The organism is Streptomyces sp. NPDC014891, from assembly GCF_043081085.1.
GTDB lineage: Bacteria > Actinomycetota > Actinomycetes > Streptomycetales > Streptomycetaceae > Streptomyces.
On sequence record NZ_JBIBWF010000009.1, the window covers coordinates 114,847 to 171,892 of the forward strand.

Annotated in this window: 51 protein-coding genes and 1 pseudogene (2 of these 52 running past the window's edge); 34 read left to right on the forward strand and 18 right to left on the reverse strand. The window is 73.4% G+C overall.

The features are described from left to right. Positions 1-1,490, forward strand: partial view of a Na+/H+ antiporter gene (locus ACF09E_RS25130; protein ID WP_392207237.1) — the 3' portion only. The gene continues 97 nt to the left of window position 1, outside the view; the window shows 1,490 of its 1,587 coding nt (coding positions 98-1,587); the start codon falls outside the window, past its left edge; it ends in the stop codon at positions 1,488-1,490. 110 nt (positions 1,491-1,600) lie between these two features. Further along, positions 1,601-2,170 carry a dienelactone hydrolase family protein gene (locus ACF09E_RS25135; protein WP_392207239.1) on the forward strand — a complete coding sequence of 190 codons (570 nt, stop codon included), beginning with the start codon at positions 1,601-1,603 and terminating at the stop codon, positions 2,168-2,170. A 66-nt stretch (positions 2,171-2,236) separates the two neighbouring features. Here ACF09E_RS25135 and ACF09E_RS25140 read toward each other — a convergent pair whose 3' ends face one another. The 5 genes from ACF09E_RS25140 to ACF09E_RS25160 form a co-directional block, all read right to left on the reverse strand. Beyond that, positions 2,237-3,241, reverse strand: coding sequence for a zinc metalloprotease (locus ACF09E_RS25140; protein ID WP_392207241.1), 1,005 nt, complete (start codon positions 3,239-3,241; stop codon positions 2,237-2,239). Between the two features lie 306 nt (positions 3,242-3,547). Further along, a complete protein-coding gene (locus ACF09E_RS25145) occupies positions 3,548-5,197 on the reverse strand; it encodes an alkaline phosphatase D family protein (protein ID WP_392207243.1) in 1,650 nt (549 codons plus the stop codon). 168 nt (positions 5,198-5,365) lie between these two features. Then, positions 5,366-6,181 (reverse strand): DsbA family protein, encoded by an 816-nt coding sequence (locus ACF09E_RS25150; RefSeq protein WP_392207245.1) that lies wholly within the window; start codon positions 6,179-6,181, stop codon positions 5,366-5,368. 61 nt (positions 6,182-6,242) lie between these two features. Further along, positions 6,243-6,929: a hypothetical protein gene (locus ACF09E_RS25155; RefSeq protein ID WP_392207615.1), complete on the reverse strand. Its 687-nt coding sequence runs from the start codon at positions 6,927-6,929 to the stop codon at positions 6,243-6,245. A 60-nt stretch (positions 6,930-6,989) separates the two neighbouring features. Next, positions 6,990-8,339 (reverse strand): DUF2252 domain-containing protein, encoded by a 1,350-nt coding sequence (locus ACF09E_RS25160; protein ID WP_392207247.1) that lies wholly within the window; start codon positions 8,337-8,339, stop codon positions 6,990-6,992. Between the two features lie 190 nt (positions 8,340-8,529). Between ACF09E_RS25160 and dnaE the strand changes: the two genes are divergently transcribed. Beyond that, positions 8,530-12,069, forward strand: a complete 3,540-nt coding sequence (dnaE, locus tag ACF09E_RS25165) for a DNA polymerase III subunit alpha (protein WP_392207249.1) — start codon at positions 8,530-8,532, stop codon at positions 12,067-12,069. Positions 12,070-12,178: 109 nt separating this feature from the next. Here dnaE and ACF09E_RS25170 read toward each other — a convergent pair whose 3' ends face one another. Beyond that, the gene (locus ACF09E_RS25170; protein ID WP_167346844.1) at positions 12,179-12,352 is read right to left on the reverse strand and encodes a hypothetical protein; all 174 of its coding nucleotides are present in this window, start codon (positions 12,350-12,352) and stop codon (positions 12,179-12,181) included. A gap of 216 nt (positions 12,353-12,568) precedes the next feature. Here ACF09E_RS25170 and ACF09E_RS25175 point away from each other — a divergent pair, with 216 nt between their 5' ends. From ACF09E_RS25175 to ACF09E_RS25190, 4 genes are all read left to right on the forward strand, one after another. Beyond that, complete coding sequence (locus ACF09E_RS25175; RefSeq protein ID WP_392207251.1) at positions 12,569-13,906, forward strand: NYN domain-containing protein; 1,338 nt, start codon at positions 12,569-12,571, stop codon at positions 13,904-13,906. A 20-nt stretch (positions 13,907-13,926) separates the two neighbouring features. Further along, on the forward strand, positions 13,927-14,898 hold the full coding sequence (locus ACF09E_RS25180; RefSeq protein ID WP_392207618.1) for an ABC transporter ATP-binding protein: 972 nt from the start codon (positions 13,927-13,929) through the stop codon (positions 14,896-14,898). Between the two features lie 98 nt (positions 14,899-14,996). Next, positions 14,997-15,830, forward strand: a complete 834-nt coding sequence (locus ACF09E_RS25185; RefSeq protein ID WP_392042300.1) for an ABC transporter permease — start codon at positions 14,997-14,999, stop codon at positions 15,828-15,830. 34 nt (positions 15,831-15,864) lie between these two features. Next, the gene (locus ACF09E_RS25190) at positions 15,865-16,506 is read left to right on the forward strand and encodes a DUF2567 domain-containing protein (RefSeq protein ID WP_392207253.1); all 642 of its coding nucleotides are present in this window, start codon (positions 15,865-15,867) and stop codon (positions 16,504-16,506) included. 72 nt (positions 16,507-16,578) lie between these two features. Here the strand turns inward: ACF09E_RS25190 and ybaK are convergent, their stop codons facing one another. The 4 genes from ybaK to ACF09E_RS25210 all read right to left on the reverse strand — a co-directional run bounded on the left by ybaK (position 16,579) and on the right by ACF09E_RS25210 (position 20,722). Further along, positions 16,579-17,076 carry a Cys-tRNA(Pro) deacylase gene (gene ybaK / locus ACF09E_RS25195; RefSeq protein ID WP_392207255.1) on the reverse strand — a complete coding sequence of 166 codons (498 nt, stop codon included), beginning with the start codon at positions 17,074-17,076 and terminating at the stop codon, positions 16,579-16,581. Between the two features lie 14 nt (positions 17,077-17,090). After that, a complete protein-coding gene (locus ACF09E_RS25200; RefSeq protein WP_361852798.1) occupies positions 17,091-17,828 on the reverse strand; it encodes an LON peptidase substrate-binding domain-containing protein in 738 nt (245 codons plus the stop codon). Positions 17,829-17,838: 10 nt separating this feature from the next. After that, positions 17,839-18,891, reverse strand: coding sequence for a hypothetical protein (locus ACF09E_RS25205; protein ID WP_392207257.1), 1,053 nt, complete (start codon positions 18,889-18,891; stop codon positions 17,839-17,841). 226 nt (positions 18,892-19,117) lie between these two features. Next, complete coding sequence (locus tag ACF09E_RS25210; RefSeq protein ID WP_392207259.1) at positions 19,118-20,722, reverse strand: oxidoreductase; 1,605 nt, start codon at positions 20,720-20,722, stop codon at positions 19,118-19,120. Between the two features lie 213 nt (positions 20,723-20,935). Between ACF09E_RS25210 and hisD the strand changes: the two genes are divergently transcribed. From hisD to ACF09E_RS25260, 10 genes are all read left to right on the forward strand, one after another. Continuing rightward, complete coding sequence (hisD, locus tag ACF09E_RS25215) at positions 20,936-22,279, forward strand: histidinol dehydrogenase (protein ID WP_392207261.1); 1,344 nt, start codon at positions 20,936-20,938, stop codon at positions 22,277-22,279. Next, on the forward strand, positions 22,276-23,388 hold the full coding sequence (locus ACF09E_RS25220; RefSeq protein WP_392207263.1) for a histidinol-phosphate transaminase: 1,113 nt from the start codon (positions 22,276-22,278) through the stop codon (positions 23,386-23,388). The genes hisD and ACF09E_RS25220 overlap by 4 nt, the downstream gene beginning before the upstream one ends. After that, positions 23,385-23,978 (forward strand): imidazoleglycerol-phosphate dehydratase HisB, encoded by a 594-nt coding sequence (gene hisB / locus ACF09E_RS25225; protein ID WP_015032911.1) that lies wholly within the window; start codon positions 23,385-23,387, stop codon positions 23,976-23,978. The genes ACF09E_RS25220 and hisB overlap by 4 nt, the downstream gene beginning before the upstream one ends. 2 nt (positions 23,979-23,980) lie before the next feature. After that, on the forward strand, positions 23,981-24,145 hold the full coding sequence (locus tag ACF09E_RS25230; RefSeq protein ID WP_187283980.1) for a hypothetical protein: 165 nt from the start codon (positions 23,981-23,983) through the stop codon (positions 24,143-24,145). Next, positions 24,142-24,789 carry an imidazole glycerol phosphate synthase subunit HisH gene (gene hisH / locus ACF09E_RS25235; RefSeq protein WP_392207265.1) on the forward strand — a complete coding sequence of 216 codons (648 nt, stop codon included), beginning with the start codon at positions 24,142-24,144 and terminating at the stop codon, positions 24,787-24,789. The genes ACF09E_RS25230 and hisH overlap by 4 nt, the downstream gene beginning before the upstream one ends. A gap of 2 nt (positions 24,790-24,791) precedes the next feature. Further along, positions 24,792-25,523, forward strand: coding sequence for a bifunctional 1-(5-phosphoribosyl)-5-((5-phosphoribosylamino)methylideneamino)imidazole-4-carboxamide isomerase/phosphoribosylanthranilate isomerase PriA (gene priA / locus ACF09E_RS25240; protein ID WP_361852779.1), 732 nt, complete (start codon positions 24,792-24,794; stop codon positions 25,521-25,523). Then, complete coding sequence (locus tag ACF09E_RS25245; protein WP_392207267.1) at positions 25,520-25,933, forward strand: RidA family protein; 414 nt, start codon at positions 25,520-25,522, stop codon at positions 25,931-25,933. Before priA ends, ACF09E_RS25245 begins: the two co-directional genes overlap by 4 nt. Continuing rightward, positions 25,930-26,685 (forward strand): imidazole glycerol phosphate synthase subunit HisF, encoded by a 756-nt coding sequence (gene hisF, locus ACF09E_RS25250; protein WP_392207269.1) that lies wholly within the window; start codon positions 25,930-25,932, stop codon positions 26,683-26,685. Before ACF09E_RS25245 ends, hisF begins: the two co-directional genes overlap by 4 nt. A gap of 145 nt (positions 26,686-26,830) precedes the next feature. Then, positions 26,831-27,418, forward strand: coding sequence for an ArsR/SmtB family transcription factor (locus ACF09E_RS25255; protein WP_392207271.1), 588 nt, complete (start codon positions 26,831-26,833; stop codon positions 27,416-27,418). Further along, entirely contained in the window at positions 27,415-28,650 is a 1,236-nt protein-coding gene (locus ACF09E_RS25260) for an MFS transporter (RefSeq protein ID WP_392207273.1), read from the forward strand. The genes ACF09E_RS25255 and ACF09E_RS25260 overlap by 4 nt, the downstream gene beginning before the upstream one ends. A gap of 4 nt (positions 28,651-28,654) precedes the next feature. On the opposite strand, the gene ACF09E_RS25265 is transcribed toward ACF09E_RS25260, so the two are convergent. Beyond that, positions 28,655-29,290, reverse strand: coding sequence for a TIGR03085 family metal-binding protein (locus ACF09E_RS25265; protein ID WP_361852770.1), 636 nt, complete (start codon positions 29,288-29,290; stop codon positions 28,655-28,657). A gap of 84 nt (positions 29,291-29,374) precedes the next feature. Between ACF09E_RS25265 and hisI the strand changes: the two genes are divergently transcribed. The 11 genes from hisI to lgt all read left to right on the forward strand — a co-directional run bounded on the left by hisI (position 29,375) and on the right by lgt (position 38,967). Beyond that, positions 29,375-29,749 (forward strand): phosphoribosyl-AMP cyclohydrolase, encoded by a 375-nt coding sequence (hisI, locus tag ACF09E_RS25270; protein WP_392207275.1) that lies wholly within the window; start codon positions 29,375-29,377, stop codon positions 29,747-29,749. An 11-nt stretch (positions 29,750-29,760) separates the two neighbouring features. Further along, the gene (locus ACF09E_RS25275; protein WP_392207277.1) at positions 29,761-31,251 is read left to right on the forward strand and encodes an anthranilate synthase component I; all 1,491 of its coding nucleotides are present in this window, start codon (positions 29,761-29,763) and stop codon (positions 31,249-31,251) included. 14 nt (positions 31,252-31,265) lie between these two features. Continuing rightward, a complete protein-coding gene (locus ACF09E_RS25280) occupies positions 31,266-31,916 on the forward strand; it encodes a TIGR02234 family membrane protein (protein WP_392207279.1) in 651 nt (216 codons plus the stop codon). Positions 31,917-32,201: 285 nt separating this feature from the next. Beyond that, positions 32,202-32,456, forward strand: a complete 255-nt coding sequence (locus ACF09E_RS25285; protein ID WP_388802346.1) for an HGxxPAAW family protein — start codon at positions 32,202-32,204, stop codon at positions 32,454-32,456. Positions 32,457-32,533: 77 nt separating this feature from the next. Beyond that, entirely contained in the window at positions 32,534-33,175 is a 642-nt protein-coding gene (locus ACF09E_RS25290; RefSeq protein ID WP_392207281.1) for a DUF2752 domain-containing protein, read from the forward strand. Between the two features lie 155 nt (positions 33,176-33,330). Further along, on the forward strand, positions 33,331-34,140 hold the full coding sequence (gene trpC / locus ACF09E_RS25295; RefSeq protein ID WP_392207283.1) for an indole-3-glycerol phosphate synthase TrpC: 810 nt from the start codon (positions 33,331-33,333) through the stop codon (positions 34,138-34,140). 136 nt (positions 34,141-34,276) lie between these two features. Then, positions 34,277-34,423: a tryptophan biosynthesis modulator TrpM gene (trpM, locus tag ACF09E_RS25300; protein WP_392207620.1), complete on the forward strand. Its 147-nt coding sequence runs from the start codon at positions 34,277-34,279 to the stop codon at positions 34,421-34,423. Between the two features lie 422 nt (positions 34,424-34,845). Beyond that, on the forward strand, positions 34,846-36,135 hold the full coding sequence (trpB, locus tag ACF09E_RS25305) for a tryptophan synthase subunit beta (RefSeq protein ID WP_383429990.1): 1,290 nt from the start codon (positions 34,846-34,848) through the stop codon (positions 36,133-36,135). After that, entirely contained in the window at positions 36,132-36,962 is an 831-nt protein-coding gene (gene trpA, locus ACF09E_RS25310) for a tryptophan synthase subunit alpha (protein WP_392207285.1), read from the forward strand. Before trpB ends, trpA begins: the two co-directional genes overlap by 4 nt. Positions 36,963-37,025: 63 nt before the next feature. Further along, positions 37,026-37,883 (forward strand): DsbA family protein, encoded by an 858-nt coding sequence (locus ACF09E_RS25315; RefSeq protein ID WP_392207287.1) that lies wholly within the window; start codon positions 37,026-37,028, stop codon positions 37,881-37,883. Between the two features lie 88 nt (positions 37,884-37,971). Further along, the gene (gene lgt / locus ACF09E_RS25320; protein WP_392207289.1) at positions 37,972-38,967 is read left to right on the forward strand and encodes a prolipoprotein diacylglyceryl transferase; all 996 of its coding nucleotides are present in this window, start codon (positions 37,972-37,974) and stop codon (positions 38,965-38,967) included. Between the two features lie 73 nt (positions 38,968-39,040). On the opposite strand, the gene ACF09E_RS25325 is transcribed toward lgt, so the two are convergent. Genes ACF09E_RS25325 through ACF09E_RS25355 form a run of 7 tightly spaced genes read right to left on the reverse strand, consistent with a single transcriptional unit; the run spans position 39,041 to position 47,313 of the window. Continuing rightward, complete coding sequence (locus ACF09E_RS25325) at positions 39,041-39,895, reverse strand: HpcH/HpaI aldolase/citrate lyase family protein (RefSeq protein WP_388802365.1); 855 nt, start codon at positions 39,893-39,895, stop codon at positions 39,041-39,043. Continuing rightward, on the reverse strand, positions 39,892-41,133 hold the full coding sequence (locus ACF09E_RS25330) for a CaiB/BaiF CoA transferase family protein (protein ID WP_392207291.1): 1,242 nt from the start codon (positions 41,131-41,133) through the stop codon (positions 39,892-39,894). The genes ACF09E_RS25325 and ACF09E_RS25330 overlap by 4 nt, the downstream gene beginning before the upstream one ends. Continuing rightward, a complete protein-coding gene (gene rbsK / locus ACF09E_RS25335) occupies positions 41,130-42,068 on the reverse strand; it encodes a ribokinase (RefSeq protein WP_392207293.1) in 939 nt (312 codons plus the stop codon). Before rbsK ends, ACF09E_RS25330 begins: the two co-directional genes overlap by 4 nt. Then, complete coding sequence (locus ACF09E_RS25340; RefSeq protein WP_392207295.1) at positions 42,065-43,600, reverse strand: ADP-ribosylglycohydrolase family protein; 1,536 nt, start codon at positions 43,598-43,600, stop codon at positions 42,065-42,067. The genes rbsK and ACF09E_RS25340 overlap by 4 nt, the downstream gene beginning before the upstream one ends. After that, positions 43,597-44,775, reverse strand: a complete 1,179-nt coding sequence (locus tag ACF09E_RS25345; protein ID WP_392207297.1) for an ADP-ribosylglycohydrolase family protein — start codon at positions 44,773-44,775, stop codon at positions 43,597-43,599. The genes ACF09E_RS25340 and ACF09E_RS25345 overlap by 4 nt, the downstream gene beginning before the upstream one ends. Beyond that, the gene (locus tag ACF09E_RS25350) at positions 44,732-46,318 is read right to left on the reverse strand and encodes an ADP-ribosylglycohydrolase family protein (RefSeq protein WP_392207299.1); all 1,587 of its coding nucleotides are present in this window, start codon (positions 46,316-46,318) and stop codon (positions 44,732-44,734) included. The genes ACF09E_RS25345 and ACF09E_RS25350 overlap by 44 nt, the downstream gene beginning before the upstream one ends. Next, on the reverse strand, positions 46,318-47,313 hold the full coding sequence (locus ACF09E_RS25355; RefSeq protein ID WP_361859525.1) for an ADP-ribosylglycohydrolase family protein: 996 nt from the start codon (positions 47,311-47,313) through the stop codon (positions 46,318-46,320). The genes ACF09E_RS25350 and ACF09E_RS25355 overlap by 1 nt, the downstream gene beginning before the upstream one ends. Before the next feature lie 255 nt (positions 47,314-47,568). Between ACF09E_RS25355 and ACF09E_RS25360 the strand changes: the two genes are divergently transcribed. From ACF09E_RS25360 to ACF09E_RS25385, 6 genes and pseudogenes are all read left to right on the forward strand, one after another. Beyond that, a complete protein-coding gene (locus tag ACF09E_RS25360; RefSeq protein ID WP_392207301.1) occupies positions 47,569-48,297 on the forward strand; it encodes a VIT1/CCC1 transporter family protein in 729 nt (242 codons plus the stop codon). Between the two features lie 664 nt (positions 48,298-48,961). Then, positions 48,962-53,527 (forward strand): glutamate synthase large subunit, encoded by a 4,566-nt coding sequence (gltB, locus tag ACF09E_RS25365; protein WP_392207303.1) that lies wholly within the window; start codon positions 48,962-48,964, stop codon positions 53,525-53,527. Next, complete coding sequence (locus ACF09E_RS25370) at positions 53,520-54,980, forward strand: glutamate synthase subunit beta (RefSeq protein WP_392207305.1); 1,461 nt, start codon at positions 53,520-53,522, stop codon at positions 54,978-54,980. The genes gltB and ACF09E_RS25370 overlap by 8 nt, the downstream gene beginning before the upstream one ends. A 274-nt stretch (positions 54,981-55,254) precedes the next feature. Next, positions 55,255-55,671, forward strand: a pseudogene (locus tag ACF09E_RS25375) (VOC family protein); the annotation flags it as partial. Between the two features lie 81 nt (positions 55,672-55,752). Beyond that, a complete protein-coding gene (locus ACF09E_RS25380) occupies positions 55,753-56,382 on the forward strand; it encodes a TetR/AcrR family transcriptional regulator (protein ID WP_392207307.1) in 630 nt (209 codons plus the stop codon). 298 nt (positions 56,383-56,680) lie between these two features. Beyond that, a protein-coding gene (locus tag ACF09E_RS25385) for a DEAD/DEAH box helicase (RefSeq protein WP_392207309.1) crosses the window boundary here: on the forward strand, positions 56,681-57,046 show its beginning. The gene runs 1,335 nt beyond the window's last position; only the first 366 of its 1,701 coding nucleotides appear in the window; it begins with the start codon at positions 56,681-56,683; its stop codon lies beyond the right edge, outside the window.

The following is a 57,046-nucleotide window of genomic DNA, read 5'->3' on the forward strand; positions in this document are numbered from 1 at the left end:
CCCTCATCGGGATCGGGCTCGCGGTCCTGCCGTTCGTGCCGAACGTCGAGATCCCGCCGGAGTTCATCCTCCCGCTGGTGCTGCCGCCGCTGCTCTACGCCTCGGTGCAGCGGACCTCCTGGCGCCAGTTCGCGGCCAACAGGCGGCCGATCTTCCTGCTCGCCGTCGCCCTCGTCTTCGTCACCACGGCCGCCGTCGGAGCCGTCGCGCACATGCTGGTGCCCGGGCTTCCGCTGGCCGCGGCGATCGCGCTCGGCGCCCTCGTCGCTCCGCCCGACCCGGTCGCGGCGACCGCCGTGGCGGGCTCGCTGGGACTGCCGCGGCGCCTGGTGTCGATCCTGGAGGGCGAGGGGCTCTTCAACGACGTCACCGCGATCGTGCTCTACCACGTGGCGATCGCCGCCGTCGTCAGCGGCTCGTTCTCCTGGCCCGACGCCCTGGGCGAGTTCGCCCTCTCCGCGGTGGTCGCCGTGGTCGTCGGCCTGGGCCTCGGCTGGCTCGCCAACAAGCTGATCGGGCTGCTCGGCGACGCCACGCTCCAGACCGGGCTCACCCTCCTCGTGCCCTTCGTGAGCTATGTGCTCGCCGAGGAACTGCACGGCTCCGGCGTCCTCGCCGTGCTCGTCACCGCGCTCTTCCTCGCGGAGCACGCGGCCGACGCCGACGACGTGATGGGCCGGCTCGCCGGGCAGACCTTCTGGCAGGTCGTCGACACCCTCGTCACCGGCATCGCCTTCGGCCTCATCGGCCTCGAACTCGTGCACGTCTTCGGGGTGGCCGAGGGGCGCGGATGGCAGATGCTCGGCTGGGGCGCCGCCGTCGTCGGGGTGGTCGTGGGCGTCCGGCTGCTGTGGCTGCTCCCGGCGACCTGGCTGGCGAAGCGGCTGCACACCCGCCGGGACGTCGACGAGGAGATCCCGACCAGCTGGCGCGAGACCATCGTCATGTGGTGGGCGGGGATGCGGGGAGTGGCCTCGGTGGCGCTGGCGCTCGCCATTCCGCTCCGCACCGAGGACGGCGCTCCCTTCCCCGGCCGCGACGAGATCGTCTTCATCGCCTTCTGCGTGATCATCGCCACACTCGTCGTCCAGGGTCTCAGCCTGCCCTGGCTGGTGAAGCGGCTCGGCGTCCGGGCGGACGCGGACGCCGAGCGCGTCCTGGAGCGGGATCTCGCCATCCGGGCCGCGAAGGCCGCGAAGCGCCGGCTCAAGGAGATCGAGGAGGTCGAGGAGCTGCCCGAGGAGGTCCAGGAGCGGCTGCTGCGCGGGGCCTACGACATCGGGGCGCGGATCAGCCCTGACATGGTCGACGAGGAGCGGCGGGCCGCCTTCGTCGAGCGGACGAAGCGCTTCAAGGCCGTGCAGCGGATCCAGCGGGAGCTGATGTCCGCGGCCCGGCACGAGGTGCTCTCGGCCCGCAGCGAGCCGGGCGCCGACCCGGAGGTGGTGGACCGGGTGCTGCGGCAGCTGGACGTGCGCAGCCTGCGCTGACGCGGAGTCTCGCCGGGGAACGCCTCCGGCGCGCGGCCCGTCGGGGGAAGCGGGCCGGCGCCGGCCCGTGGGCGGCCGGGGGGCGCGGAGCGGGTGGCAGGATGGGAGGCATGGACATCATGCTCTTCCACTCGGCCTACGGGCTGACCCCTTCCGTCGAGGCGGCGGCCGAGCGGCTGCGCGCCGCCGGGCACCGGGTCTGGACGCCGGATCTCTACGGGGGCAGGACGGTCGGGACCGTGGAGGAGGGCGTGCTGCTGCGGGACGAGATCGGCAAGGACGAGCTGCTGAAGCGCGCGGTCCTGGCCGCCGCCCCGTACTCCGAGCGCGGCCTGGTCTACATGGGTCTCTCCCTGGGCGCCTCGATCGCGCAGACCCTGGCGCTCGGCGACGAGAAGGCGCGCGGGCTGCTGCTCCTCCACGGCACCTCGGACCTCGCGGAGTCGGCCGCGGTGGACGAGCTGCCCGTGCAGCTGCACGTGGCCGATCCCGATCCGTTCGAGACGCACGACTGGCTGTCGTCCTGGTACCTGCAGATGCGCAGGGCGGGCGCCGACGTGGAGATCTACCGCTACCCGGGCGCGGGGCACGTGTTCACGGACCCGGAACTGCCCGACTGGGACGAGGAGTCGGCCGACCGGACGTGGTCGGTGGCACTGGCGTTCCTGGACAGCCTGTAGGACCGCGGTGAACGGGCGCGGCCCCCGGGGGAGTTCCCCCGGGGGCCGCGCCCGTGGGGGACCGGATCAGGCGCGGTACGCCGTCCAGTAGTCGTTCATCCGGGTCACCTGGCCCGCGGTGAACTGGTACATGCAGGCGTCGTAGGTGTAGTCCATGAAGTTGTGGATCGGGTCCACGCCGGCCTTGTTGGTGCAGGTGTCACGGCCGGTCGGGCACTCGTAGGCGGGGCTCTTCTCGGCCGGGGTGTCGGCCACGCCGTCGCCGCTGCCGCTGCAGCCGCCCTGGAAGGTGTGGTAAAGGCCCATCCAGTGGCCGACCTCGTGGGTGGCGGTGTCGCCCTGGTTGTAGTTGGCCGCGGAGCCGCCCGGGAGCGAGGCGTCGAGGACGACGACCCCGTCCATCCTCGGGTTCGAGGCGTACGAGGACGGGAAGGTCGCCCAGCCGAGGAGGCCGCCGCCCAGTTTGGCGGTGTAGAAGTTCAGCGCGCCCGCGCCGCCCTTGCGGAGGGTCTGCTTCATCTGCTTCTCGGCGGTGGAGCCGGAGGACAGGTTGTACCAGGACGCGTTGTCCGTGTAGTCGGTGCCGGCCAGGGTGAACTGGAAGTTGGAGTTCACGTTGCCGGTGCCCTGGCCCGCGTAGGCCGCGTTCAGGACGTTCATCTGGTTGGTGATCGCCGTGGCGGAGAGCTTGCCCGTCGTACCGGAGTGGATGACGTGGAAGTAGACGGGGATGTTCACCACGGCGGCGGCTCTGCCGGTGGCGCCGCTGAGGCGGGCCTCGGAGCGGGCCGCGGTCAGCTTCTTCCTGAAGTCGGCGTCCATGGCTGCGGCCTTGGCGGCCGTGACCTCGTTCGGCTCGGCGGCGTGGCCGTCGGCGCCGCGCGCCTTGCGGGCGCCGGACAGGGCGCCGGCGTCGTCGGCGCACTCCTCGGCGGACGCGCCGGCCAGCGTGGTGGTGGTGCCGCTCGCGACCGGGGCGGAGAGCGGGGCGATGGCCAGGGTTCCGGCCATGACGGCGGTACCCAGCATCCGGCGCGACATACGCGGGGATATGCGGACAAGAGCACGCATGGTGACTCCTCGTGGGGGGTGGGGGGAGGAACTTCCTCCGCCACGCCGGGGAGATTACGCGTCCATGTCAGACCGCGTTGAGGAGTGATCAAGCCCAATCATTCGGTGGGCAATTCGGGGCATCGGGAAGAAATTCTTGCGCCGGTTCCGGAGTTCGAGACCTCGACGTAACAGCGGAGGGGAGAGAGGCGGGTGGTGTGTCCGGATTCGATCTCCAGAACCAGCCACCCGCCGTAGCGATGTGATCTCCCGTTAACGAAAGAGATCATGGCTGAAAAGCATCGCTAGAAAGTCGCCAGGGCGACCTCAGAGGACCGGCTGGTACACCCGCTCGACGCGCTGCGTTCCGTTCCGCGTCCGGTACGAGCGCGCCCAGGCCGTCGTCGCGTGCGGATCCGCCTTGTCGGAGACCGTGTAGTAGTCCATCTGCGAGCGCTCGGCGGTCACGTCGAGCACGCCGTAGCCGTGGTGGTCCATGTCTACCCACTTCACGTGCCGGTTGGCGGCCTTGACCGCTCCGGCCGCTCCCACCGACAGCGTCCCCGGGGCCACGTGCAGGATGTCGTCCAGGTTGTCCGAGGTCACCGAGGTGACGACGAACTCGGTCGCGGCGGACGCCGAGAGGGGATACGTCGCCGCCTTCACCGGAACGTCGTTGGCCCAGGCCATGTGGATGTCGCCGGTCAGGAAGACGGTGTTGCGGATGCCGCGCGAGGTGAGGTGGCCGAGGAGCTCCCGACGGTCGTCCGTGTAGCCGTCCCACTGGTCGACGTTGACCGCGAGTCCCTCCTTGGGCAGGCCCATCAGCTCGGCGATCGGCTCCAGGAGATGGGCGGGCAGCGCGCCGAAGGCGACCGGCGAGATCATCACCGAGGTGCCGACCAGCTGCCAGGCCGCGTCGGAGGAGGCGAGCCCGGACTTCAGCCAGTCGAGCTGCGCGCGACCGGTGAGGGAGCGCTCCGGGTCGTCGACCGAACCGCTGCCGGCCTTCGCCGGGGCGGAGCGGAACGAGCGCAGGTCGAGGAGGTGCAGATCGGCCAGCCTGCCGAAGCGCAGCCGCCGGAAGACCGTGCCCTCGGTGGAGGCGCGGACCGGCATCCACTCGAAGTAGGCCTGCTTGGCGGCGGCGACCCGGGCCGCCCAGTCGCCCTCGGCGCCGGGCGTGTGGTTCTCGGCCCCGCCCTCCCAGGCGTCGTTGGCGAACTCGTGGTCGTCCCAGATGGCGACGACCGGGTGCGCCGCGTGCAGCGCCTGCAGGTCGGCGTCCGTCTTGTAGTGGCCGTGCCGGGTGCGGTAGTCGGCCAGCGTGGTGATCTCGTGGCGCGGCTCGTGCCGCCGGACGGTGTACTTCGCGTCCGGGTACGTCCCGCTGCCGTACTCGTACACGTAGTCGCCGAGGTGCAGGACCGCGTCCAGGTCGGCGCGGGCGGCGAGATGGCGGTACGCGGAGAAGTGGCCGGACTCCCAGTTGGCGCAGGAGACCACGCCGAACCGGATGCCGGGCGCCGCCGCGTCGACGGCCGGTGTGGTGCGGGTGCGGGCGGCGGGGGAGACGGCGGAGCCCGCGGTGAAGCGGAACCAGTAGGAGGTGGCCGGGCGCAGGCCGCGGACGTCCGCCTTCACCGTGTGGTCGGAGCCGGCGCTCGCCGTGGTGGTGCCGGAGGCCGCGATCCGGGTGAAGCCGCGGTCCTCGGCGACCTCCCAGGCGACCTGGACGTCGGGACCCAGGCCGGAGCCCGGCATCGCTTCGGGGACGGGGGTGACGCGCGTCCAGAGCAGGACGCCGTCGGGCAGCGGGTCGCCGGAGGCGACGCCGTGGAGGAACGCGGGTGCCCCGGGGGCCGCGTGGGCCGCGGTGGCCGCGCCGAGGACGGCGGGCACGGTGACGGCGGTGACGGCGGCGGCCTTGACGACCGTGCGCCGCGTGGGGGCGGAGGATATGAAACGACTGGTCACGGCCAGTCAGATTACTGGTGAGTACGGGAAGTGTGGAGGGACTTGAGGGAATGTTCGCCGGATGGTCGCCCCCGGGTCGCGTCCGGACCCGCCGGAACGACCTCGCCCTCCGACCCGCCGCACGGGGCGCGGGTCGGAGGGCGAGGTGGGGTCCGGCGGCGGTCCGGATCAGCCCTTGAGGGCCGCGTCGATCGCCGTGCCGAACTCGGTGGCGGTCATCGGCGGGTTGTCGGAGCCCGCCACCGTCACGGGCTTGCCGTCCATCTTCAGCGTCGGCGTGCCGGTCACCCCGCTGTCGTCGAAGGCCTTCGACATCTTCATCGCCCAGGCGTCGAACGTGCCGTCCTCGACGTTCTTCTTGAAGGCGGCGTTGCCCTTGAGCGCCGGCACCGAGTCCGCCACCTCCAGGAGGTAGGAGTCCTTGGCGAACTTGTCGTCGTTCTCCTCGGGGTGGAACTTCGCCGAGTAGAGCGCCGACTTGTACGACAGGAAGGCCTCCGGGCTCACGTCGAGGGCCGCGCCCAGCGCCGAGAGGGCGTTCTTCGAGCCCTCGCCCGTGGCCGCGTTGTCGATGAAGGTGGCACCGACGTACTTGATCTTGTACTTGCCGGCCTCGACGTCCTTCTCGACCGTGGAGCCCACGGACTGCTCGAAGGTCGCGCAGACCGGGCAGCGCGAGTCCTCGTACAGCTCCAGGGTCTTCTTCGCGGACGGCTTGCCGACGACGACGGTCGTGCCGTTCGTCCCCGAGGTGTTCTTCGGGGCGGTCACGCTGGTCGCCTTGGCCGCCGACTCCCACGCCGAGGGCTTGTTCGACTGGACCACCGCGTAGCCGATGCCGCCGGCGGCGGCCAGCACGGCCACGGCCGAGACGCCGACGACGAGCTGGCGGCGGGTCCGGTCCTTCTTCGCCTGGCGCTCGCGCTCGACGCGCAGACGCTCGCGGGCGGCGGCCTTGTTGGCCTGGTTGTTGCGTGCACTCATGATCGTGGTCTCCGTGACGGTGAGGAGGGAAGGGGGTACCGCGTGCCGGGGTGCGCTTCGCTCAGACGAGGGCGAAGCGCGGGCACGGGGGTCCCCGCCGTCCCACCGAGTGGGTCAGGAGCCGGGTGCGGGAGGGCCGGGGCCGCCCCGCGGGCCGCCCGGCGCGCCGCGGCGCCGGGCCACCGGTACGGAAGAGCGCCGCCACCACGAGCAGCGGGCGGAACGCGAGGGCCGCCACCGCGCCCACCAGGCGGGCGAGCGCCCGCTCCCCGCCCCGCAGCCAGACGGCCGCGAAGAGCCCCACGCCCGTGTGGGCCAGGAGCAGCAGCCAGGGCACCGCCGGGTCGGGCGAGTCGAGGAGCGCGGCGGCCGTGCCGCTCTCGGGGGTCGCGACACCGGGCAGCGGGGAGCCGACGGCGCCGCCGCAGAACACCTCCACGCCCACCGCGCGCAGCGATCCGGCGACCGGACCGCCGGCGGCGCCGTAACAGACGGCCTGACCGCTGGTGAAGAGCGTGTCGGCCGCCAGTTCCAGCGGGACGAGGAGCCCGGCGATCGGGCCGAGGCCCCGCTCGCGGCCGGCCAGGGCGTACGCCACGGCGAAGACGCCGACCGCGACCGGGACGACCGTCCCGAGCGGGAGCGGCACGCGCGAGAGCAGCACGTGGGACGCCACGGACAGCGTCACGACCAGTGCCGTGAAGAACGCCGCCCGCAGCGCCCTCAGCTGCGTCCCTGCCATGTCCATCGTCGTGGAGTGTGTCATGCCGGTCCGTAAGGGGCCCCTAAAGCCGGCCTGTGAACGGGCCTAGAGGCCCGGGATCCGGCCGTTGCGGAAGAGGTCGACGAAGATCTGGTGGTCGGCCCGCGCGCGGGCCCCGTAGCTGTGGGCGAAGTCCACCAGGAGCTCGGCGAAGCCCTCCTCGTCGGCGGCGATCGCCGCGTCGATGGCCCGCTCCGTGGAGAACGGCACCAGCGAGTGACCGCTGGAGTCGTCCGCCGCCGCGTGCATCGTCGCCGTCGCCCGGCCCAGGTCGGCGACCGTGGCCGCGATGTCCTGGGGGTCGTCGATGTCCGACCAGTCGAGGTCCACCGCGTAGGGCGAGACCTCCGCGACGAGCTGCCCGGCGCCGTCCAGCTCCGTCCAGCCGAGCCACGGGTCGGCGTGCGCCTGGAGCGCCCGCTGCGAGATCACCGTGCGGTGGCCCTCGTGCTGGAAGTACTCCCGCACCGCCGCGTCCGTCACATGGCGGGAGACGGCCGGGGTCTGCGCCTGCTTGAGGTAGATCACGACGTCGTTCTCCAGGGCGTCGCTGTTCCCCTCCAGCAGGATGTTGTACGAGGGGAGGCCCGCCGAGCCGATGCCGATCCCGCGCCGCCCCACCACGTCCTTGACCCGGTAGGAGTCGGGGCGGGCCAGGCTGGCCTCCGGAAGGGTCTCCAGGTAGCCGTCGAAGGCCGCCAGCACCTTGTACCGGGCGGCCGCGTCCAGCTCGATCGCACCGCCGCCCGCCGAGAAGCGGCGCTCGAAGTCGCGGATCTCCGTCATCGAGTCGAGCAGCCCGAAGCGGGTCAGGGAACGGGCGGCGCGGAGCGCCCCGAGCAGCGCGCCCTCGGCGGTGTCCAGGGTGAACGGGGGCAGGTCGTCGGTCTTCGTGCCGGTCGCCAGGGAGTGGATCCGCTCCCGGTAGGACGCCGCGCAGACCCGCACCAGCTGGGTGATCTGCTCGTCGCTCAGTGCCTTCGCGTATCCGATCAGGGCGATCGAGGCCGCGAGCCGCTTGAGGTCCCAGGTGAAGGGGCCGACGTACGCCTCGTCGAAGTCGTTGACGTTGAAGATCAGCCGGCCGTTGGCGTCCATGTACGTGCCGAAGTTCTCGGCGTGCAGGTCGCCGTGGATCCACACCCGGCCGGTCCGCTCGTCCAGGTACGGGCCGCTCTGTATGTGCCCTCCCTCACCGCCGGCGTCCTCGCTCGCCAGGTCCGCGTAGAACAGGCAGGCGGTGCCCCGGTAGAAGGCGAAGGCGGAGCCCGCCATCTTCCGGAACTTCACGCGGAAGGCGGCGGGGTCGGCGGCGAGGAGCTCGCCGAAGGCGGTGTCGAAGACGGCGAGGATGTGCTCACCGCGCTCCGCGGCGGTGGGCTGGGGGACCGACATCGAGGTGCCTCCTGGTACCGGACGTGCTGGAAGAATGTTCACGACAATTGGGACGGGCGTTCCGTGTCTCTCAACGCGCGACCCTAGCCGCGAGTGCCCGCCGACTGTCACTCCGGAGACGTAGACTTCCACGCTGTCCCCCCAGACTGCCCGCAGCCTGTCGACTCCCGTTCTCCGGAGGCCTCCCGCCGTGACCAAGCCGCCCTTCACGCACCTCCACGTCCACACCCAGTACTCGCTGCTGGACGGTGCCGCGCGGCTGAAGGACATGTTCAACGCGTGCAACGAGATGGGCATGACCCACATCGCGATGTCCGACCACGGCAACCTGCACGGGGCGTACGACTTCTTCCACTCGGCGAAGAAGGCCGGGGTGACGCCGATCATCGGCATCGAGGCCTACGTCGCCCCCGAGTCCCGGCGGAACAAGCGGAAGATCCAGTGGGGGCAGCCGCACCAGAAGCGGGACGACGTCTCGGGTTCCGGCGGCTACACCCACAAGACGATCTGGGCGGCGAACTCCACCGGCCTCCACAACCTCTTCAAGCTCTCCTCCGACGCCTACGCCGAGGGGTGGCTGCAGAAGTGGCCCCGGATGGACAAGGAGACCATCTCCCAGTGGTCGGAGGGGCTCATCGCCTCCACCGGCTGCCCCTCCGGAGAGCTCCAGACCCGGCTCCGCCTCGGCCAGTTCGACGAGGCCCTGAAGTCCGCCTCCGAGTACCAGGACATCTTCGGCAAGGACCGGTACTTCCTGGAGCTCATGGACCACGGCATCGAGATCGAGCGCCGGGTCCGGGACGGGCTCCTGGAGATCGGCAAGAAGCTCGGCATCCCGCCGCTGGTCACCAACGACTCGCACTACACGTACGCGCACGAGTCGACCGCGCACGACGCCCTGCTCTGCATCCAGACCGGCAAGAACCTCTCCGACCCGGACCGCTTCCGCTTCGACGGCACCGGCTACTACCTGAAGACCACGGACGAGATGTACGCCATCGACTCCTCGGACGCCTGGCAGGAGGGCTGCCGCAACACCCTCCTGGTCGCGGAGCAGATCAACACCGACGGCATGTTCGTCGAGAAGAACCTCATGCCGAAGTTCGAGATCCCGGAGGGGTTCACCGAGGTCACCTGGTTCCGCGAGGAGACCATGCGGGGCATGCACCGCCGGTTCCCCGGCGGCATCCCGGACGACCGCCTGAAGCAGGTCGAGTACGAGATGGACACGATCATCTCGATGGGCTTCCCCGGCTACTTCCTCGTGGTCGCCGACTTCATCATGTGGGCGAAGGCGCAGGGCATCGCGGTGGGCCCCGGCCGAGGCTCCGCTGCCGGTTCCATCGTCGCGTACGCCATGGGCATCACCGACCTCGACCCGATCCCGCACGGACTGATCTTCGAGCGCTTCCTCAATCCCGAGCGCATCTCGATGCCCGATGTCGACATCGACTTCGACGAGCGCCGGCGCGTCGAGGTCATCCGGTACGTGACGGAGAAGTACGGCTCCGACAAGGTCGCCATGATCGGCACCTACGGCAAGATCAAGGCGAAGAACGCCATCAAGGACTCCGCGCGTGTCCTCGGCTACCCCTACGCCATGGGCGACCGGCTCACCAAGGCCATGCCCGCCGACGTCCTCGGCAAGGGCATCGACCTCAACGGCATCACCGACCCCTCGCACCCGCGGTACAGCGAGGCCGGCGAGATCCGCGCGATGTACGAGAACGAGCCCGACGTCAAGAAGGTCATCGACACCGCGCGGGGCGTCGAGGGCCTGGTCCGGCAGATGGGCGTGCACGCGGCCGGCGTGATCATGTCCAGCGAGCCCATCGTCGAGCACGCGCCGATCTGGGTGCGCCACACCGACGGCGTGACCATCACGCAGTGGGACTACCCCCAGTGCGAGTCGCTCGGCCTGATCAAGATGGACTTCCTGGGCCTCAGGAACCTCACGATCATGGACGACGCCGTCAAGATGGTGAAGGCCAACAAGGGCATCGACCTGGACCTGCTGGCCCTGCCGCTGGACGACCCCAAGACGTACGAACTGCTCTGCCGGGGTGACACCCTCGGCGTCTTCCAGTTCGACGGCGGCCCCATGCGCTCGCTGCTGCGGCTGATGAAGCCCGACAACTTCGAAGACATCTCCGCCGTGTCCGCCCTGTACCGGCCGGGCCCGATGGGCATGAACTCGCACACGAACTACGCCCTGCGCAAGAACAAGCAGCAGGAGATCACCCCGATCCACCCCGAGCTGGAGAAGCCGCTCGAAGAGGTGCTCGCGGTCACCTACGGCCTGATCGTCTACCAGGAGCAGGTGCAGAAGGCCGCCCAGATCATCGCCGGCTACTCGCTGGGCGAGGCCGACATCCTGCGCCGCGTCATGGGCAAGAAGAAGCCCGAGGAGCTGGCGAAGAACTTCACGATCTTCCAGGCGGGCGCCCGCAAGAACGACTTCAGCGACGAGGCGATCCAGGCGCTCTGGGACGTCCTGGTCCCCTTCGCCGGCTACGCCTTCAACAAGGCGCACTCGGCCGCGTACGGCCTGGTCTCCTACTGGACCGCCTACCTCAAGGCGAACTACCCCGCCGAGTACATGGCGGGTCTGCTCACCTCGGTCAAGGACGACAAGGACAAGTCCGCCGTCTACCTCAACGAGTGCCGCCGCATGGGCATCAAGGTGCTCCCGCCGAACGTGAACGAGTCCGAGTCGAACTTCGCCGCCCAGGGCGACGACGTGATCCTCTTCGGCCTCTCCGCCGTGCGGAACGTCGGCACCAACGTCGTCGAGTCGATCATCAGGTCGCGCAAGGCGAAGGGGAAGTACTCCTCCTTCCCCGACTTCCTCGACAAGGTCGAGGCCGTCGTCTGCAACAAGCGGACCATCGAGTCGCTGATCAAGGCCGGCGCCTTCGACGAGATGGGCCACACCCGCAAGGGCATGGTCGCCCACCACGAGCCGATGATCGACAACGTGGTCGCGGTCAAGCGCAAGGAGGCCGAGGGACAGTTCGACCTCTTCGGCGGCATGGGCGAGGAGACGAGCGACGAGCCCGGCTTCGGCCTCGACGTCGAGTTCTCCGACGTCGAGTGGGAGAAGTCCTACCTGCTCGCCCAGGAGCGCGAGATGCTCGGCCTGTACGTCTCCGACCACCCGCTCTTCGGCATCGAGCACATCCTGTCCGACAAGACGGACGCGGCGATCTCCCAGCTCACCGGCGGCGAGCACGCCGACGGCGCGGTCGTCACCATCGGCGGCATCATCTCCGGCCTCCAGCGGAAGATGACCAAGCAGGGCAACGCCTGGGCCATCGCCACCGTCGAGGACCTGGCCGGCTCCATCGAGTGCATGTTCTTCCCGGCCACCTACCAGCTGGTGTCCACCCAGCTCGTCGAGGACACGGTCGTCTTCGTGAAGGGCCGCCTCGACAAGCGGGAGGACGTGCCCCGGCTCGTCGCGATGGAGCTGATGGTCCCCGACGTGTCGAACGCCGGGACCAACGCGCCGGTGATCCTCACCATCCCCACCGTCAAGGTGACCCCGCCGATGGTCACCCGGCTCGGCGAGATCCTGCGCCACCACAAGGGCAACACCGAGGTGCGGATCAAGCTGCAGGGCCCCCGGACCACGACCGTGCTGCGGCTCGACCGGCACCGGGTCCAGGCCGACCCGGCCCTCTTCGGCGACCTGAAGGTCCTGCTCGGCCCGTCCTGCCTGGCCGGCTGACCGCGCGGGGACTCCCGGACACGCGCAAGGGGCGCGCGGGGTCTCCCGGACACGCGCAAGGGGCGCGCCCGTCGTCACGGGCGCGCCCCTTTGCCGTACGCGAAGGCCGTCAGTTGTGGCCGAAGCGCTTCTGGCGGCCCTTGCGGGCGACGTCGCTCGGCAGCACCTGCGACGCCCGCTGCGAGGCCTCGGACTCCATCGCCGACTGCTGCGCCTGCTGGGCGCCGCGCTCGGCCGGCGACTGCTGCTTCTGACTGCGGTTCTGGTTGCGGTTCTTGGCCATGGGGATGCCTCCTCAAAGGGACCTAGGGACCAGGGCCGCTGTCAGACTCACATAGCGGACGAACCGCCGCATTTTGGATCATTACCGAGCGTCAGGCTCCGGGGAGCGTGACTTCCGCCACGCCGATGATCCAGTTCCGGCCGTCGAGCCCCCGCCCTTCGGGCAGACTCGAAGGAGATCCGAAGCAACTTCCGATCCCGAGGTTCCCGAAAGAGGGTGGAACACGTGGACCGCTGCGTCGTCCTGGTGGACGCCGGCTACCTGCTGGGAGCCGCCGCCAGTCTTCTCGCCGGGGAACCGGCCCGCTCCCGGATCACCGTCGACCACGCCGGACTCATCCAGCAGCTGCGCCAACGCGCCGAAGCCGAGACCGCGCTGCCCCTGCTGCGGATCTACTGGTTCGACGGCGCGCCCGACCGGGTGCCCCAGCCCGAGCACCGGAGGCTGCGCGTCATGCCCCGGGTCACCGTCCGGCTGGGCGCCCTGACCCGGAGCGACGGGCGCTGGGCCCAGAAGGGCGTCGACGCGGCGATGCACACCGAGCTCACCGAGCTTGCCCGCAACCGGGCCTGCTCGGACATCGTGCTCGTCACCGGCGACGGCGACCTGCTCCCCGGACTGGTGTCGGCCAAGGAACACGGCGTCGCCGTCCACCTCTGGGCCGTCCAGGCCGCCGACGGCGACTACAACCAGTCCGAGGACCTCGTCGCCGAGGCCGACGAGCGGCGGGTCCTCGACCGGGCCTGGATCACCCGGGCGGTCCGCGCCAAGGACCTCACCGGCATCTGCGCGCCCCCGCCCGCCCCGCGCCCCGAGATCGCCGCCATCCTCTCCGCCCCGCTGCCCGAGGCCGCCCTCGCCGCCTCCGCCGAACGGGCCGCCGAGGCCGCGGCCGCGGCCGGCGCCGCCGGCGAGGCCCCCGCCGCCCACGGCAACGGCCACCCCCACCACGGCGAGGACCGCGCGGGCGGCAACGGGCACCTCCGCGAGGACGACCGCGGCCACGGGCCCGGCGTCCCCGCCCCGCCGGCCGGCAAGGGCGTCCCCACCCCCAAGGACCTGGCGGGGCTCCGCGCCCCCGCCTCCCCGGGAGCCCCGGTGGCCCAGGCGGCCAGCGCCCTCCGCTGGTCCTCCGACCGGGGCTGGGTCGAGCGCCCCGCCGCACCCCTCGGCGAACCCGCCGAGACCGCCTCCCTGCCCACCCTCGCCGCCCTCACCAGCGCCGAGCAGCGCTGGGCGGACCGCGAGGAGGACATCACCACCGTCGGCGGGGACCCCTTCGAGGTCGGGCAGGTGTTCGCCCGGCGGTGGATGGAACGACTTCCCGAGCAGAGCCACGTCCAGAGGCTCTCCACCCTCTACCCGCGCATCCCGCACCGCATCGACGGCGAACTCCTCCGCTACGCGGCCCGATTCGGGCTCCTCGCCCACAAGGACGACCAGATCGACGAACACGACCGCTACGCGATCCGGGCCGGATTCTGGCGCGAGATCGACGTCCGGGCCGCCGCGGAACACGCCCCCGCGCCCGGAGCAGGCCCGGCGACCCCGTAGGCTCTTCCCCCGTGAGTACGGTGTGCGCGGTGCGGGATCTGGTCAAGACGTACCCCGCCACGCGCGGTCGGCGCGGAGCGCCCGCGACACCCGAGGTGCGGGCCACCGACGGGGTCAGTCTCGACGTGCGCGGCGGCGAGATCTTCGGGCTGCTCGGCCCCAACGGCGCGGGCAAGTCGACCCTGGTCCGCCAGCTCACCGGGCTCATGCGCCCTGACTCCGGCAGCGTCCGGCTCCTCGGCCACGACCTCGTGCGCCACCCCGAGCGGGCCTCCCGCCTCCTCGCGTACCTCGGCCAGGAGTCCACCGCCCTCGACGAGCTGACCGTCGCCCTCGCCGCCGAGACCACCGGGCGGCTGCGCGGCCTCGGCGTCCGGGAGGCGCGTGCCGAGCGCGACGCCGTCCTGGAGGAGCTCGGCCTCGGCCCGCTGGCCTCCCGGCCGCTCCGCAGGCTCTCCGGCGGCCAGCGCCGTCTCGCCTGCCTCGCCGCCGCGCTCGTCGGCGAGCGCCCGGTCCTCGTCCTCGACGAGCCCACCACCGGCATGGACCCGGTCGCCCGCCGAGCCGTCTGGGCCGCCGTCGACCGGCGCCGCGCCGAGCACGGCACCACCGTCCTGCTCGTCACCCACAACGTCATCGAGGCCGAGACCGTCCTCGACCGGGTCGCCGTCCTCGACCGCGGCCGGGTCATCGCCTGCGACACGCCCGCCGGACTCAAGGAGCGGGTCGCGGGCGAGGTCCGCGTCGAGCTGGTCTGGCGCGAGTCCGCCCCGCTCCACCTGCCCGAGGTCGCCTCGCTGCGCGAGCTGGCGCAGGAGACGGGCCGGCGCTGGATGCTCCGCCTCGCCCCCGACGAGGCACGGGCCGCCGTCGCCACCGTCACCGGCGGCGCCGCGTTCACCGCGCTCGACGACTTCACCCTCGCCACGCCCAGCCTGGAGGACGTCTACCTGGCGCTGGGCGGCGCGACCGAGGGACTGGTGAAGGCGTGACCCTCCCCGCACCCGCCCCGCCCGACCGGGGAGGCGCACGCGACCCGCGCCCCCCACGGACCGCACGGACCGCACGTCACCCCCAGGAGCTGTACGCAGTGAGCACCGTGCCCGCCGAGACGCTGCCGACCGGCGCGCCCTCCGCCCGGACCCGCGCCCCCGCCGAGGACGAGGCCGCCGCGCCCCTCGCCCCGCGCGCCCGGCTGCTGCCCGCCCTCGCCGCCGTCTACCGCGCGCAGCTCTCCCGCGCCCGGGTCGCCCGCATCCCGCTGCTCTTCGTCGCCACCTTCCAGTCCATCGGGATCATGGTCCTGATGCGCGGGGTCGTCGACGGGGGGTCCGAGGCGCGCGCCGTCGTGGCCGGCTCCACCGTCCTCGTGGTCGCGTTCGTCGCGCTGAACCTGCTCGCCCAGTACTTCGGGCAGCTGCGCGCCACCGGCGGCCTCGACCACTACGCCACGCTGCCCGTGCCGCCCGCCGCCGTCGTGCTGGGCGCCGCCGGAGCGTACGCCTCCTTCACCGTGCCCGGGACCGCCGTCACCGCCGTCGCGGGCTCCCTGCTCTTCGGACTGCCGCTCGGGCACCTCTGGATCCTCGCCGCCGTCGTCCCGCTCGCCGGCGCCGCGCTGGCCGGCCTCGGCGCGGCCCTCGGGCTCCTCGCGCCCCGCCAGGAGCTGGCCACCCTCCTCGGCCAGCTCGGCATGTCCGCGGCGCTGCTCCTCGGCGTCCTCCCGGCGGAGCGGCTGCCGGAGCCCATCGGCTGGGCCCGGGACCTGCTGCCGTCGACGTACGGCGTGGAGGCCATGGCCCGCACCTTCGAGCCAGGTCCCGACTGGGCGGCCGTCGCCCTCGACCTGGCCGTGTGCGGGGTCGTCGGCGTGGTCTCGCTGGCCGTGGCCACCTGGGCGTACCGCCGGGCCGCCGTCCGCTGAGGCGGGCCACCGGCACACCTGGCACGATGGCGGGGTGACCGCACCCCTGACTCCGCCTCACCAGCCCTCGTCGCACGACCCCGACTGGCCCCCGCCGCCCCCGCCGCCGTCCGGCCCGGCCGGCGACCGGATCACGGCCGCCGAGGTCCTGCAGGGCGTCCTGGCGACCCTCGTCTCGGCGATCGCCGGAGCGGTGCTCGGGGTGCTGTGGCTGAACCTGGCCCCGCGGGTGCTGCTCATCTCGGACGGCAAGGGCGTCTACCTCCGGAACTCGGAGGGCGAGACGGCCATCGGCGCCGACGGAACGTTCGTCCTGCTCGCCCTGGCCTTCGGCGCGGTCGCCGCGCTCGTCGTCTTCCTGCTGCGCCGCCGGGGCGGGGTCCCGCTGGTGCTCGGCCTCGCGCTCGGCGGCGTCCTGGGCTCCCTGCTCGCCTGGGGCCTCGGCACCTACTTCGGTCCGACGAGCGACGTGGTCGCCCACGCGAAGGCGGTCGGCCCGAACGTCACCTTCGAGGCGCCGCTGGAACTGAACCTCGGCGCCGCCGCGATGCTCGCCTGGCCGCTCGCCGCGATGATCGTGCACCTGGCGCTGACGGCCGCCTTCGGCCCGCGCGACGCGGAGCCCGAGCCGTGGGACCAGCCCACGGCGTACACCCGGGGACCCGGCCGGAGCTGACGCACCGGACGGCGTGCCGTGCGGGCCGGGCCACCGCCGGGCCCGTACGCCCGGCGCCCCGCCGCCCGCCCCTCAGGTGCGGCCGATGGGGGCCACGACCGCCGAGGTGAGCGCGGCCAGATCGGCGGGGGAGAGCTCCACCTCCAGGCCGCGCCGGCCCGCCGAGATGCAGATGGACGCGTGGTCCGAGGCCGAGGCGTCGAGGACCGTGCGCAGCCGCTTGCGCTGACCCAGCGGGGAGATCCCGCCCCGCACGTAGCCCGTGGTGCGCTCGGCCGCCGCCGGATCGGCCATCGCCGCGCGCTTGCCGCCGACCGCCGAGGCCAGGGCCTTCAGGTCGAGCTGTCCCGCGACCGGGACCACCGCGACCGTCAGTTCGCCGTCGACGTCCGCCACCAGGGTCTTGAAGACCCGGTCCGGGGAGACGCCGAGCGCCTCGGCCGCCTCCTCGCCGTACGAGGGGGAGGCCGGGTCGTGCTCGTAGGCGTGCAGCGTGAACGGGGTGCCGGCGGCCGTCAGGGCCACCGTCGCCGGCGTGCCGCCGCTGTTCTTCCTCTGCTTCTTCGCCACGCGCGCGCTCTTCCTCAGTTCGGGTAGGTCGGGGCCTGCGTCAGGTCCACCACCGGCAGCGAGGGCAGATGGCGGATGACCGCCGTCTCCGCGCGCAGCAGCGTCAGCTCCTCGCGCAGCCGGGTCGCCGTGTCCGGGGCCTGGAGCAGCCGCTGCTTCGACGGAGTGTCGAGCACCGCGGCCGCCGCGACCAGGTACGACACCACCGACGGGTCGTCCGGCAGCTCGCTCGTCGTCAGGGACCGCTCCCGGGCTCCGGCCAGCCGCTTCTGGTAGCTGCGGAAGGCCCGCAGCACCCCCTCGGAGAGGCTGCCGGCCTCCTCGCCCTGCTCCTCGGGCAGCTCCTCGACCTCGGCGACCAGGAACGGCCCGCTCGCGTCGACGGAGAGCAGCTTCACCCGGGTGGTGCCGGTGGCCGTCACCTCGAAGCTGCCGTCGGCGCGCTCCCGGATCTGCACGGCGTCCGCGACGCAGCCGACCCGGTGGAAGGCCTGGATGGGGTCGGGGCCGAAGCCGGCCGCCGGACCCTTCTCCGGCAGCGCCGTCTGGTCCGGCATGCCGGGGGCCGTCGGGGCGACCTCGCGGCCGTCGCGGATGGCGACGACGGCGAAGCGGCGCGGCTCCGAGTCGTCGATCGCGAGCAGCTCGCGCATCATGGCGCGATAACGCTCCTCGAAGACGTTCAGCGGCAGCACGAGGCCCGGGAACAGCACCGCGTTGAGCGGGAAGAGAGGCAGGCGAGCGGTGGTCACAGCGGTCAGCCTAGTGGCCGCCGGGCCCGCCCCGTCGTGCCCGTCCCCGTCCGGTCTCCCAGAGGGGCGTACGACGGGCCAGTTCGGTCCTCACCGTGTCCCGCGCGGCGAGGAACCGGCGCAGCGGGTCCTCGCCCCCGGCACCCCGCCCGCCACCCGGCGCGGACCCCCACGGGAAGGAGGTCGCGTGGGCCCCGATCCGGCCGAACTCCGCCCGCGCGTCCTCCCACCGCGCCCGCTCCACCAGCACGTACGCGAGCAGGTTGCGGACCTCGGCGGGCCACGGGTCGCCGCCCGGGAAGACCTCCGACAGGGCGAGCGCCCGGTCGGCCGCCCGGTCGATCCGCGCCTCCGGCACGGCGGGCTCCCGGTCCGGCGGCACCCGGAGCCGGTCGTAGGCGGCCCGGACCGGCAGCGCGCGGACGAGCGAGTCCGGCGCGGCGTCGTCGGCGGCCTGCTCGGCGAAGTCGAGGGCGGCGCGGTGCGAGCCGTACCACTGCGCGGACAGGTACTTGAGCGCCGCGACGTGGCAGCCGTAGTGGTGCGGCGAGCGGCGCACCGCCTGCTCCCAGAGGGACTCGAAGACCGCGGGGCGGGCGTGCGCCCCGCGCGCGTGGTCCAGGGCGAGGCGCCAGGGCACCGGGTCGTGCGGCGCCTCCTCGGCCATCGTCCGGATCAGCGGACCCAGCTCGCGCAGCCGCTCGGCCCGGGCGGGCGACTCCCAGGCCCGGCGGACGGAGAGCTGCGCGGTGACGAGCAGGGCGTCGGGGTCGCGGGGCGCGACACAGAGCCAGTGGGTCAGCCAGTCGTCCCTGTGGTACGCGAAGGCGGCGAGCCGGGTGACGTACCGATCGCGGTCCTCCCACTCGCCGCAGTCCCGGGTCGTGGCGAGCAGCTTCGCCGCGGGCTCCGGATCGGCCAGCGCGGCGGCGACCAGGGCGGGGCCGAGCCGGTCGTCCGGGGCGTCGAGCAGCACGTCGTCGTCCGGCACGGACCCGGCGGCGAGCCGCGGGGCGTGCCGGGCCGAACGAGCGGCGCCGATCAGGGCACAGAGAAAGGACATGGTGTGACGTATTGTCTCCCGCCCACCGCCCCCTCGGCAGCCGGTCTCACGGCCCGCTCACCAAACCTTCGCGCCCCCACGCCCGGACCACACCGATCCTTCGCCGCTCCGCCTCCCGGGCGGCCCGGCGGCCGCCCGGCCTCCCCGGATCCTCCCCGAACGGAGCCGCGGCGGCCGCTCCCGCGACCCCGCGGGAGGCGGCCCGGCCCGGTCCCCGCGGCCCGCCTCACCCCCTGCTCAGGAGCCGGGTCGCGCCCGCCGCCACCGTCGTCGCCAGGATCCAGCCCAGCAGGATCAGCACCGCCGCCGCCCACTGCCAGATCCCCTCCAGGCGCCAGTAGCCGTCCTGGCCGAGATTGATCACCGGGAGCAGCAGGTCCAGCGCGTACAGCGGGCCGTTCCACTCGGGGGCCTCCTCCGCCTTCAGCGGGATCGGCCGGTAGTGGGAGAAGGCGACCGTGCCGGCCGCCCACAGGACCGCCATCCACAGCGCCGCCCGCCCCGGCCGGTAGCCGTAGGCCACGGTCCAGTCCTGGAGGTGGCCCCAGAGCTTCCCCGCCACCGGCAGGGTCTCCCGTCTGCGCCGCTGCTTGGCCAGCAGCACCTCGCGGGCGTCGGCGTCCTCCCCGCTGGCGCGCAGCACCGTCGCCAGGCGTTCGTAGGGCTCGGGGGCGTACTCCGGGGTCGCGGCCGCCACCCACTCCAGGCGCCGGGCCAGCGGGAAGTGCCCGTACGGCACGAGGTTCTCGTAGGCGAAGCCGCCCATCGCGAGACCGCCGGGCCCCGGCCAGCTGGTCGACAGGTCGATGAGGGTGACGACCTTCGCGCCGTTGAGCACGACGCGGCCCTCCTCCGGCCGCTCGCCGTTGAAGCGGAGCTCGGGGGTGACGATCCGGCGCAGCGACACCTCCTCGCGGCGCGCCCCGCTCAGCAGGAACCGGGCGTGGTGCAGGTCCACCGCGTCCCCGAAGCGGCCGTCGTCGAGGCGCACCCCGCCGTGGAACTCGACCGGCCTGCGGTGCGCGCCCTGGGCCGGGGTCACCCCGTACGGCGGGGTGGCCGTGCTCTGCCCCGCGGTGTCCTGCTCCTCGTACACCCAGGCCGCGTTCAGATAGAGCGAGCGCTCCACCGTCAGCTGCGGGGCGTTGAGCGCGCGGCGGCCGAGCGCGCCGCGCAGCACGCTGCCCCGCAGGCTCAGCGACACGCCGATCTTCGCGCCGCGCAGGCTCACCTCCCCGTACGTCTCGATCAGCTCGGCCTGGAGGTCCTGGGCGACCACCATCCCGTCCGCGGTGATGGCCCGGCCGCGCCGGTCCGGCCACACCTGGATCTGGTTGACCAGCAGGTCCGTGCCGATCTGTGCGTCGGTGAGCCGGATGCCCCAGCGCACCCGGCAGCGCGGCAGGTGCAGGTCCCCCTCGGTGTGCAGCCGGGCCGCCTCCAGCCGCGGCAGGGCGCACTCGACCAGCCGCAGCGTGCCGAAGCGGGCCTCCGGCAGCACCACCTCGCCGTCGAACCGGCAGCCGTGCAGCTCCACGTACGGACCTATCGTCCCGCCCGCCAGGTTCAGCACGCCGGTGATCCGCACCCCCCGCAGCTTGAGCGCGGCCACCCGGCCGGACCGGGCCGGCGGTCCGGCGAGCAGCAGCAGCGCCACCACGTCGGCGCGGACGCTCCGCTCCTCCCCCCACTCCCGCCCCCCGAAGGGGTCGTCCCGCTCCGCGACCCCTTCCGTCAGATCACACGTCCTGCCGACGACGAACGCCCGCCACACCGCCCGCTCCGGGCCTGTGAGACCGTCCGGCATCCCGTCCTCGTGCGGCTCGGTCAACGCCGCCCCCTCGCTTTCCACGCTCCGCTCGCACGATTCCGCGACACGTGTCCCGCTGCGTAACCGGGGTCCCGTGGATTCGTACAGCCGTTCTTCCCGCTGAGTGACGGGCTGAACGCTAACGGTCAGGAGTGGCGACAAGACGCCAGTGTGGCCCGTATCAGCCATTGATACGGGCGTCCGGCGCTGTGGGCCGTCTGCGAGAATTGACCCGTGATCTCTCGAATCGATCTGCGCGGCGAGGCCCTCCCCGAGGGTTCCGCCCTGCGCGACCTGCTGCCCCGTGCCGAGTTCGACGTGGAAGCCGCCCTGGAGACGGTGCGGCCGATCTGCGAGGACGTCAGGCATCATGGCGCGGCCGCGGTGATCGACTACGGGGAGAAATTCGACGGCGTCCGCGTCCCGGGCCTCCGCGTCCCCGCCGAGGCGATCGCCCGCGCCCTCGACGAGCTCGACCCGCCCGTCCGCGCCGCCCTGGAGGAGTCCATCCGGCGCGCCCGCCTCGTCCACCGCGAGCAGCGCCGCACCACCCACACCACCCAGGTCGTCCCCGGCGGCACGGTCACCGAGAAGTGGATCCCGGTCGAGCGCGTCGGCCTCTACGTGCCCGGCGGCCGCGCGGTCTACCCGTCCTCCGTCGTCATGAACGTCGTCCCGGCCCAGGAGGCCGGCGTCGAGGGCCTGGCCGTCGCCTCGCCCCCGCAGAAGGAGTTCGGCGGCCTCCCGCACCCGACGATCCTCGCCGCCTGCGCCCTGCTCGGCGTCGACGAGGTGTACGCCGCGGGCGGCGCCCAGGCCGTCGCCATGTTCGCGTACGGAACCGCCGACGGCGCCGACGGCGAGCCCGGCTGCGCCCCCGTCAACCTGGTCACCGGCCCCGGCAACATCTACGTGGCCGCCGCCAAGCGCCTCCTCAAGGGCCGCATCGGCATCGACGCGGAGGCCGGCCCGACGGAGATCGCGATCCTCGCGGACTCCACCGCCGACCCCGTGCACGTCGCCGCCGACCTGATCAGCCAGGCCGAGCACGACCCGATGGCCGCCTCCGTCCTGGTCACCGACTCGGAGGAGCTGGCCGCCGCCACCGAGGCCGAGCTGAAGACCCAGGTCGCCGCCTCCAAGCACGTCGACGACCGGATCGCCCCGGCCCTGGCGGGACGCCAGTCCGCGATCGTCCTCGTCCGCGACCTGGCCGACGGCCTCAAGGTCGTCGACGCGTACGGCGCCGAGCACCTGGAGATCCAGACCCGCGACGCCGCGGCCGTCGCCGACCGCGTCCGCAACGCCGGCGCGATCTTCGTCGGCCCCTGGGCGCCCGTCTCCCTCGGCGACTACTGCGCGGGCTCCAACCACGTCCTGCCCACCGGCGGCTGCGCCTGCCACTCCTCGGGCCTCTCCGTGCAGTCCTTCCTGCGCGGGGTGCACATCGTGGACTACACGCGCGACGCGCTCGCCGACGTGGCCCACCACGTGGTCACCCTCGCCGAGGCCGAGGACCTGCCCGCCCACGGCGCGGCGGTCAAGGCGCGGTTCGGATGGAAGGTCCCCCAGAAGTGACCGAGATCCGGATCGACGACCTCCCCGTCCGGGACGAGCTCCGGGGCAAGTCCCCGTACGGCGCGCCCCAGCTCGACGTGCCCGTCCAGCTGAACACCAACGAGAACCCCTACCCGCTGCCCGAGCCCCTCGTGGCCCGCATCGCGGAGCGGGTCGCCGAGGCCGCCCGCGGCCTCAACCGCTACCCCGACCGGGACGCGGTCGAGCTCCGCACCGAGCTGGCCCGCTACCTCACCCGGACCGGCAAGCACCCGGTCGCCCTGGAGAACGTCTGGGCGGCCAACGGGTCCAACGAGGTCCTCCAGCAGCTGCTGCAGACCTTCGGCGGTCCCGGCCGCACCGCGATCGGCTTCGAGCCCTCGTACTCGATGCACGCGCTGATCGCCCGCGGCACCGGCACCGGCTGGATCTCCGGCCCGCGCAACGAGGACTTCACCGTCGACGTCGAGGCCGCCGCCGCGGCGATCGCCGAGCACCGGCCCGACGTCGTGTTCATCACCTCGCCCAACAACCCCACCGGCACCGCCGTCGCCGCCGAGACCGTCCTCGCCCTGTACGAGGCGGCCCAGGCGGCCAAGCCCTCCGTGGTCGTCGTGGACGAGGCGTACGTGGAGTTCAGCCACCGGGACTCGCTGCTGCCCCTCATCGAGGGCCGCCCGAACCTGGTGGTCTCCCGGACCATGTCCAAGGCCTTCGGCGCCGCCGGACTGCGGCTCGGCTACCTCGCCGCCCACCCGGCCGTCGTCGACGCCGTGCAGCTGGTCCGGCTGCCGTACCACCTCTCGGCCGTCACCCAGGCGACCGCGCTCGCCGCCCTGGAGCACACCGACACCCTCCTCGGGTACGTCGAGCAGCTCAAGGCCGAGCGCGACCGGCTCGTCACCGAGCTGCGCGCCATCGGCTACGAGGTCACCGACTCGGACGCCAACTTCGTGCAGTTCGGGAAGTTCCCCGACACGCACGCGGCCTGGCGGCGGATCCTCGACCGGGGCGTCCTGGTCCGGGACAACGGCGTACCGGGATGGCTGCGGGTCACCGCCGGCACCCCCGAAGAGAACGACGCGTTCCTCGACGCGGTTCGTGAATTGATGAAGGAGCAGGAGCGATGAGCCGCGTAGGCCGCGTAGAGCGCACCACCAAGGAGACCTCCGTCGTCGTCGAGATCGACCTCGACGGAACCGGCAAGGTCGACGTGTCGACCGGGGTCGGCTTCTACGACCACATGCTCGACCAGCTCGGCCGCCACGGCCTCTTCGACCTGACGGTCAAGACCGACGGCGACCTGCACATCGACTCGCACCACACCATCGAGGACACCGCCCTCGCCCTGGGCGCCGCCTTCAAGCAGGCCCTCGGCGACAAGGTCGGCATCTACCGCTTCGGCAACTGCACCGTCCCGCTGGACGAGTCGCTCGCCCAGGTGACCGTCGACCTCTCCGGCCGCCCGTACCTCGTGCACACCGAGCCCGAGAACATGGCGCCGATGATCGGCTCGTACGACACGACGATGACCCGGCACATCTTCGAGTCCTTCGTCGCCCAGGCCCAGATCGCCCTGCACATCCACGTGCCCTACGGGCGCAACGCGCACCACATCGTGGAGTGCCAGTTCAAGGCCTTCGCCCGCGCCCTCCGCTACGCCTCCGAGCGCGACCCGCGCGCCGCCGGAATCCTCCCCTCCACGAAGGGCGCGCTCTGACCGTGAACGGCCTCTCCACCATCCTCATCGTCGTCGGGCTGTTCCTGCTCGGCGGCATCTACTCCTTCGTCAAGCAGGAGATGCCCAAGGGCCTCGTCGCGCTCGTCGCGATCGGCGCCGCGATGTGCCTCGCCGCCGGTGTGCTGCGGCTGGACGTGTGGGCATGACGGCGAGCACCCCCAGGAAGGTCGTCGTCTTCGACTACGGCTTCGGCAACGTGCGCTCGGCCGAGCGCGCCCTCGCCCGGGTCGGCGCCGAGGTCGAGATCACCCGCGACTACGAGACCGCGATGAACGCCGACGGCCTCCTCGTCCCCGGCGTCGGCGCCTTCTCCGCCTGCATGCGCGGGCTCAAGGAGGCCCGCGGCGACTGGATCATCGGCCGCCGGCTCTCCGGTGGACGCCCGGTCATGGGCATCTGCGTCGGCATGCAGATCCTCTTCGCGCACGGCTCCGAGCACGGCGTGGAGAGCGAGGGCCTCGACGAGTGGCCCGGTACGGTCGAGGCGTTGAACGCCCCCGTCGTCCCCCACATGGGCTGGAACACGGTCGACGCGCCCGAGGGCAGCGAGATGTTCGCCGGCCTCGGCACCGACTCCCGGTTCTACTTCGTGCACTCCTACGCGGTGCGCGAGTGGACCCTGGAGGTCGGCAACAAGAACATCCGCGCCCCCAAGGTCACCTGGGCCACCCACGGCGAGCCCTTCGTGGCGGCCGTCGAGAACGGCGCCCTGTGGGCCACCCAGTTCCACCCCGAGAAGTCCGGCGACGCCGGAGCCCAGCTCCTCACCAATTGGATCGAGACCCTCTGATCATGGCTCAGAAGCTTGAACTCCTCCCCGCCGTCGACGTCCGCGACGGCCAGGCGGTCCGCCTCGTGCACGGCGAGTCCGGCACCGAGACCTCCTACGGCTCCCCGCTCGAGGCGGCCCTCGCCTGGCAGAACTCCGGCGCCGAGTGGCTCCACCTCGTCGACCTCGACGCCGCCTTCGGCACCGGCGACAACCGGCAGCTGATCGCCGAGGTCGCTCAGGCCATGGACATCAAGGTCGAGCTCTCCGGGGGCATCCGCGACGACGCCTCGCTGGCCGCCGCCCTCGCCACCGGCTGCACCCGCGTCAACCTCGGCACCGCCGCCCTGGAGACCCCCGAGTGGGTCGCCAAGGTCATCGCCGAGCACGGCGACAAGATCGCCGTCGGCCTCGACGTCCGCGGCACGACCCTGCGCGGCCGCGGCTGGACCCGCGACGGCGGCGACCTCTACGAGACGCTCGCCCGCCTCGACTCCGAGGGCTGCTCGCGCTACGTCGTCACCGACATCGCCAAGGACGGCACCCTCCAGGGCCCCAACCTGGAGCTCCTGAAGAACGTCTGCGCCGCCACCGACAAGCCCGTCGTCGCCTCCGGCGGCGTGTCGTCCCTGGACGACCTGCGGGCCCTGTCCGGCCTGGTGCCGCTCGGCGTCGAGGGCGCGATCGTCGGCAAGGCGCTGTACGCCAAGGCCTTCACCCTCGAAGAGGCCCTGGAGGCGGTGGCGGCCGTATGACCGACGGCGTGAAGAAGGTCGTCACCGGGGCCCCCTGGGAGGAGCAGTTCGGCTACTCCCGCGCGGTCGAACTGCCGAACGGCCTGGTCCTCGTCGCCGGCTGCACGTCCGTCGTGGGCGGCCAGATCGCCGGCGGAGGCCCCTACGACCAGACGGTGAACTCCTTCCACGTGGCCTTCGCCGCCCTGGAGCAGCTGGGCCTGGGCCCGGCGGACGTCGTCCGCACCCGGATGTACATCACCCACGCCCGGGACGTGGAGGAGGTCGGCCGCGCCCACAAGGAGCTGTTCGACGCCGTCCGCCCGGCCGCGTCGATGATCATCGTGTCCGGCTTCGTCGACCCGAGCCTGGTCGTCGAGGTCGAGGTCGAGGCCTTCCGCCCGGAGCCGCGGCCGGGTGGTGCGGCATGAGCCTCGCCGTACGCGTGATCCCCTGCCTGGACGTGGACAACGGCCGGGTCGTCAAGGGCGTCAACTTCCAGAACCTGCGGGACGCCGGCGACCCCGTCGAGATGGCCAAGCTGTACGACGCCGAGGGCGCCGACGAGCTGACCTTCCTCGACATCACCGCCTCCTCGGGCAACCGGGAGACCACCTACGACGTGGTGCGCCGCACCGCCGAGCAGGTCTTCATCCCGCTCACGGTCGGCGGCGGCGTCCGCACGGCCGAGGACGTCGACAAGCTGCTGCGGGCCGGCGCCGACAAGGTCGGTGTCAACACCGCCGCGATCGCGCGCCCCGAACTCATCCAGGAGATCGCGGAGCGCTTCGGCCGCCAGGTGCTCGTCCTCTCGGTCGACGCCCGCCGGACCCCCTCCGGTTCCTTCGAGGTGACGACGCACGGTGGCCGCAAGGGCACCGGCATCGACGCCGTCGAGTGGGCGCACCGGGCCGCCGAGCTGGGAGCGGGCGAGATCCTGCTCAACTCGATGGACGCGGACGGGACCAAGGACGGCTACGACACCGAGATGATCGCGGCCGTGCGCAAGCACGTGAGCGTGCCGGTGATCGCCAGCGGGGGAGCGGGCCGGCTGGCCGACTTCCCGCCGGCGGTGGCGGCGGGCGCGGACGCGGTGCTCGCGGCCTCCGTCTTCCACTTCGGGGACCTGCGGATCTCGCAGGTCAAGGACGAACTGCGGGCGGCCGGCCACCCGGTCCGCTGATCCGGTTCGATCCCATCCGGTCCGCTCCGGTCCGACGCGCTGTCACGAAGGGCCCCCTCGGGGGCCCTTCGTGCTGTCCGGATGCACAGGACCAGTTGCGCAATCTTTGTTGTGCAACTTTTCCTTCGCATCTACAGTCGTGCACATGACCTCCCCGGAGAACCGACGGATCACCGATCTCGGCACCCTCAAGGCCATCTCGCACCCGTTGCGGATGCGCCTCTACCGCGCCCTCTTCGTGGCCCGTGCCGCCACCGCTTCCCAGCTCGCCGACCAGGTCGACGAGGCGGTCTCGCTGGTCAGCTACCACCTGCGCAAGCTGGCCGAGCACGGGCTCATCGAAGAGGCCGAGGCCCGGTCGGCGGACGGCCGGGAGCGGTGGTGGCAGCCGAGCTCCTACGGCTTCAGCATCCACGACGAGGACCTCCGCGACGCCCCCGAGCTGGCGGCCGCCGGCATCGCCTTCGGCCGTACCGTCGACGCGCAGCGCACCCGGATGTACGCCCGCTTCCTCGACGAGCGGCAGACCTGGTCCGGCGCCTGGCGCTCCGCCTCCCTCAGCGCCGAGTGGCTGCCCCGCCTCACCGCCGACGAGCTGACCGCCCTCGGCGCCGAGCTGGAGGCCGTCCTCCGCAAGTACGACCAGCAGGCCCGCGCCGCGGAGGCCGCCGGCGAGAACGAGGGCCGCGAAAACGTCGCCATCCACCTCAACGGCTTCCCCTACCGCGCATGACCGCCACCCTGACCGCCGCCCCGGCCCGGCCCGCCCACCGGAACCCCCAGGTCCTGCGCTGGCTCGGCGCCTATACCGCCTCCACCCTCGGCGACAGCGTCTACTACCTCGCCCTCTCCTGGTCCGCCGTCTCCACCGGCAGCCCCGCCCAGGCGGGGCTGGTCATGGCCGTCGCCGCCGTCCCCCGCGCGCTCCTGATGCTCGGCGGGGGAGTGATCGCCGACCGCCTCGGCCCGCGCCGCGTCGTCATCGCCTCCGACGCCGTCCGCGCCCTGGTCGTCCTCGGCCTGGCCGCCGCCCTCTTCCTCACCACGCCCGGCCTCTGGGCCCTCGCCGCCGTCGGCCTCGTCTTCGGCGTCCTCGACGCCCTCTTCCTGCCCGCCGTCGGCGCCCTGCCGCCCCGCATCGCCGCCCGCGACCAGCTCGCCCGCGTCCAGGGCATGCGCGGCATCGCCCACCGCCTCGGCGCCGTCCTCGGCGCCCCGCTCGGCGGCCTCGCCGTCGCCCTCGGCGGCCCGGCCGCCGCCTTCGCCGCCGCGGGCATCCTCTTCGCGCTCTCCCTGCCCCTGCTGCTCGGGCTCAGGCTCCGCCCGCTTCCCGAGGAGGACCGGGCGGGCGGCGGCACCGCCCTGCGCGACCTCGCCGACGGCCTGCGCTACCTCCGCGGCCACCGGACGCTCGGCCCGCTGATGATCGTCGTGCTCCTCGCCGACCTCGGCTTCACCGGCCCCCTCAACGTCGGCCTCGCGGTCCTCTCCGAGCAGCGCGGCTGGGGAGCCTCCGGCATCGGATGGATCCTCGCCGGCTTCGGCACGGGCGCCGCCGGCGCCTCCCTGCTGCTGACCGTCAAGGGCCACGTCCCCCGGGCCGGGTGCGTCATGGGCTGGACCATGGCCGTCGGAGCCGTGTCGGTCGGCGCCCTCGCCTTCATCCCCCGGCTGCCGATCGCCGCCCTCGCGGCCCTCTCCATTGGCCTGCTCGCCGGACTCTCCGGAGCCCTGTGCAACGCCCTCGTGCAGACCGAGTGCGACCCCGCCTACCTCGGGCGGGTGAGCGCCGTCTCCAGCCTCGGCAGCCTCGGCCTCGCCCCGCTGAGCTTCCCGGTCACCGGGGCGGCCATCGGCGTCTGGGGCCCCGGCCCGGTCTTCGTCGCCAGCGCGGCGGTCTGCGCCCTCTCCGGGGTCTACGCCCTCGCGGTCCCGGCCCTGCGCCGGGCCGAACTGCCCCGCTGACCGCTCAGAGCCCCAGCTGCTTCGTCTCCCGAAGCCGCTCGATCGCCTCCGGCTCGCCGTCCAGATCCACCTTGGCCGTGTCCTGGCGGCCGAACAGGTACATGGTCAGCTCGCCCGGCTCCCCGGAGACCGTCACCACCGGGGTGCCCCGGTGCGCCACCGTCGTCTGGCCGTTCGGCCGGCGCAGCACCAGCCCCACCGGCACCTTCCGGCCCAGCAGCCGGGCGGTGCGCTCCAGCCGGGACCAGAGGGCGTCGGCGAAGACCGGGTCCAGCTCGCGCGCCGACCAGTCGGGCTGGGCGCGGCGCACGTCCTCCGCGTGGACGTAGAACTCGACGACGTTCGCCCCCTCGTCCACCTGCTTGATCGTGAACGGCGAGAACCGTGGCGGCCCGGTCCGGATGAGCCGGATCAGCTCCTCGTACGGCCTGTCGGCGAACTCCGCCTGCACCCGGTCCTGCCGGTCCTTGAGCGCCGGTACGAGCGAGCCGGCCGCCGCGTCCGGGCGCCGCTCCCGCACCACCACATGGGCCGCGAGGTCCCGGGTCCGCCAGCCCTCGCAGAGCGTCGGCGCATCGGGACCCGCCGCCTCCAACAGGTCGGCGAGCAGAAGCCGTTCACGTTTGGCATGGGTCGACATGTGCGCCAGCCTACGGCGGGCGCCACCGGTCCGCCCAGTGGACGCCCCGCCGGACACCACCCCGGAGCGCGGCACAATGGCGCCATGAGCAGCAATCTCGACCCGGCCGTCTCCGCCCGGCTCAAGCGCAGCCCCGACGGGCTCGTCCCCGCCATCGCCCAGCAGTACGACACCGGCGAGGTGCTGATGCTCGGCTGGATGGACGACGAGGCCCTGCACCGCACCCTCACCACCGGCCGCTGCACCTACTGGTCCCGCAGCCGCCAGGAGTACTGGGTCAAGGGCGACACCTCCGGGCACGTCCAGCACGTCAAGTCCGTCGCCCTCGACTGCGACGCCGACACCGTCCTCGTCAAGGTCGACCAGGTCGGCGCCGCCTGCCACACCGGCGCCCGGACCTGCTTCGACGCCGACGTGCTCCCCGTATCCGCGTCCGACGCGGCCCCCGCGTCCGAGTAGGGTCTGGCGCCATGGATCTCGACACCTTCCGCAAGCTGGCGACCGACCGCCGCGTCATCCCCGTCAGCCGCCGGCTGCTCGCGGACGGCGACACCCCGGTCGGGCTCTACCGCAAGCTCGCCGCCGAACGACCGGGCACCTTCCTCCTCGAATCCGCGGAGAACGGCCGGAGCTGGTCCCGCTACTCCTTCATCGGCGTCCGCAGCGACGCCACCCTGACGGTGAAGGACGGCGAGGCCCACTGGCTGGGCACCCCGCCCGTCGGCGTCCCCACCGACGGCGACCCGCTCAAGGCCCTGCGCGCCACCGTCGAGGCCCTCCACACCCCGCGCGACCTGGCGTCCGCCATGCCGCCCTTCACCGGCGGCATGGTCGGCTACCTCGGCTACGACATCGTCCGCCGCCTGGAGAAGATCGGCGAGCACGGCCGCGACGACCTCCGGCTCCCCGAGCTCACCATGCTCCTCACCAGCGACCTCGCGGTCCTCGACCACTGGGACGGCTCGGTCCTGCTGATCGCCAACGCGATCAATCACAACGATCTGGAGACCGGCGTCGACGAGGCGTACGCCGACGCCGTCGCCCGCCTCGACGCGATGGAGGCCGACCTGGCCCGCCCGGTCGCCACCGCCCCCACCGCGCTGCCCGCCTCCGCGCTCCCCGAGTTCTCCGCGCTCTGGGGCGGCCCCGCCTACCAGGACGCCGTCGAGGACGTCAAGGAGCGCATCCGGGCCGGCGAGGCCTTCCAGGTCGTGCCCTCGCAGCGCTTCGAGACCCCCTGCTCGGCCTCCGCGCTCGACGTCTACCGGGTCCTGCGGGCCACCAACCCGTCCCCGTACATGTACCTCTTCCGCTTCGAGAACGGCTTCGACGTCGTCGGCTCCAGCCCCGAGGCCCTCGTCAAGGTGGAGGACGGGCACGCGCTGCTCCACCCCATCGCCGGCACCCGGCACCGCGGCGCCACCCCGCAGGAGGACCACGACCTCGCGGAGGAGCTGCTCGCCGACCCCAAGGAGCGCGCCGAGCACCTCATGCTGGTCGACCTCGGCCGCAACGACCTCGGCCGCGTCTGCGCCCCCGGCTCCGTCGAGGTCGTCGACTTCATGTCCGTCGAGCGCTACTCGCACGTCATGCACATCGTCTCCACCGTGACCGGCCGGGTCGCCGAGGGAAGGACCGCGTTCGACGTCCTCACCGCCTGCTTCCCGGCCGGCACCCTCTCCGGCGCGCCCAAGCCCCGGGCGATGCAGATCATCGAGGAGCTCGAACCCTCCCGGCGCGGGCTGTACGGCGGATGTGTCGGTTATCTCGATTTCGCCGGCGACGCGGACACCGCCATCGCCATCCGCACCGCCCTGCTCCGCGACGGAACCGCGTATGTGCAGGCCGGAGCGGGTGTGGTGGCCGACTCCGACCCGGTGGCCGAGGACAACGAGTGCCGGAACAAGGCCGCGGCCGTCCTGCGCGCCGTCCACACCGCCAACCGGATGAACGGCGCCTGACCGCGTAGGGGATAGTGGGGTACGTGAGTGCCGTACCCGTACCCCAGCCCCGGGCCGCCCGAGCGGCCGTCCCCGGCGGCGGCCGCCGCAGCCTGGCCGCGGCCCTCTTCCTCGGTGCCCTGGGCGCCACCGTCGTCCTCCTCTCCGCCGGTCAGATCTGGGCGGAGGGCACCGCCTCCGTCGGCGGCGGCGACGTCGCCGTCGAGGCCGACGGCGGCACCGTCACCGGTGTGCCCACCGCCCTCGCGATCGTCGGCCTCGCCGCTCTCTTCGCCGTCTTCGCCGTCCGCCGCACCGGCCGGACCCTCGTCGCCGCGCTGCTCACCCTCAGCGGCGCGGGCGCCGCGCTCGCCGCGGTCCTCGGTGCCTCCGACAGCGCCGCCCTGGACGCGGAGGCCGCCCGCATCAGCGGCGACACCGGCGCCGCCGTGGCCGGGCTCAGCCACACCGTCTGGCCGTACGTGACCGCCGCGGGCGCCGTCCTCATCCTGATCGCCGGCCTCCTCGCGCTGCGCTTCGGCAAGAGCTGGCCCGCGATGGGCGGCCGCTACGAGCGCACGGGCGCCCCCCGGGCCCCCCGCAAGGCCCCCGCAGCCGACCAGGACCGGCCGGAGGACCTGTGGAAGGCCCTGGACCGGGGCGAGGACCCCACGCACGGGTCCTGACCCGACCGGGCCCGACACTCCGGGCTCCCCGAGGCGGCACCCTGTGCTCCCCGGGGCCCGGACCCGCATCCCGCGGTGCCGCGGCCCGGCTCCGGACGGGGCGGACAGCGGCCCCCGGCCCTCCGGCCGCGGCGCCCGCCGCGCCCTCCCGCGGCCGCCGGCCGCGACGCGTGATCGTCCCGGCACCCCCGAGTCACCCTCGCGGGCCCGCGTGCGGGACAATGAGGGCCGAGAGTCCGCGCACGCGAGACCTCACCATCGAGCAACTGCAACGAGGAGCAACTCATGGCGGGCAGCGCCCACGGACACACCCCGGCCGCCTGGACCGGTGTCATCATCTCCTTCATCGGCTTCTGCATCGCCGGCGTCTTCATGGTGGCCGCCAACCAGCCCGGTTTCTGGGCGGGCGTGGGCGTCGTCGTGCTCGGCGGCATCGTCGGCGGCGCGATGAAGGCCGCGGGCCTCGGCATGCCGAAGGAGACGGCGGACGTCGCCGCCGCCCGTGAGGCCGCGACCGTGACCGCGCGGGCCCGCGCCTGACGCACCGCGACACACCCGAGAGCGCAGCCCGGCCGTGCCGGGCTGCGCTCCCGCGCGTCCGGGGCGAGAATCACCGGATGGACCCGCAGCCGACGACCGGCGCCGTGACCGACGCATCCGGCACCCGACCGGGTGAACCCGCGCCCCCGGGCGCACCGGCCGGGCAGGAGGCCGCCGCGCGGCCCGCGCCGCCGCCCCCGCCCCCGGCGGAGGGGCACCCCGCCCCGCCGCACGCGCCCGCGTGGCCGGGCGCCGGGCCCGTGACGGCCCCGCACGCGCCCGCGTGGCCCCCGGGACCGCCCGTGCCCCCGCCGCCGCCCCGCTCGCCCGTACGGCGGCTGCTCCCGCCGCTCGCCGCGCTCGCCGGCGTCGCCGCCGCCTTCGCGTATGTCGGGACCGTCGACCCCAACGAACCCGGCCACTACCCCGTCTGCCCCCTGCTCCGCTTCACCGGCGTCTACTGCCCCGGCTGCGGCGGTCTGCGCAGCGCCCACGCCTTCGTCCACGGCGACCTCCCGGCCGCCCTCGGCGCCAACGCCCTCGCCGTCGTCGGCTACGGACTCTTCGCCGTCCTCATGGCCGTCTGGCTGATTCGAGCCGTCCGCGGGGTGCCCATGCGCCTCTCGGTCTCCCCCGTCCTGTGGTGGGGGATCGGGGCCGTCCTCGCCCTCTTCACCCTGGTCCGGAACCTTCCCTTCGGCTCCGCGCTGGCCCCCTGAGGGCCCGCCGCGGCGCCACGGGAAGCCCTCCGGGAGTCCCAGCAGATGGGACGCCGCTCCGGCCGATGCGAGTCCGGGGCCGTCCTGCGGATAGGATCGATGTGGCTGAACCTGGTTCCTCAACACCATCACCGTCCCGGAAGGGGGCCCCTCGCGTGAGTGTGCTCGACGAGATCATCGACGGCGTACGCGCCGACCTCGCAGAGCGGCAGGCGCGGGTCACCCTCGACGAGCTCAAGGAGCGCGCCGCCAAGGCGCCGCAGGCCAAGGACGGCGTCGCCGCACTGCGCGGCGACGGCGTCAAGGTGATCTGCGAGGTCAAGCGCTCCAGCCCGTCCAAGGGCGCGCTCGCCGCGATCGCCGACCCGGCCGGACTCGCCGCCGACTACGAGGCGGGCGGCGCGGCCGTCATCTCGGTCCTCACCGAGCAGCGCCGCTTCGGCGGCTCGCTCGCGGACCTGGAGGCCGTCCGCGCCCGGGTCGACATCCCGGTCCTGCGCAAGGACTTCATCGTCACCGCGTACCAGCTCTGGGAAGCACGCGCGTACGGAGCGGATCTCGCGCTCCTCATCGTCGCCGCCCTGGAGCAGGAGGCGCTGGTCTCCCTCATCGAGCGCGCCGAGTCCATCGGGCTGACCCCGCTGGTCGAGGTGCATGACGAGGACGAGGTCGAGCGCGCCGTCGAGGCGGGCGCCCGGATCATCGGCGTCAACGCCCGCAACCTCAAGACCCTCAAGGTCGACCGCTCCACCTTCGAGCGCGTCGCCCCCGAGATCCCCGCGCACATCGTCAAGATCGCCGAGTCCGGTGTCCGGGGACCGCACGACCTGATCGCCTACGCCAACGCCGGCGCCGACGCGGTCCTGGTCGGCGAGTCCCTCGTCACCGGCCGCGACCCCAAGGCCGCCGTCGCCGACCTGGTCGCCGCCGGAGCCCACCCGGCCCTCCGGCACGGCCGGAGCTGACCCGGTCATGACCCCCGTCCGCGCCACGCCGACCGCCCTGGGCTCCGCCCCGGGCGGCGCCGGCGTGTCCGCGGACGCCTCGGGCCGCCGCGGCCGGCTCCGTACCGCCGCCGCGCCCGTCTCCAAACACGCCCCGCTGGCCCGGGGCTGCCGTCCGCGCGGCTGCCGCGCGCCCGCCCGCCGTGTCCACGGCCGCCGCGTCCGGTACGTCATCGGCTCCGAGCCGGGCCAGGTCAACGGCATGCGATGGCGCCCGCGCCTCGCGCGCACTTCCACGAACTGACGCAACCGCTCCTCGGCCGTCGGCGCCCTCCGGGACGCCACCCGGGTGGCCCCGCCGTCGCCCGGCACCGCACCCGCTGCCGGCAGTCGCCGTTCCCTTCCCCCCCGTGTGGGCAAGCCTCCGCACCTAGTGTCCTGACCCGCACACCCTGTGGGCCGCACCAGTGGTGCGGGTACAGGCGCGGGAAGCCTAGGCCCGGCAACGGGCGCCGTTCCGTTGTGCCCACCCGTTCCGCCCCAGCGGAACGATTGCCCACAACGGGGGGCGGGCGGCCGCAGGCCCAGGCGGGCCGCCGGAGGCCCCAGGCGGGCGCGGCGCGGGCGGGAGCCCGGCGTCGGCGGACGGGAGTGGGGTGTGCGCATACCGTGACCACCGACCGCACGTACACAGCACGGGGCACCCGCCCCGCGAGGAGCATCCGCATGTCCAGCGAGTTCTTCATCCCGGACCTGGAGGGCCAGGTCCCCAGCCCCGAGGGCTACTTCGGCGCCTACGGCGGCAAGTTCATCCCGGAGGCCCTCGTGGCCGCCGTCGACGAGGTCGCCGTCGAGTACGACAAGGCCAAGTCCGACCCGGAGTTCGCCCGCGAGCTCAACGACCTGATGGTCCACTACACGGGCCGCCCGAGCGCCCTCACCGAGGTGCCCCGGTTCGCCGAGCACGCCGGCGGCGCCCGGATCTTCCTCAAGCGCGAGGACCTGAACCACACCGGCTCGCACAAGATCAACAACGTGCTCGGGCAGGCCCTGCTCACCAAGCGCATGGGCAAGACCCGCGTCATCGCCGAGACCGGCGCCGGCCAGCACGGCGTGGCCACCGCCACCGCCTGCGCCCTCTTCGGCCTCGACTGCACCATCTACATGGGCGAGATCGACACCCAGCGCCAGGCCCTCAACGTGGCCCGGATGCGGATGCTCGGCGCCGAGGTCGTCGCCGTGAAGTCCGGCAGCCGCACCCTCAAGGACGCCATCAACGAGGCGTTCCGCGACTGGGTCGCCAACGTGGACCGCACGCACTACCTGTTCGGCACCGTGGCCGGCCCGCACCCCTTCCCCGCCATGGTCCGCGACTTCCACCGGGTCATCGGCGTCGAGGCGCGCCGCCAGATCCAGGAGCGCACCGGCCGCCTCCCCGACGCGGCGGTCGCCTGCGTCGGCGGCGGCTCCAACGCCATCGGCCTCTTCCACGCCTTCGTCCCCGACGCGGACGTCCGCCTGATCGGCTGCGAGCCGGCCGGCCACGGCGTCGAGACCGGCGAGCACGCGGCCACCCTCACCGCCGGCGAGCCCGGCATCCTGCACGGCTCGCGGTCGTACGTCCTCCAGGACGAGGAGGGCCAGATCACCGAGCCCTACTCGATCTCGGCCGGACTGGACTACCCGGGCATCGGCCCGGAGCACGCGTACCTCAAGGACAGCGGACGCGGCGAGTACCGCGCCGTCACCGACGACGCCGCCATGCAGGCGCTGCGGCTGCTCTCCCGCACCGAGGGCATCATCCCGGCGATCGAGTCCGCGCACGCCCTCGCCGGGGCCCTGGAGGTCGGCAGGGAGCTGGGCCCGGACGGTCTGATCCTGGTCAACCTCTCGGGCCGCGGCGACAAGGACATGGACACCGCCGCCCGCTACTTCGGCCTGTACGAGGCCGACACCGAGGTCGCCGCCGACGCCGGGGCCGAGGACACCGCGGAGATCGAGGGAGACGCCAAGTGAGTGGGAACATCCAGCTGCTGAGCGACACCCTCGCCAAGGCGAAGGCCGAGGACCGGGCCGCGCTCATCGCGTACCTCCCGGCCGGATTCCCGACCGTCGACGGCGGCATCGCCGCCATCCGGGCCGTCTTCGACGGCGGCGCCGACGTGGTCGAGGTCGGCCTCCCGCACAGCGACCCGGTGCTCGACGGGCCGGTCATCCAGACCGCCGACGACATCGCCCTGCGCGGCGGGGTCAAGATCGCCGACGTCATGCGGACGGTCCGCGAGGCCCACGAGGCCACCGGCAAGCCGGTCCTCGTCATGACGTACTGGAACCCGATCGACCGGTACGGCGTCGAGCGCTTCACCGAGGAGCTCGCCGCGGCCGGCGGCGCCGGCTGCATCCTGCCCGACCTGCCGGTCCAGGAGTCCGCGGTGTGGCGTGCGAACGCCGAGAAGCACGGTCTCGCGACCGTCTTCGTCGTCGCCCCCAGCAGCAGGGACGAGCGCCTCGCCACCATCACGGCGGCCGGCTCCGGCTTCGTCTACGCGGCCTCCCTCATGGGCGTCACCGGCACCCGCGAGTCGGTCGGCGAGCAGGCGGCCGACCTGGTCCGCCGCACCCGCGCCACCACCGAGCCCGGCCGGGAGCTCCCGGTCTGCGTCGGCCTCGGCGTCTCCAACGCCGCCCAGGCCAAGGAGGTCGCGGCCTTCGCCGACGGCGTCATCGTCGGCTCCGCGTTCGTGAAGCGGATCCTCGACGCCGACGGCGACGAGCAGGCGGGACTCGCCGCGGTAAGGGAACTGGCGGCCGAACTCGCCGAGGGCGTCCGGCGCGTCCCGTAACCCATCCGGGTGGATCTGCGACCGGGGAGGCATGCACGTGCCTCCCCGGTTCGTTTCCGAGGCGTGAGCCAGAAGAACAGCGGTGACGGTAATCGGAGTGCGCGGGAGCGCCTGCAGCAGCAGCGCGAGCGCGAGAAGACCCGCGAGAAGCAGCGGCGGATCCTGATCGTCTCGGCGGCGGTGGTCGGCGTCCTCGGACTCGCCGCGGTCGTCGGGGTGATCGCCGCGGGCGGCGACAAGGACAGCGCGTCCGACAACGCGGGCCGGGTGGTCGTGCCGGCGGGGGCGACCGACGAGGACGGCAAGCCCGCCGTCCCCACCGGCAAGTCGGACGCCCCCTCGACGCTCGCGATCTGGGAGGACTTCCGCTGCCCGGCGTGCGCCCAGTTCGAGAACGCGTTCCGGGACACCATCCACGAGCTGGAGGCCGCCGGCGCGATCAGGACCGAGTACCACCTCGCCACCCTGATCGACGGGAACATGGGCGGCAGCGGCTCCCTGCGCGCGGCGAACGCCGCCGCGTGCGCCCAGGACGCGGGGAAGTTCACCGCGTACCACGACACGCTCTACATCAACCAGCCGCAGGAGACCGACGACGCCTTCGGGGACAACGCCAAGCTCATCGAGCTGGCGGCCAAGGTGCCGGGCCTCGACACGCCCGCCTTCCGCAGCTGTGTGAACGAGGGCACGCACGACACCTGGGTGGCCAAGTCGAACGAGGCCTTCCGGAACGGCGGCTTCGGCGGCACGCCGTCCGTCCTGCTCAACGGAGAATCGGTCTTCCCGCAGAAGGGGAGCGAGCAGATCTCCCCGGACAACCTGAAGAAGTGGGTCGCCGAGGCCAACAAGGGCAAGAAGCCCGGCACGGCCGCCCCGACGAGCGCCCCGGCGCCCTCCGCGGGCTCCCCCTCGGCGGGCTGAGCCACCGCCCCGGGACCGGGTTAGTTACCCATACGTTGCCGGGCGGGCTGCCGTCCCGCCCGCCCGGCAGGGTAGCGTCGGTCCTGCCATGGACCTTGCCTACATTCCCAGCCCGTCGACCGGCGTGATCAACCTCGGACCGATCCCGCTGCGCGGCTATGCCTTCTGCATCATCATCGGTGTCTTCGTCGCCGTCTGGTACGGCAACAAGCGCTGGATCGCCCGGGGCGGCACCGCCGGCACCGTGGCCGACATCGCCGTCTGGGCGGTGCCCTTCGGCCTCGTCGGCGGACGCCTGTACCACGTGATCACCGACTACCAGCTGTACTTCAGCGAGGGTGAGAACTGGGTCGACGCCTTCAAGATCTGGGAGGGCGGCCTCGGCATCTGGGGCGCCATCGCGCTCGGCGCGGTGGGCGCCTGGATCGGCTGCCGCCGCCGGGGCATCCCGCTCCCGGCCTACGCCGACGCCATCGCCCCCGGAATCGCCTTCGCCCAGGCCATCGGCCGCTGGGGCAACTGGTTCAACCAGGAGCTGTACGGCAAGCAGACCGACCTGCCCTGGGCCCTGAAGATCACCGAGAGCGCGAACCGCGAGGCCGGGCTGTACCACCCGACCTTCCTGTACGAGTCGCTCTGGTGCGTCGGCGTCGCCTTCCTCGTCATCTGGGCCGACCGCCGCTTCAAGCTCGGCCACGGCCGCGCCTTCGCGCTCTACGTCGCCGCGTACTGCGTGGGCCGTGCCTGGATCGAGTACATGCGCGTCGACGAGGCCCACCACATCCTCGGCCTGCGGCTGAACGTCTGGACCGCCATCGGCGTCTTCCTGCTCGCCGTCGTCTACATGGTGGTCTCGGCCCGGGTCCGCCCCGGCCGCGAGGAGATCGTGGAGCCCAAGGCCGCGAAGGAGGCCGCCGACAAGGCCGCCCCGAAGGCCGACGGCGAGGACGAGGACGTCGCCGGTGCCGACGCCGGGGACGCCGTCAGGGACGGCCTCCCGGACGACACGAAGGACGCAGACGTCGCCGACGGAGACGTGGCGCACGACGCCGACAACGGCGCCGGGTCGGCCGCCAAGGGCTGACCAGCCCCTCAGCCGGTCGAAGGGCCGCCGGGACCCCGAGGTCCCGGCGGCCCTTTCGCATGCCCGGCCGACGTCAGGCGGTCCGGGCCGCGAGGGCGAGGACCCGGTGGGCGCCCGCCACCACCGCCGCGTCCACGAAGCGGCCGTCCGGGAGGGCCAGGGCGCCCGGCTCGGGCCCGGCGGCCTCCACGACCTCCCGCGCCGCGTCCACCTCCTCGGGAGTCGGGAGGTAGGCGCGCTCGATGACCGGGAGCTGACGCGGATGGATGGCCGCCCGGCCGAAGAAGCCCATGGCCCGGCCCCGGGCGCAGCCCGCCGCCAGCGCCTCCAGGTCGCCGACATCGGGGTGCACGGACTGGGCCGGCGGCGGCAGGGCGGCCGCGCGGGCCGCGACCACCACCCGGCCGCGCGACCAGTCCAGGCCGCGGTCCTCCCGTACGCCCAGGTCGGCGCGGAGGTCGGCCTCGCCGAGCGCGATGCCGCGGACGGCCGGGTGCGCCGTGGCGATGGCGTACGCGTGCTCCACGGCCAGGGCGTTCTCCAGGAGCGGGTACAGCGGGAGGCCCGGCGCCAGATCGACCAGCCGGAGGATGTCGGCGGCGTGCGTCACCTTGGGGACACGGAGACCGTGCAGCCCGGGGAGGAGGGCCAGGGTGGGGATGTCCCGCGGGGTGTGCACGCGGACGTGCACCGGGACGGGCAGCGGGTCCGCGAGCAGCTCGGCCGTCGCCTCCAGGGCGTACGCCTTGCGGTGCGGGGCGACCGCGTCCTCCAGGTCGACGATGACCACGTCGGCGCCGGAGACCAGGGCCTTGCGGACCACGTCGGGGCGGTCGCCGGGGGCGTACAGCCAGGTGAGGGCGGGCGTGCCGGGCCGGTTGCGGGGCGTGCCGCCCGGTCGGGGCGGGGTCTCGCTCGTGCTGTTCATACCGCTCCCTGCTCGCGGAGGCTGTCGATCTCGGCGGGGCTGAGGCCGAGCTCGGAGAGGACGTCGGCGGTGTCGGCGCCGTGGGGGCGGCCGGCCCAGCGGATGGCACCGGGCGTCTCGGAGAGCCGGAAGAGGACGTTCTGCATCCTGATCGGTCCGAGTTCGGGATCCTGCACCTCGGTGACGGTGCCGAGGGCCCGGTACTGGGGATCGTCCACGACGTCCCGGACGTCGTAGACCGGGGCGATCGCCGCCTCCGCCTTCTCGAACGCGTTCATCGCCTCCTCCCGGGTCCGGCGGGCGATCCACGAGCCCACCGCCTCGTCCAGGACGTCCGCGTGCGCGGCGCGCCCGGTGCCGTCGGCGAACCACGGCTCCTCGATCAGCTCCGGACGGCCGACCAGGGTCATGACGCGCTCGGCGATCGACTGGGCGGAGGTGGAGACGGCGACCCAGGAGCCGTCGGCGGTGCGGTAGGTGTTGCGGGGGGCGTTGTTGCGGGAGCGGTTGCCCGTGCGGGGCTGGACGTAGCCGAGCTGGTCGTACCAGAGGGGATGGGGACCGACGACGGCGAGCATCGGTTCGATGATCGCCATGTCGACGACCTGGCCGCGCCCGGTCGCGGTCCTCGCGGTGAGCGCGGTCATCACCGCGTACGCCGTGGCCAGGGCGGCGATCGAGTCGGCCAGGCCGAAGGGGGGCAGGGTCGGCGGGCCGTCCGGCTCGCCGGTGAGGGCGGCGAAGCCGCTCATCGCCTCGGCGAGGGTGCCGAAACCGGGGCGGTGGGCGTACGGGCCGAACTGGCCGAAGCCGGTGACCCGGGCGAGGACCAGGCGCGGGTTGACTGTGGACAGCTCCTCCCAGCCGAGGCCCCAGCGTTCCAGGGTGCCGGGGCGGAAGTTCTCCACGATCACGTCGGCGTCCGCGGCGAGCGCGAGGAGGGTGTCGCGGCCGCCGGGGGAGCCGAGATCGAGGGTGATCGCCCGCTTGTTGCGGCCGAGGACCTTCCACCAGAGGCCGACGCCGTCCTTGGCGGGGCCGTGACCGCGGGACGGGTCGGGCTTGCGGGGGTGCTCGACCTTGACGACGTCGGCGCCGAAGTCGCCGAGCATCGTCGCGGCGAGCGGGCCGGCGAAGAGGGTCGCGAGGTCCAGGACGCGCAGGCCGTGGAGGGGCGGCCGGGGTGCCGTGGCGTCGGGCGGGTGCGGGGCGGCCGGGGTGTGCGGTGCGGGGTTCATACGGGGCCGGACTCCTTTCCGGTCGTGCCCGCCTCCTCGGCGGACGAGCCGAAGGCGGCCTCGATCTCGGTGCGGTAGGGCATCGACGTCGACGCGCCCTCGCGCTGGACGGAGAGCGCGGCCGCGGTCCCCGCCCAGGCGAGCGCCTCGGGGGCGGGGCGGCCCTCGGCGAGCGCGACGACCAGGGCGCCGACGAAGGTGTCGCCGGCGGCGGTGGTGTCCACGGCCCGGACGCGGGGCGCCGGCACCGCGACCGGGTCGGCGCCGCGGACGGCGTACAGGCTGCCGGCGGCTCCGAGGGTGACGACGACCTCGGGGACGTCGCGGAGCAGGGCGAGCGCGGCCTCGCGGGGGTCGGCGAGACCGGTGAGCGCCGCCGCCTCGTGCTCGTTGGGCACGAGCAGGTCGACGGAGGCGAGCAGTTCGGGCGGGAGGGGCTGGGCGGGCGCGGGGGTGAGGACGGTCCGGACGCCGAGGCGGCGGGCGGTCGCGGCGCCCTCCACGACGACGGAGAGGGGGAGTTCGAGCTGGAGGAGCAGGGCGTCGGCGGTGCCGATGAGGGCCTCGTCGCCGTGGTCGAGCGCGGTGACGGTGCCGTTCGCCCCGGGGATGACGACGATCGCGTTCCCGCCCTCGTCGTCGACGACGATGTGCGCGGTGCCGGAGGCGCCCTCGGCGGTGCGCAGCAGGTCGGTGTCGACCGAGCAGTGTTCGAGGGCGGCCCGCAGCCGGGTGCCGAAGTCGTCGGCGCCGACCGCGCCGATCATCGACACCTCGGCGCCGGCGCGGGCGGCGGCGACGGCCTGGTTGGCGCCCTTGCCGCCGGGGATCGTGCGGAAGGAGCGGCCGGTGACGGTCTCGCCGAGGGCCGGGGCTCTCGGGACGTAGGCGACGAGGTCCATGTTGGTGCTGCCGAGTACGACGATGCTGGTCATGGGCGTACTGCCTCCAGGTGGGTCAGTTCGGCCAGGGTGTCGAAACCGATGCCGTCGAAGGACGGGACGGAGGTCGCGAGCCGGTTCTTGAGGGGGGCGGTCCAGTGCTCGGGGAGCCGGTCGGGGTGGCCGGCGAGCAGCCCGGCGACCGAACCGGCGGTGGCGCCGTTGGAGTCGGTGTCCCAGCCGCCGGAGACCGCCGCGCCGATGGAGCGGGTGAAGTCGCCGTCGGCGTGGGTGAGGGCCGCGGCGAGCAGAGCGGCGTTCGGGACGGCATGCACCCAGTGGTACCCGCCGAGTTCGGTGTGCAGGCGGTCGACGACGGCGTCGAAGTCGTGGGTGTCGTGGGTGTCGCGGGCGAGGGCGATCCCGCGGCGGACCGCGCGGGCGAGGCGGGAGCGCGGGGGGATCACGGCGAGGCCCCCGGCGAGCGAGCGGTGTACGTCGGCGGTGCCGGTGGCGGCGGTGGCGAGGGTGGCGGCGACGAACATGGCGCCGTAGACACCGTTGGCGGTGTGGGTGAGGGCCGCGTCCCGGTAGGCCTGCCCGGCGGCGGCGGCCGGGTCGCCGGGCCGGGTCCAGCCGTGGACGTCGGCCCGGATCTGGGCGCCGATCCACTCGCGGAACGGATTGCGGCGCAGGGCGGTCAGCGGGGGTTCGATCCCGTCGAGGAGGTTGCGGTAGGCCACCCGCTCGGCCGTGAAGGTGCGGCCGGCGGGGAGTTCGTCGAGCCAGAGGCGGGCGACGTCGGCGGTGGTGAAGCCGCGGCCGTGCCGCCGGAGCAGCAGCAGGTTGAGGAGCGGGTAGTTGAGGTCGTCGTCCTCCGGCATCCCGTCGATGTTCTCGGCGAGCGAGGTGGGGGCGGAGCGGCGGTTCCAGGGGTGGGCGGCGAGCAGTTCGGGCGGGACGCCGCGGGCGGTGTACCAGGTGGAGAGGGGCCAGTTGCCCGTGGCGCGGGCCAGGGCGCGGACGGCGTGGAGGGGGAGCTTCTCGACGGGCTTGCCGAGGAGGCAGCCGGCGGCACGGCCGAGCCAGGCGGCGTGAAGGCGGTCGCGGAGGGCGGTGTCCCCGGCCGCGGTGGCGGGGGGCGGGCCGGTCGGGCGGGCCGGGGGAGGGGTGGCGCGGGGGGCGGCCGTTTCCCCGACCGCGCCGGCGGGGTCCTGGCCGGTGGGGTGGGCCGGCGGAGGGGTGGCCTCGTCCGCGTCCGCGCCGGCGGGGTCCTGGCCGGTGGGGTGGGCCGGCGGAGGGGTGGCGCCGGGGGTGGTCAGGGCGCGGATCCCGGGGAGGGAGGTCGGCTCGGCGGCGGACAGGGGAGAGGGGAGGGCGGCCAGCGCGTCCATGAGCTCCTCCGCCAGGGCGCGGAGGCCGGGGCGGGGCGTCCCGGAGGCGCCGGCCGACTCCGGGGCGGGCGGTCCGCCCGCCTCCGTCCAGCGGGCGGCGACGGCGCGCGCGTCGCGGCCGTCCTCCGCCGCCTGGCGGAGTTCGTGGCCCAGCAGGTCCTCCGGCTGGACCCAGGTCAGGCGGAGGTTCACCGCTCGGCCACGCCCGTCAGCATCGCGAACGCCCGCTCGTGGGCGCGGCGCCGCTCCCCGTCCCGGGCGAAGATCTCCCGGGCCACCTCGGTCAGCGCCCGCGCCGGGGCGTGCAGGTCCAGGCGGCTCGCCTCCGCCACCCGCTTCGCCCAGTCCGCCGGCACCGCCTGCTCCCCGTGCAGGGCGCCCACGATCGCGCCCGCCATGGTGGCGATCGAGTCGCAGTCGCGGCCGTAGTTGACGGAGCCCAGGACGGTCCGGCGGAAGTCGCCCTCACCGACCAGGAGCATGCCGAGGGCGATCGGGAGTTCCTCGATCGCGTGCAGGCGGGAGGGGCGGCGGGCGCCGAGGGACGGGGCGCGGTAGTCGGGGCCCACCGAGTCGAAGGGGGCCACCGCCCTGCGGAGCGGGACGAGCGCCGACTCGAAGTCCCGGTGGCCTTCGGCGACTTCCGCCACCGCCTCGATGGCCGCCCGCGTCCCGTCCTTCGCCAGCGACAGGGCCGTGTCGACCACCGACGCCGCCGTCGCGCCCGGGACGCAGGCCGCCGCCACGGCGGCCGCGAACACCCCCGCCGCCTCGCGGCCGTACGAGGACTGGTGCGCGCCCGCGATGTCGAGGGCCTCGGCGTAGGCGGCCTCCGGGTGGGCCGCGTTGACGAGTCCGACCGGTGCCATGTACATCGCGGCACCGCAGTTGACGATGTTGCCGCTGCCCGCCTCGCGCGGGTCCACGTGCCCGTAGTGGAGCCGGGCCACCAGCCACTTCTCGGCGAGGAAGATCCGCTGGAGGGGGAGGGCCTCCGCCTCCAGCTCCGGGATCCAGACGGGGGAGCCCATCAGTTCGGGGACGAGGTGGTCCGCGACGGCGTACGCGTCCAGGTGGCCGCGGACCCGCTCGTACACCCGGATCAGCGCGTGGGTCATCAAGGTGTCGTCGGTGACGTGTCCGTCGCCCTTGTGGTACGGGGCGATGGGGCGGGCGGTGCGCCACGCCTCGCCGTTCCACGGGCCGACGATCCCGGCGACACGACCGCCGTGGCGTTCGGTGATCTGCTCGGGGGTGTAGCCCTCGACGGGGCCGCCGAGGGCGTCGCCGACGGCGGCTCCGAGGAGACCGCCGGTGATCCGGTCATCCAGTGCGGGCGTCGGCACGAGGGGCGTTGTGGGTGTCATGTCGGGATTGTCCACCCGGGGCGGGTCGTTCCGTGGCTGCGAGCAGCCCGGCGAGTTCGACCAGGTCCGTTCCCGCGAGCCGGGGCAGCGCGCAGCCCGCGAGGGTCCGGCACGCCTCGCGCCAGGTCGCCGGCACCGAACGGCCCCCGCCCAGCGCCCCGGTGAGCGCTCCGGCCAGGGCCGGGGCGGAGTCGGCCACCCGGGACAGGCAGACGGCGGCGGGCACCGCGGCCGTCATGGCGCCCCGGGCGGCGGTGGCGAGGGCGAGCGCCACCGGGACGGTCTCGGCCGCGGCGATGCCGTAGCTGTAGACGTGGTCCACGATCTGGTGCTCAAGGAGCGGGACCAGTTCGAAGGCCGAGCCGGCGGTCCGGGCGAGCTGTACCGCGTACCGGGCGTTGCGGCCGATCTCGGTGACGGGCGGGAGTTCGGCGAGGGCCGCCTCGACGGCTTCGTCGGCCGTCGCCCCGCCGAGGGCCGCCGCGACGGCGGCCGCCGTCGCGCGGGCGCCGTGGACGCCGTCGCCGTCCTGGGTGTACCGGGCGTCGAACTCGGCGAGTTCGGCCGCCGCGCGGGGGTCTCCGGGGTGGACGACGGCCAGGACGGCGGCCCGGACGCAGGCCGCGTCGTCGAAGAAGTGCGGGTTGTCGTGTCCGGTGGCCGGCGGGCGGAGCCCCGTCGCGAGATTGCCGAGGCCCGCGCGGACGGAGATCCGGGCGCGGAGCGGGAGCACGGCGGACTCGACCTCGGGGGCGCGTTCCGCCGCGGCGGCGACCTGGCCGGCCAGGGCGTTCCAGGCGAGGTCGACCGCGGCGCGCAGCCGGCGCTCCCGCGGGAGCGCGGTGAAGGGCGGGCCCCCGGCGGCGAGGATCGCCTCCGCGGTGAAGACCGCCCATTCGGCGTCGTCGGAGGGGCCGAGCCGGAGGGGCTCGGGGGGCTGGTTGAGGGCGATGGGGACGGGGAGCGTGGTCGTGGCGTTCTGCTCGGCGAAGGTGTCGAGCTCGCGGGTGAGGCGACGGGTCCACTCCGGCATGCGGGCGGCCCGGTGCCGGGCGGCGGGCCATCCGGCGGCGTCGCCCGCCGCGAGGCCGAGGAGGAGGCCCTCCACGGCGTCGCGCGGCGGCCTGGGGGGCGCCTCGGGCCGTCCGGTCTCGTGAGTGCCGCCCCAGGAACCCGTGCCGTGGGGCGGGGCGGGGGCCGGCGCCGCGCCGCCCGGCAGCGGGGGCGCCGTCAGGTCCAGGTGGGCGCCGAGCGGGGGACCGGCGTCCGGCGACGGGCGCCGGGCCCACCCTCCCACGGACTCCGTCCGGGGGAGCCCCCGCAGCCCCGCGGAACGAAGGTCCGCGGCGGTGGGGGCGTCGACCGCGGCGGTGGGGGCGAGGCCCGCGGCGACGGGCGCGCCGCCCGCGGTCGCCGCGCCCGTGGTCGCCGCGCCCGCGGTCGTCGTCGCCGTGGCCGCCGTCGTGGTCGCCGTCGTCGTGGTGGTCGCCGCCGTCGTCGTGGTCGCGTTCGTCGCCATGGTCGTCGTCGTGTCGTCGCTCATCAGGATTCCCCCTCCGGGGTCAGAAGGTCGGCCACGTCCAGGACGTGGTAGCCGCGCATCGACGGCAGGCAGCTGCCCGTGACGGGGGTGATGGCCGAGGCCCACTCCTCGGGGATCGACCGCAGTCCGCCGGCCGCTCCGGCCAGCGCGCCCGCGACCGCCGCCGTGGTGTCGGCGTCGCGGCCCATGTTGACGGCCGTCAGGACCGCCGTACGGAAGTCCCCGCGGGCCGCGGCGAAGGCGCCGAACGCCAGTCCCACCGCCTCCGGCGCCAGGTCCGTCCACGGGTAGCCGCCGATGACGACCGCGGAGCGGACCTGGCGCTCGCGGGTGAGCGGATCCGGCTGGACGCGCTGGGCCGCGACCACCGCGCGCCGCATCGACCGCGCCGTCCACGAGTCCATCGGCACCGCCGAGAGGGCCGCCGCGATCACCGAGGTGACTCCGGCTCCCGCCATCGCCGCCGCGACGCCCGCCGCGACCGCCTGGCCGCCGTAGATGCCCTCGCCGTCGTGGCTGACGCTGCCGTCGATCGCGACCAGCCGGGCCGCCTCGGCGGGCCGGCCGGCCGCGAAGACCCCGAAGGGTGCCGCCCGCATGGCGAGGCCGTCGCTCCAGGCGTGCCGGTGCTGTGCGGAGATCGGGGCGGCCAGGCCCCTGCGGAGGTTCTCCAGGGTGCCGCGCTCCGAGAAGCCCGCGCCGCGGAACGGGCCCTCGTCGAGGTCGGCGATCCAGTGGTGCCAGGCCCGCTCGACGTGCTGGACGGTGAGGGCCGAACCGTGCCGGGCGAGCAGCAGCGCGGAGAAGATGGCGTACTCGGTGTCGTCCGTGCCCGCCGGACGGTCCGTCACGAAGCCCTCGATCCGGCCCCAGCGGCGGCGGATCTCGGAGGGGCGCATGTTCTCGGCGGGCGCGCCGAGCGCGTCGCCGACGGCGAGGCCGAGGAGCGCCCCCCTCGCCCGTTCGCGCGTATCGCATGCCGTGGTGGTCACCATGTCCGTGGCCCCTTCCTCGATGGGGGCGCACGACGGGCGCCCCGATGTCTGGATCTGTGCCACGGAGGGCCGCGAACGCGCAGAAGAAACGTCTCTGTCACCCGCCTGACAGCACGCCAGGACCCGGTTCACGCAGCAGGGCACCCCTGAGTAAGTACGGCCTGCCTTGCTAGCGCGCCCCTTACATCGCGCGTACTTTCGAGGGTGTGGGGAGCGGCGGGAGCAGCCCGGCCCGCCGAAACGAAGGGGAGAGCCATGTCCGTCATCGAAGCCCAGGCGCCACTGCACGAGGCCCACCGCGACAACCACACGCACCGTGACGTGAACGGCGGTTGGCTGCGTCCGGCGGTGTTCGGCGCGATGGACGGACTCGTCTCCAACCTCGCCCTCATGACCGGTGTCGCGGGCGGCGCGGTCTCCTCCCAGACGGTCGTCATCACCGGCCTCGCCGGTCTCGCGGCCGGCGCCTTCTCCATGGCGGCCGGCGAGTACACCTCCGTCGCCTCGCAGCGCGAGCTCGTCCAGGCGGAACTGGAGGTCGAACGTCGCCAGTTGCGCAAGCACCCCGTCGACGAGATGGAGGAGCTCGCCGCGCTCTACGTCTCCCGGGGCGTCGAGCCGGCACTCGCCCGCGAGGTCGCGATGCAGCTGTCGAAGGACCCCGAGCAGGCGCTGGAGATCCACGCACGCGAGGAGCTCGGCATCGACCCGGACGACCTGCCGTCGCCGACGGTGGCCGCGGTCTCCTCCTTCGGCTCCTTCGCGCTCGGCGCGCTGCTGCCCGTGCTGCCCTACCTGCTCGGGGCGACCGCGCTCTGGCCGGCCGTGCTGCTCGCGCTCCTCGGGCTCTTCGCCTGCGGCGCGCTCGTGGCCCGGGTGACCGCCCGCGGCTGGCTCTTCAGCGGACTGCGCCAGCTCCTCCTCGGTGGAGCGGCGGCGGCCGTCACCTACGGTCTCGGCATGCTCCTGGGAGCAGCCCTGTAGGGCGGGCCCGTGGGACTCGGGGCCGCCCTACAGGACGGCCCGCAGGGGGCCATGGGTCGCATCGTGGCCTTCCGGCCCGCGTGGCCGGGACCGGACGCCGGGAAGCGGCGCCGCGAACCCCGTACGGGGCGCCCGCGCTCCCCGTGCGGTGGTACGGATTCCGCACTCCGGAAACAGGTCGAGAGGGCCTGAAAAGGGCCTCTCGGTCTTTTCGGTGCGTCATTACTGGAGGAACCGGGCGAATCGGCTGTGACGTATATCCCTGGCCCGATGCGCCACGGCGATGAGACACTATGCAGGACGCCACATATGTAGCCGGTTACTCGGCGGTTTCGAACCCGTGACCAACGGGAATGAGGCATGAGCGTCGCCGGGCAACGAAGCCCACACAGTGACGGGTCGCCGACGACCCGGAGATCCTCCGGACCGTCCCGGTCCGCCCCCGCGAGACAGGCCTCTGACCTCGCAGACCACAGGTGAACCGACACCACCGCTCCGTACCGGTGGTGTCCGCATGTTGGAATGCGCTATCCACTTCGCGAGAAGCCAGCCATCATGTAACCTGCACGAAATTTCCGCGGAGGGCCAACGTCGTCCCTCGGCAGCAGCTCCCCCAGACGTGGTCTGGGAGGTGCCCCCAGCCACGACGACGACGGGAGAGCCGATGCGTTCCGACGCCTGGTCGCCCATGGACGGTCGCCCTGCTCCGCAGGGGATGTACGACCCCCGTAACGAACACGACGCCTGCGGTGTCGGGTTCGTGGCCACCCTCACCGGTGTAGCCAGCCACGCACTGGTCGAGCAGGCGCTGACCGTACTGCGCAACCTCGAGCACCGAGGCGCCACCGGCTCCGAGCCCGACTCCGGTGACGGCGCCGGCATCCTGCTCCAGGTCCCGGACGCCTTCCTCCGCGAGGTCGCCGGATTCCCGCTCCCCGAGACCGGCGCGTACGCCGTCGGCATCGCCTTCCTCCCCGAGGACGGCACCGAGGACACCGCCGCGAAGATCGAGACGATCGCCGCCGAAGAGGGCCTGAACGTCCTCGGCTGGCGCGAGGTCCCCGTCGCCCCCGAGCTGCTCGGCGCCTCCGCCCGCTCCACCATGCCGGTCTTCCGCCAGCTCTTCGTCGCCGACGCGGCCGGCGAGGCCACCGGCATCGCGCTCGACCGCAAGGCCTTCGTCCTGCGCAAGCGCGCCGAGCGCGAGGCGGCGACGTACTTCCCGTCGCTCTCCGCCCGCACCCTCGTCTACAAGGGCATGCTGACCACCGGCCAGCTGGAGCCCTTCTTCCCGGACCTCTCGGACCGCCGCTGCGCCACCGCCGTGGCCCTGGTCCACTCCCGGTTCTCCACCAACACCTTCCCGAGCTGGCCGCTGGCCCACCCGTACCGCTTCGTCGCCCACAACGGTGAGATCAACACCGTCAAGGGCAACCGGAACTGGATGACCGCCCGCGAGGCCCAGCTGGAGTCCACCGCCTTCGGCGAGGGCCCGCTGGACCGGATCTTCCCGATCTGCACCCCGGACGCCTCCGACTCCGCCTCCTTCGACGAGGTCCTGGAGCTGCTCCACCTCGGCGGCCGCTCCCTGCCCCACGCGGTCCTGATGATGGTCCCGGAGGCGTGGGAGAACCACGAGACGATGGACCCGGCCCGCCGCGCCTTCTACCAGTACCACTCCACGATGATGGAGCCCTGGGACGGCCCGGCCTGCGTCACCTTCACCGACGGCGTCCAGGTCGGCGCGGTCCTCGACCGCAACGGTCTGCGCCCCGGCCGCTACTGGGTCACCGACGAGGGCCTCGTCGTCCTCTCCTCCGAGGTCGGCGTCCTCGACATCGACCCCGCCAAGGTCGTCCGCAAGGGCCGCCTCCAGCCCGGCAAGATGTTCCTCGTCGACACCGCCGAGCACCGCATCGTCGAGGACGACGAGATCAAGGCCGCCCTCGCCGCCGAGAACCCCTACGAGGAGTGGCTGGAGACCGGGGAGATCGAGCTCTCCGACCTCCCCGAGCGCGAGCACATCGTGCACACCCACGCCTCGGTCACCCGCCGCCAGCAGACCTTCGGCTACACCGAGGAAGAACTCCGCGTCATCCTCGCCCCGATGGCCCGCACCGCCGGCGAGCCCCTCGGCTCCATGGGCACCGACTCGCCGATCGCGGCCCTGTCCGCCCGGCCGCGGCTGCTCTTCGACTACTTCACCCAGCTGTTCGCGCAGGTCACCAACCCGCCGCTGGACGCCATCCGCGAAGAGCTCGTGACCTCGCTCCGCTCCTCGCTCGGCCCCGGCAGCAACCTGCTGGAGCCCACCGCCTCCACGTGTCGCAGCGTCACCCTGCCCTTCCCGGTGATCGACAACGACGAGCTGGCCAAGCTCATCCACATCAACGCCGACGGCGACATGCCCGGCATGAAGGCCGCGACCCTCTCCGGCCTCTACCGCGTCTCCGGCGGCGGCGACGCCCTCGCCGCCCGCCTCGACGCCATCTGCGCCGAGGCCGACACCGCCATCGAAGGCGGCGCCCGCCTCATCGTGCTCTCCGACCGGCACTCCGACGCCGAGCACGCGCCGATCCCCTCGTTGCTGCTCACCGCGGCCGTCCACCACCACCTCATCCGCACCAAGCAGCGCACCAAGGTGGGCCTGCTGGTCGAGGCCGGCGACGTCCGCGAGGTCCACCACGTCGCCCTCCTCATCGGCTACGGCGCCGCCGCGGTCAACCCGTACCTCGCCATGGAGTCCGTCGAGGACCTCGTCCGCGCCGGCACCTTCATCGAGGGCCTGGAGGCCGAGCAGGCCATCCGGAACCTGATCTACGCCCTCGGCAAGGGTGTCCTCAAGGTCATGTCCAAGATGGGCATCTCCACCGTCGCCTCCTACCGCGGCGCCCAGGTCTTCGAGGCCGTCGGCCTCGACGAGGCCTTCGTCGCCACGTACTTCAACGGCACGGCCACCAAGATCGGCGGCGCCGGCCTCGACGTCGTCGCCAAGGAGGTCGCCGCCCGCCACGCCAAGGCGTACCCCGTCTCCGGCGTCCCCTCGGCCCACCGCGCCCTGGAGATCGGCGGCGAGTACCAGTGGCGCCGCGAGGGCGAGCCGCACCTGTTCGACCCGGAGACCGTCTTCCGCCTGCAGCACGCCACGCGCAACAAGCGGTACGACATCTTCAAGCAGTACACGGACCGGGTGAACGAGCAGTCCGAGCGCCTCATGACGCTCCGCGGCCTGTTCGGCCTCTCCTCCGACCGCCCCGCCGTCCCGGTGGACGAGGTCGAGCCCGTCTCCGAGATCGTCAAGCGCTTCTCCACCGGCGCCATGTCGTACGGCTCGATCTCCCGCGAGGCCCACGAGACCCTCGCCGTCGCGATGAACCGGCTGGGCGCCAAGTCCAACACCGGTGAGGGCGGCGAGGACCCGGACCGCCTGTACGACCCGGTGCGCCGCTCCGCGATCAAGCAGGTCGCCTCCGGCCGCTTCGGCGTCACCAGCGAGTACCTGGTCAACGCCGACGACATCCAGATCAAGATGGCCCAGGGCGCCAAGCCCGGCGAGGGCGGCCAGCTGCCCGGCCACAAGGTCTACCCGTGGGTCGCCAAGACGCGTCACTCGACGCCCGGCGTCGGCCTCATCTCGCCGCCGCCGCACCACGACATCTACTCCATCGAGGATCTGGCCCAGCTGATCCACGACCTCAAGAACGCCAACCCGGTCGCCCGCATCCACGTGAAGCTGGTCTCCGAGGTCGGCGTCGGCACGGTCGCCGCCGGTGTCTCCAAGGCCCACGCGGACGTCGTCCTCATCTCCGGCCACGACGGCGGCACGGGCGCCTCGCCGCTCACCTCGCTCAAGCACGCGGGCGGCCCCTGGGAGCTCGGCCTCGCCGAGACCCAGCAGACGCTGCTGCTCAACGGCCTGCGCGACCGGATCGTCGTCCAGACCGACGGCCAGCTCAAGACCGGCCGCGACGTCGTCATCGCCGCGCTGCTCGGCGCCGAGGAGTTCGGTTTCGCGACCGCGCCGCTCGTCGTCTCCGGCTGCGTCATGATGCGGGTCTGCCACCTGGACACCTGCCCGGTCGGCATCGCCACCCAGAACCCGGTCCTGCGCGACCGCTTCTCCGGCAAGGCCGAGTACGTCGTCAACTTCTTCGAGTTCATCGCCGAGGAGGTCCGCGAGCTCCTCGCCGAGCTGGGCTTCCGCAGCATCGAGGAGGCCGTCGGCCACGCCGAGCTGCTCGACACCAGCCGCGCCGTCACCCACTGGAAGGCGCAGGGCCTGGACCTGGAGCCGCTCTTCTACGTGCCGGAACTGCCCGAGGGCGCGGTCCGCCACGCCCGGATCGAGCAGGACCACGGCCTGGAGAAGGCCCTCGACAACGAGCTGATCCAGCTCGCCGCCGAGGCCCTGAACGCCGCCTCCGCGGAGGAGGCCCAGCCGGTCCGCGCCCAGGTCGCCATCCGCAACATCAATCGCACGGTCGGCACCATGCTCGGCCACCAGGTCACGAAGCGGTTCGGCGGCGCCGGCCTCCCGGCCGACACCGTCGACATCACCTTCACCGGCTCCGCGGGCCAGTCGTTCGGCGCGTTCCTGCCGAGCGGTGTCACCCTCCGCCTGGAGGGCGACGCCAACGACTACGTCGGCAAGGGCCTCTCCGGCGGCCGCGTGATCGTCCGCCCCGACCGGGGCGCCGACCACCTGGCCGAGTACTCCACGATCGCGGGCAACACCATCGGCTACGGCGCGACCGGCGGCGAGCTGTTCCTCCGCGGCCGCACCGGCGAGCGCTTCTGCGTCCGCAACTCCGGCGCCCTGGTCGTCTCGGAGGGCGTGGGCGACCACGGCTGCGAGTACATGACCGGTGGCACGGCGGTCGTCCTCGGCGAGACCGGACGCAACTTCGCGGCCGGCATGTCCGGCGGTGTCGCCTACGTCGTCGACCTGGACCGGGACAACGTCAACTCCGGCAACCTGGGCGCGATCGAGGGCCTGTCGGACACCGACAAGGCATGGCTGCACGACGTCGTGCGCCGCCACCAGGAGGAGACCGGCTCCACCGTCGCCGAGAAGCTCCTCGCCGACTGGACCGTGAACGCGGACCGGTTCAGCAAGATCATCCCCACCACGTACAAGGCAGTGCTCGCCGCCAAGGACGCCGCTGAGCTCGCCGGTCTCTCCGAGGCCGAGACCACCGAGAAGATGATGGAGGCGGCGACCCATGGCTGACCCCAAGGGCTTCCTGACCACCGGTCGCGAGGTCGCGCAGACCCGCCCCGTGGGCGAGCGCGTCAGGGACTGGAACGAGGTCTACGTCCCCGGCTCCCTGCTGCCGATCATCAGCAAGCAGGCCGGCCGCTGCATGGACTGCGGCATCCCGTTCTGCCACAACGGCTGCCCCCTCGGGAACCTGATCCCCGAGTGGAACGACTACGCCTACCGCGAGGACTGGGCGGCGGCGTCGGAGCGGCTGCACGCCACCAACAACTTCCCGGAGTTCACCGGCCGCCTGTGCCCGGCTCCGTGCGAGTCGGCGTGCGTGCTCGGCATCAACCAGCCGGCCGTGACCATCAAGAACGTCGAAGTCTCCATCATCGACAAGGCGTGGGACGCCAACGACGTCAAGCCGCAGGTGCCCGAGCGCCTGTCCGGCAAGACCGCCGCCGTCATCGGCTCGGGCCCGGCGGGTCTCGCCGCCGCCCAGCAGCTGACCCGGGCCGGCCACACCGTGGTCGTGTACGAGCGCGCCGACCGCATCGGCGGCCTGCTGCGCTACGGCATCCCCGAGTTCAAGATGGAGAAGCGGCACATCAACCGCCGCATCGAGCAGATGCGCGCGGAGGGCACCAAGTTCCGCACCGGCATCGAGATCGGGCGCGACCTGACCTCGACGGACCTGCGCAAGCGGTTCGACGCCGTGGTCATCGCCGCCGGCGCCACCACCGCCCGCGACCTGCCCGTCCCGGGCCGGGAGCTGAACGGCATCCACCAGGCCATGGAGTACCTGCCGCTGGCCAACAAGGTGGTCGAGGGCGACTTCGTGTCCCCGCCGATCACCGCCGAGGGCAAGCACGTCGTCGTCATCGGCGGCGGCGACACCGGCGCCGACTGCGTCGGCACGGCCCACCGCCAGGGCGCGGCCTCGGTCACGCAGCTGGAGATCATGCCCAGGCCGGGCGAGGAGCGGAACGCCGGGCAGCCCTGGCCGACCTTCCCCATGCTGTACAAGGTCACCTCCGCGCACGAGGAGGGCGGCGAGCGGGTCTACTCCGTCTCCACCACCCACTTCGAGGGCGACGAGGACGGCAACGTCCAGTCCCTCCACCTCATCGAGGTCGAGTTCGTCGACGGCAAGCTGACGCAGAAGCCGGGCACGGAGCGCACGATCCCCGCCCAGCTGGTCACGCTCGCGATGGGCTTCACCGGCACGGACGTGGAGAACGGCCTGGTCGCCCAGTTCGGTCTGGACCTCGACGCCCGGGGTAACATCGCCCGAGACGCGGACTTCGCCACCAACGTCGATGGCGTGTACGTCGCCGGCGACGCCGGCCGCGGTCAGTCGCTCATCGTCTGGGCCATCGCCGAGGGCCGCTCGGCCGCCCGGGGCGTGGACCGCTACCTGACCGGAGCCAGCTCCCTGCCGGCCCCGATCCGTCCGACGGACCGTTCGCTGATGGTCTGATCCGAACGGATCACCCCGAGAACGTCCCGTACAACGACGTGCGGAACTGAGCACGGCGCCCCCCGAATGTCCCCGACCGGACGACTGGGCGGGCGCCGTGGCGCGTCCGGGGGCGGGGCGCGTCGGGTGGGGACGTCTTTCAGCCAGATCCTCCGGGAGGCGGGGGAGCCGCCCGGTGGCGGGGCGTCGTCCCGCCAGGGCGAACCCGCCACGGCGGGGCGGGCGGGTGGTAATCCGATGGCCGCGATCGGGGCCGTGGGTCATCATGACGCGCATGACTTCCCTGGTACGCCACGTGACCATCGACTGCGCCGACGCCTATGCCCTCGCCACCTTCTGGGCGAAGGTCCTGGACGCCGAGGTCTCCGACGAGGACAGTCCGGGCGACGAGGAGGCGCTCGTCGAGACGCCCGGGGCCGGGCTGCTCTTCATCCAGGTGCCCGAGGCCAAGGGCGTCAAGAACCGGATCCACCTCGACCTCCAGCCGCAGGACCGCACCCGTGACGAGGAGGTCGAGCGGCTCCTCGGTCTCGGCGCGACCCTCCTCGACGACCGCCGGAACCCGGACGGCACCGGCTGGGCGACCCTGGGCGACCCGGAGGGCAACGAGTTCTGCGTCGAGCGCAGCGCGGCCGAGCGTGCCGCCTCCGCCTCGGCCGTCACCCCCACGGCCTCGACCGTCGCCTCCGCCTGAGGGCGGCCGCCCCGTCCCGTGCCCTGCCGCGGGGCGGTCCCCGTCCGCGGCCGGCGCCCGTGGCGCCAGAATGGACGCGTGCCGAACACTCCCCAGAGCCCCAGCAAGAAGAAGCCCACGGTGAGCGGCGGCCCCGAGCGGCGCCGTGAACTCCTCGACACGGCGGCCGAGGTGTTCGCCGCCCAGGGGTACAACGCCACCACCGTCCGCAAGATCGCGGACGCCGCCGGCATGCTCGCCGGCAGCCTCTACTACCACTTCGACTCCAAGGAGTCGATGCTCGACGAGATCCTCTCCACCTTCCTCGACGAGCTCTGGCAGGGCTACGACGCCGTCCTCGACGCCCGGCTCGGCCCCCGCGAGACCATCGAGGCCCTCGTCACCGAGTCCTTCCGCGAGATCGACCGGCACCGCGCCGCCGTCGCCATCTACCAGAAGGAGTCCCGGCACCTCACCGACCAGCCCCGCTTCCATTACCTGACCGACTCGCAGCACCGGTTCGAGAAGGCCTGGCTCGGCACCCTGGAGCGCGGGGTCGCCGACGGCGTGTTCCGTGCCGACCTGGACGTCCGCCTGACCTACCGGTTCGTCCGCGACACCGTCTGGGTCGCCGCGTCCTGGTACCGGCCGGGCGGGCAGCACAGCCCCGAGGAGATCGCCCGCCAGTACCTGTCCATGGTCCTGGACGGCATCGCCGTGCGCCGCTGACGGCGCACGCCGCCGCGCTCCGGCACCCGCCGGAGGCCCGCGGCGGCCGCCCTCCCGCTGTGAGGTCGCCCACGTCGTACCCCGCTGGGCAGGTCTGATCCGTCCAGGCATCGGTCGGGAGGGGCGGGAAGGTTCCGGAGCGCACTATTGTTCCGGTAGAGACATCCGGGGTGCGTTCCACGCCTTCCCGGAGAAACAGCCGGGGCCCGTATCGCGTGTTCCGGGTAGAGCAGCCGGGGCCCGCACCGTGCAGGTGCGGGCCCCCGCTGTGCCGCGAGCACCGGCCAGAAAGGCACGCATGACCCGCTCCGAACGCCCCCACAAGCGCAGCCCCCGCACCGCCCAGGCGAAGTCCACGTCCCAGCCGAAGGGCTCCCGCGGAGGCCGCCGGCCGTCCGCGCCCCCGCCGCCGAGCGAGTTCACGCCGCCGGAGACGGTGACGCCCGCGCTGCCCGCGGTGGCCGCCTTCGCCGACCTCGACATGCCCGAGGGCCTGCTGCGGACCCTGGGTGAGCAGGGCGTCACGGAGCCGTTCCCGATCCAGGCCGCGACCCTCCCGAACTCGCTGGCCGGCCGCGACGTGCTCGGCCGGGGCCGCACCGGCTCCGGCAAGACCCTCGCCTTCGGACTCGCGATCCTGGCCCGTACGGCCGGCCGCCGGGCC

Excerpts from the sequence above, each read along its gene's own strand:
- hisI (WP_392207275.1), top strand. The coding sequence starts at position 29,375 with ATGAGCAGCAATCTCGACCCGGCCGTCTCCGCCCGGCTCAAGCGCAGC.
- hisF (WP_392207269.1), top strand. The coding sequence starts at position 25,930 with ATGAGCCTCGCCGTACGCGTGATCCCCTGCCTGGACGTGGACAACGGC.
- ACF09E_RS25350 (WP_392207299.1), bottom strand. The coding sequence starts at position 46,318 with ATGAGCGACGACACGACGACGACCATGGCGACGAACGCGACCACGACG.
- ACF09E_RS25360 (WP_392207301.1), top strand. The coding sequence starts at position 47,569 with ATGTCCGTCATCGAAGCCCAGGCGCCACTGCACGAGGCCCACCGCGAC.
- ACF09E_RS25160 (WP_392207247.1), bottom strand. The coding sequence starts at position 8,339 with ATGTCGGTCCCCCAGCCCACCGCCGCGGAGCGCGGTGAGCACATCCTC.
- ACF09E_RS25355 (WP_361859525.1), bottom strand. The coding sequence starts at position 47,313 with ATGGTGACCACCACGGCATGCGATACGCGCGAACGGGCGAGGGGGGCG.
- ACF09E_RS25170 (WP_167346844.1), bottom strand. The coding sequence starts at position 12,352 with ATGGCCAAGAACCGCAACCAGAACCGCAGTCAGAAGCAGCAGTCGCCG.
- priA (WP_361852779.1), top strand. The coding sequence starts at position 24,792 with ATGGCTCAGAAGCTTGAACTCCTCCCCGCCGTCGACGTCCGCGACGGC.
- ACF09E_RS25135 (WP_392207239.1), top strand. The coding sequence starts at position 1,601 with ATGGACATCATGCTCTTCCACTCGGCCTACGGGCTGACCCCTTCCGTC.
- lgt (WP_392207289.1), top strand. The coding sequence starts at position 37,972 with ATGGACCTTGCCTACATTCCCAGCCCGTCGACCGGCGTGATCAACCTC.
- ACF09E_RS25140 (WP_392207241.1), bottom strand. The coding sequence starts at position 3,241 with ATGCGTGCTCTTGTCCGCATATCCCCGCGTATGTCGCGCCGGATGCTG.
- hisB (WP_015032911.1), top strand. The coding sequence starts at position 23,385 with ATGAGCCGCGTAGGCCGCGTAGAGCGCACCACCAAGGAGACCTCCGTC.
- ACF09E_RS25155 (WP_392207615.1), bottom strand. The coding sequence starts at position 6,929 with ATGGACATGGCAGGGACGCAGCTGAGGGCGCTGCGGGCGGCGTTCTTC.
- ACF09E_RS25370 (WP_392207305.1), top strand. The coding sequence starts at position 53,520 with ATGGCTGACCCCAAGGGCTTCCTGACCACCGGTCGCGAGGTCGCGCAG.
- trpB (WP_383429990.1), top strand. The coding sequence starts at position 34,846 with ATGTCCAGCGAGTTCTTCATCCCGGACCTGGAGGGCCAGGTCCCCAGC.
- ACF09E_RS25345 (WP_392207297.1), bottom strand. The coding sequence starts at position 44,775 with ATGACACCCACAACGCCCCTCGTGCCGACGCCCGCACTGGATGACCGG.
- ACF09E_RS25255 (WP_392207271.1), top strand. The coding sequence starts at position 26,831 with ATGACCTCCCCGGAGAACCGACGGATCACCGATCTCGGCACCCTCAAG.
- ACF09E_RS25205 (WP_392207257.1), bottom strand. The coding sequence starts at position 18,891 with ATGTCCTTTCTCTGTGCCCTGATCGGCGCCGCTCGTTCGGCCCGGCAC.
- ACF09E_RS25275 (WP_392207277.1), top strand. The coding sequence starts at position 29,761 with ATGGATCTCGACACCTTCCGCAAGCTGGCGACCGACCGCCGCGTCATC.
- gltB (WP_392207303.1), top strand. The coding sequence starts at position 48,962 with ATGCGTTCCGACGCCTGGTCGCCCATGGACGGTCGCCCTGCTCCGCAG.
- ACF09E_RS25325 (WP_388802365.1), bottom strand. The coding sequence starts at position 39,895 with ATGAACAGCACGAGCGAGACCCCGCCCCGACCGGGCGGCACGCCCCGC.
- rbsK (WP_392207293.1), bottom strand. The coding sequence starts at position 42,068 with ATGACCAGCATCGTCGTACTCGGCAGCACCAACATGGACCTCGTCGCC.
- ACF09E_RS25290 (WP_392207281.1), top strand. The coding sequence starts at position 32,534 with ATGGACCCGCAGCCGACGACCGGCGCCGTGACCGACGCATCCGGCACC.
- ACF09E_RS25265 (WP_361852770.1), bottom strand. The coding sequence starts at position 29,290 with ATGTCGACCCATGCCAAACGTGAACGGCTTCTGCTCGCCGACCTGTTG.
- ACF09E_RS25285 (WP_388802346.1), top strand. The coding sequence starts at position 32,202 with ATGGCGGGCAGCGCCCACGGACACACCCCGGCCGCCTGGACCGGTGTC.
- ACF09E_RS25260 (WP_392207273.1), top strand. The coding sequence starts at position 27,415 with ATGACCGCCACCCTGACCGCCGCCCCGGCCCGGCCCGCCCACCGGAAC.
- hisH (WP_392207265.1), top strand. The coding sequence starts at position 24,142 with ATGACGGCGAGCACCCCCAGGAAGGTCGTCGTCTTCGACTACGGCTTC.
- ACF09E_RS25330 (WP_392207291.1), bottom strand. The coding sequence starts at position 41,133 with ATGAACCCCGCACCGCACACCCCGGCCGCCCCGCACCCGCCCGACGCC.
- ACF09E_RS25150 (WP_392207245.1), bottom strand. The coding sequence starts at position 6,181 with ATGAGTGCACGCAACAACCAGGCCAACAAGGCCGCCGCCCGCGAGCGT.
- ACF09E_RS25245 (WP_392207267.1), top strand. The coding sequence starts at position 25,520 with ATGACCGACGGCGTGAAGAAGGTCGTCACCGGGGCCCCCTGGGAGGAG.